Here is a 57671-nt window from a genome sequence, read left to right as displayed (position 1 = left end):
ATCCCGGGTGAAAGAAAAAACATCATGCCCGTTGGAGAAAATCTGGCATTCCGCCTGAATCAAAATTTCTGGACCGACAATCTGGAAGTATTGACAGAGCGCTTCAATGCCTGGCTTGCTCGGTAAGGCCAGCCGCAAGTTCAAGGCCTGGTTGCAAACCACATACCGCATTCCTCATGCGATCAGGAGTGACTATTGACTGATTATTCCATATTTGGTGCCGCCGAACTCAGCCGTCTCGTCCAAGCTCGAACTGCTTCCTGCTACGATATAACACTGGATTTTCTGAGCCGGATCGACAGTTTAAATCCGGTCCACAATGCCATCATATCCTTACGCCCTCGAGACGAAATCCTGGCAGAAGCAAGCGCTGCCGATGAGATGCTTTCCCGTCACGGCCCGACGGGTCCACTTCATGGTCTTCCCATTGCCATTAAAGACCTGTCCATGACAAAGGGCTTGAGAACCACATTCGGGTCCCCGATCTATGCAAACTTTGTGCCCGAAATGGACTCGCTCTCGGTGGAGCGATTGCGAAGTGCGGGCGCCCTGATTATTGGAAAAACGAACACACCTGAATTCGGTTTGGGATCTCACACCTACAATCCTGTTTTCGGCATCACCCGCAATGCTTTCGATGCGTCGAAATCTGCGGGCGGTTCGAGCGGCGGAGCTGCGGTCGCTGTTGCCTTGAGAATGCTACCCGTTGCTGATGGCAGTGATTTTGGCGGGTCTTTGCGTAATCCTGCGGCATTCAACAATATTTTCGGTTTTCGTCCCTCTCAGGGGCTGGTGCCAAATTGGCCCGCGGCGGATTCATTTTTTTCCCAGCTCGGCACTGAAGGTCCCATGGCCCGCAGCGTCGAAGATCTGGCATTCCTGTTGGACGTGCAAGCCGGATATGAACCGCGAGCGCCTCTATCTATAGAGCGACCGGCTGCTTCCTTTGTCCAAAGTTGCCATGAACAAATTGGTCCGTCTCGTATAGGCTGGCTGGGCGATCTTGGCGGCCATCTGGTTTTCGAGCCTGGCATTATCGATCTTTGCGAAACGGCTTTGAAAACCATGACCGATATTGAATGCACAATAGAGCCAGTCCTGCCAAATTTCGACTTTGAGGCACTTTGGGGTTGTTTTACAACCCTTCGTCAATTCAATTTGAGCGCCAGACTCAAGCCACTCTATGACGATCCGGCAAAGCGGGCTCTTCTCAAGGATGAAGCGCAATGGGAGGTGGAAGGTTGTCTTTCCCTGTCGGCCATCGACATCCTTAATGCCAGTCAGACAAGGACAGCCTGGTATGCAACCATGCTTGAATTGTTCCAGACATATGATTTTCTCGCCATTCCTTCCGCGCAGGTTTTCCCGTTCGATGCCGACCTGCATTGGCCCGAAATGATCGGCGACAGAAAAATGGACAGTTACCATCGCTGGATGGAAGTCGTTGCTCTGGCGACGCTTTCCGGATGTCCGGTTGTCAATGTACCAGTCGGGTTTCGCAATGGCCTCCCGATGGGTATGCAGCTCATAGGCCGACCTAGAACGGATGCTCGCCTGCTTAGCCTTGCGAGGTCTTATGAAATGATATTGCCGTTCAAGATAGGCCGAAACGAACCCTGAACGCCAATGATCACAAGATGGGGTCAGGAAGCTGATTGACTTGGTCCTCGCCCCCTCAGGTTCTCGCCGCGTTTCCGCATCGCTTCCGCCGCGTGCCCTTCATCATCGATGGAGGCGCAGGCTGTAGCGCTGCAAGCAGTATTTCAATCCCATCAAATTCCCATCAAAAAAGCTCAAAAAGAGTTGCACACCTCATTTGACTGAATTACTATTTCAGGCGGAGGAGAATTCTCGTGGTGAAAATGACGCTTGAAGACGTCGCCCGAGAAGCCGGTGTCAGTCTTGCAACGGTTGATCGCGTGGTAAACGGGAGGATAGGTGTGCATGCGCGCACGATCCAACGCGTCAATGCGGCTATCAAACAGCTTGGCTTCCTTCCTGATCCCCATGCGTCGCGGCTGGCTCGCGGACGCGATTACGATTTCCGCATCATTCTCCCCACCGGCGAAAATGAATTCATGCAGGCTCTTGCTGCCGAGTTTCGCGCTACTCGCGAACGTCAATTACAGGAGCGGGTGCGCCTGACCATTCAATATGTCGATACATTCGATGGCGAAGCACTTGCCACCGCCTTGGAAAAGCTTCCAAGAGGCATTGATGGCGTCGCCGTTGTCGCTCTGGATCACCCTGCTGTTACCGAGGCCATAAATACACTGGCCGATTCCGGCGTTGTTGTCCTGACGCTCGTATCAGACGTGCCCAACTCACGGCGTGCGCATTATGTCGGCATCGACAATTTTGCGGCAGGCCGCACCGCCGCATCGCTGATCGGCCGCTTCGTTGGAACCCGCAAAGGCAAGGTCGGGATGATTGCAGGTTCGCTGGCACTGCGTGATCATGTCGAGCGGCAATTCGGCTTTGAACAGGTTCTTGCACGCGAATACCCCAATCTTGAAGTCCTGCCGGTTCGCGAAGCACGCGACGAAAATGCCCGGGTGGAAGCCGTCTGCCGGTCACTGATCGAAGATCACCCCGACACAGTTGCGATCTATAATGCCGGGGGAGGGCAGGCTGGTGTCATCGCTGCCCTGGAAACGTCCGGGCGCACATCTGACATGATTTTTGTTGCCCACGAATTGACGTCGTCAACACGCCGTCACCTTGTGCGTGGCACAATCGACGCAATCATCAATCAGGATGTGGGCCACATGGCCCGCAGCGCCGCGCGCATCCTGACTGCCCTGAAAGAGGGCCGCCCCATTGTTTCGGGGCAGGAACATATCCGCATCGACATCTTTCTCAGGGACAACATGCCCTGACGGCTATATTTTGGAATTGGAGGAATACATATGAAGACGATTAAAGGACCCGCCATTTTTCTCGCACAGTTTGCGGGCGATGCTGCGCCGTTCAATACGCTGGATGGCATGTGCGGTTGGGCCGCTGGCCATGGCTATAAGGGTATCCAGATTCCTGCCTGGGACGGGCGTCTCATTGATCTGAAGAAAGCTTCCGACTCCAAGGACTATTGCGATGAGATCGCCGGGACAGCAGCGTCCCACGGCCTGACGATCACGGAGCTTGCAACCCATCTCCAAGGTCAGCTCGTTGCCGTTCATCCTGTTTATGACGAACTCATGGATGGCTTTGCTGCGCCTGAAGTGCATGGCAACCCAGCGGCGCGGCAGGAATGGGCTGTTGATCAGCTGAAGCGGGCGGCGCGGGCGTCCAAGCATCTGGGCCTTAAGACCGTTCCCACCTTTTCCGGTGCGCTGGCATGGCCTTTTCTCTATCCATTCCCACAGCGTCCGGCAGGTCTGGTCGAAGCGGCGTTTGATGAACTGGCAAAACGCTGGACACCTATTCTCGACTATTTCGATGAGCAAGGCGTCGATGCTGCCTATGAAATTCACCCCGGCGAAGATCTGCATGACGGCATAACCTACGAGATGTTTCTGGAGCGGGTGAACAACCATTCGCGCGCCAATCTTCTTTATGATCCTTCGCATTTCGTGCTGCAGCAGCTCGACTATCTTGATTATATCGACATCTATCATGAGCGTATCAAAGCCTTCCATGTGAAGGACGCCGAGTTCAACCCGACAGGACGGCAGGGTGTCTATGGCGGCTTCCAATCCTGGGTGAACCGTGCCGGGCGTTTCCGCTCGCTGGGCGATGGACAGGTGGATTTCGGCGCAATCTTTTCAAAGCTGACTGCCTATGATTTCGATGGCTGGGCAGTGCTGGAATGGGAATGCGCGTTGAAACACCCCGAAGATGGCGCGCGCGAAGGTGCCCAATTCATCGACGCTCATCTGATCCGCGTGACCGAGCGGGCATTTGATGATTTTGCCGGGTCCGGCACCGACGACGCGGCCAATCGCCGTATTCTTGGCTTGAAGTAAGAGGGTAAAGCAATGGCCATTGGAGCATCAAAAGAAAAGCCTGCGAGCAAGCGCATCCGTATCGGCATGGTCGGTGGCGGGCAGGGCGCTTTCATCGGCGCGGTTCACCGCATCGCGCTGCGTATGGATGACCAGTTTGAGCTGGTTGCAGGCGCACTCTCATCCGATGCTGCGCGCGCCAAGGCGTCAGCCCGCGAACTCGGCATCGCCGATGATCGCGCCTATACATCTTTCGAAGAAATGGCAAAAGCGGAGGCCAAGCGTCCTGATGGCATCGAGGCCGTTTCCATCGTCACACCAAACCACATGCACGCACCGGCAGCAAAGGCTTTTCTCAAAGCTGGCATTCACGTCATTTGCGACAAGCCGCTGACCACGACTGTCAAGGAAGCAAAGGAGCTTGTCTCTCTGGTAGACAAGACCGGCAAGCTTTTCGTGGTTACCCATAATTACACTGGCTACCCCATGATGCGGCAGGCGCGTGCCATGGTGGAAAAGGGTTTGCTTGGAACCATTCGCGTGGTGCAGGCTGAATATCCCCAGGATTGGATGACCGAGAAGACAGAAAGCTCCGGTTCGAAACAGGCCGAATGGCGCGTTGATCCCAAGCGTTCGGGTGCCGGCGGCGCCATCGGCGATATTGGCACCCATGCCTATAATCTTGCTTGCTTCGTGTCGGGTTTGAAGCTCAAGCAACTTTGCGCCGAGTTGACCAGTTTTGGCGAAGGCCGCGTTCTTGATGATGACGTTCAGATTCTGATGCGCTTTGAGGGCGGCGCAAAAGGTATGATCTGGGCAAGCCAGGTCGCTCCGGGCAATGAGAATGGCCTGAAGCTGCGCATATATGGTACCAAGGGTGGGCTGGAATGGACGCAGGCCGATCCGAATTATCTCTGGTACACGCCCTTCGGCAAGCCCAAGCAATTGCTGACCCGCGGCGGCGCGGGTGCATCGCCGGAAGCGGCGCGCGTAACGCGCGTTCCCGGCGGGCATCCTGAGGGTTATCTTGAGGGCTTTGCCAATATCTATACCGAGGCAGCGCAGGCAATTCTTGCGGCTCGCAGCGGCAAAAAACTGCCGAAGGATGTCATTTATCCAACCGTTCAGGATGGCTTGGCCGGCATGGAATTCATTGAAGCTGCGGTCAAGTCTTCGAAGGCTGGCGGCGTTTGGACGAAGGTGTGATGGAGACAAATAAACCCTTGAACGCCTCGAACGTACCGGTGCTGGAAGCACGCGGCATTGCCAAGGCGTTTGGTCCCGTGGAAGTTTTGACCGATATCAGCCTGTCGATCATGCCGGGCGAGGTCCATGCGATCATCGGCGAAAACGGCGCGGGCAAGTCCACGCTGATGAAACTCCTCAGCGGGCACCTCAAGCCGACACGCGGTTCCGTTGCCATTGATAATGAGCCCGTGAGCTTTGCCGGTCCCGTCGATGCGGAACATCGCGGTCTGGTCCTGGTGCATCAGGAAATTCTGCTTGCACCGGACCTGACCGTTGCCCAGAACATTTTCATGGGGCGTGAGCTAAAGCGCGGCCTTATGGTCAACGACCGTGAGATGAACAGGCAGTCAGCGGAGGCTGTTCGAAGCCTCGGAGCCGATATCGATCCGACCACGCAGATTGCCCGCCTTTCCATTGCGCGGCGTCAATTGGTCCAGATCGCCCGTGCATTGCAGGTGCCGCACCGTGTTGTCATTTTCGATGAGCCGACAGCCTCGCTCACCCCCATCGAAACCGAAGCGCTGCTCAAAGTCATCCGCGACCTGCGCGACAAGGGCGTGGCCATTCTCTATATCTCGCATCGCCTGCCTGAAGTGGCTGCGATTGCAGATCGCATCACAGTCTTGCGCGATGGTAAGCTCATTACAACCCGCAACGCCTCTGAATTGCAGCCAGTCGATATGGCGCGATTAATGGTCGGCCGGGATATGTCAAAACTTTATCCTGAGCGCGAGGATACGGCCGCGCACCAGACGGTGCTTGAAGTCAAGAATTTCGACGTGCCGGGCTATGCCCGTGACGCATCCTTTACCCTGCGAAAAGGTGAGATCCTCGGCTTTGCCGGTCTGATCGGCGCTGGGCGTACAGAGCTGCTTGAGGGCATTGTCGGATTGCGCCATGGCAGTGGCACGATTGAATTTAATGGCAAGCCCATCACATTCCACACCGTGCGTGACAGCATGGCGGCAGGCATTGTTTACTTGAGCGAAGATCGCAAGGGCAAAGGACTTCTTCTGGCGCAGGACCTGCGTACAAACCTTACGCTGGCCACGCTCGAAAAATTCACCAAAGGACCGCTGATAGAACGCAAGCGGGAGGATAAAAGTCTCGATAAAGCGATCAGCGATTTCGATATTCGCGCCCGTCGCCGTGATCTTCTGGCCGGGCAGCTTTCGGGCGGCAATCAGCAGAAGCTCCTATTGGCAAAGATGATGCTGCTGGAACCGAGCATCGTCATTATCGACGAGCCGACGCGCGGCATCGATATCGGCACCAAGGAACAGATTTATCAGTTCATTGCAAACCTCGCCAAGGCAGGGAAATCCGTCATCGTTATCTCGTCCGAGATGCAGGAACTGATAGGCATTTGCCACCGCATCCTCGTCATGCGCTCATCGCGCATCGTCGGCGAGGTGACAGGCGATGCAATGACCGAAGAAGAAATCGTCGTCCACGCCACAGGCGTCAAGATCAACGAAGCAGAGCTTTACAGTGCGGGGAACGCATGAGCGACACATCAACAAATACCGATACACGCGGTGCCTTTCGCAAACTGGCTGATCTGGACAAGACAGCCGTTGCTCCCTTCCTTGCGCTAGCGGCGCTGTTCGTCCTTGGTGCGCTCATCAATCCGAACTTCCTGTCGATAGACAATCTTCTCAACGTTCTGACCAGATCGTCTTTCATTGCAATCATTGCCGTTGGCGCAACCTTCGTCATCTCGGCTGGCGGTCTTGATCTGTCTGTCGGGTCCATGGCTGCGCTGGTTGCGGGCATCATGCTGCTGTTCTTGAATTCAGCGGCGATTGATGGCGATATGGCGATGCTTTGCGTTGGCGTTGTCGTCGCTATTGGCGTCGGCGCCTTGGCGGGTCTGCTCAACGGCGCAATCATCACGATCGGCAAGATCGAACCCTTTATCGTGACGCTCGGAACCATGGCAATCTTCCGGTCTGTCACGGTCTGGCTGGCAGATGGCGGGTCCATCGCCATGAAATCAACTTCGATGCGTGCTCTGTTCAGGCCTGTTTACACCGGCACATTCATCGGGCTGCCCATTCCCGTCTGGATCATCGCAATTGTCGGTATTCTGGCAGCTTTCATTTTGTACAAAACGTCTTTCGGAAGGCATGTGATCGCCGTCGGTTCTAACGAGGATGTAGCGAAATATTCCGGCATCCACGTCAACCGTGTGCGCGCCATGACCTATGTGCTGCAAGGTATTTGCGTCGCCATCGCCGTCGTCGTTTATATTCCGCGCCTTGGGGCCGCAACGACAACAACCGGCATGTTGTGGGAGTTGCAGGCAATCACGGCTGTGGTCATTGGCGGCACTGCGCTGCGCGGCGGCGTCGGGCGTATCTGGGGCACGATCTGCGGTGCTTTCATGCTGGAGATCGTCGGCAACATCATGGTGCTGTCCAACATTGTCAGCGAATATCTGATCGGAGCCGTTCAGGGCACGATCATCATCATTGCAATGCTCGTCCAACGGACGCTGCAAAAGAAGAAATGATGACAACGAATAGGGGCGGGAGGCTGCCTCTTCAGACGGGACGGGGGAAAAGGGGCCACCCACCGAGCCGAAATCAAGGCCCGAACGAAAAATTGGGAGAGAACAAATGCGTAAACTCATGATGGGTCTGGTGGGGGCGGCACTCGCCTCGACAATGACCTTCGCCTACGCGCAAGACAAACAGGTCAATATTGCCGTGTCGATTCCGGCGGCTGACCATGGTTGGACCGGCGGCGTTGTCTATCACGCTGAACGTGCCGCCAAATTGCTTGAAAAAGCCCATCCGGGTCTGAAGATCACTGTGAAGACTTCGCCTGACGGCGCTTCGCAGGCCAATGCCCTGGAAGATCTGACCACACAGGGCATGGACGCTCTGGTGACCTTGCCGCACAATTCGGATGAATTGACCGACCCGCTTCGCCAGGTCAAGGAAAAGGGCATCTTCGTCACGGTTGTTGACCGCGCGCTTTCCGATCCGACAGTTCAGGACCTCTACGTTGCCGGCAACAATCCGGAGCTTGGCCGCGTAGCGGGAACCTATCTGAAAGACACATTGAAGACCGGTGACGTCGTGGTTATCCGCGGCCTTCCTATCGTTATCGATGAAGAGCGCCAGAAGGGCTTCGACGAAGCCATTGCAGGTAGCGGCATCAAGGTACTCGACAAGCAGTTTGGTAATTGGTCGCGCGATGACGCGTTCAAGGTCATGCAGGACTATCTGACCAAATTCCCGAAGATCGATGCGGTCTGGTGCCAGGATGACGATATGGCCGTTGGCGTTCTTGAAGCCATCAGCCAGGCAAAGCGTACCGATATCAAAATGGTTATCGGTGGTGCGGGCATGAAGGACATGATCAAGCGTGTTGCTGATGGCGATACAATGACGCCGATCAACGTGCTTTATCCACCTTCAATGATCGCAACTGCAATGGAACTGACCGTTGCCAATTTCTACGATCAGGTTCCGGTTCGGGGCAGCTATATTCTTGATGCAACACTCGTCACCAAGGATAATGCCGCTGAATTCTACTTCCCTGATTCACCATTCTGATCAGACATGAATGAAGCTGGAAAAGGCCCTGCGAGGGGCCTTTTTTGCAACAGCGTTTTGCAATAGCTAGTAGCCGCCAGCCCATCTTTACGATCAACTGGGACATTGCACTGATGCTGTGCGTGGTTCGACGGGGCTCACCATGCGGAAAGTGAAGATTTGGCAGGGAGCTGGTTTTGAGACGTTCGGGCAAGACGTTTCAGGTAGATGTGCAACCCACTACTTTCCTCATGGTGAGCCCCGTCGAACCACGCACTAGATCAATGCCCTCTTCCGCCCTCCTGAGCTTGTCGAAGGGCGAACCACGCACAGCATTCAGTGCAATATCAACTTCCAAATTGAATACCGGATTTTGTGGTAGGATTCAGCTGCCGGATGCAGGCTTTCGGGTCTATCCCGGCCCCCGCGCATTCCGTTGAATCATTCACCAGAACACGCGTTATTTTCGTGCAATCAAGCTCACCAAGATCAAAGCGGCGCACTTTGGTTTTTCCCTGCGGCAGTTCTTTGAAATCCAGCACGGTGATACGATCGACCACCTGAGCCTGATTGAACAGCGCGACCTCAAAACCCACCTTGTCCAAGGCCACGCCAAGACTATTGGTAACGACAAAGGTTAGCCGGCAGCCCTTTTCCGAAGGCTGCAGTGCATTCAGCTCCAAGGTCAGCGCCGGTGGGGCACTTTCCTGCGCTGGCGCAATGTCTGCTGCGGCGAGAACCAGCAATCCCGTTGCGGCAAGCAGGCCGAGGGAATGCCGCGTCAGAAACCTGATAAAATGGCCCTGTGTATTGTGCACCATGACGTCCATTTCCTGATCACAGTTTTGTCAATTCTGAAACATGACTCATTGACTCTTATTTAATTTGAGTAATAAAGATGAAACTTGTAGTCAAGTTTAAATAGAGGGGTCTTGGACCAACCATCACCCTTTGAGAAAGGCACGAAAAGGCCATTGCCATGTCGCGACGCCAAATCATCGATCTGCAGGTTCGCCTTCCTAACATGACGCCCATGCGAGCAGACTATAGCCGCCCCGTACAATCAGATATCCGCGTGTTTGGCAGTGATCTTCTATTCGACGGATCAAGCGAAGTCGGCATTGAACATGCCGGCTCGCTCTATCGTTTGAAAATCACCCGCCAAGGCAAACTCATCCTGAATAAATGACCCAGCAATCGATCACCAACGTTACGAATGGTAATAAAATGACACCCGAAGCGATCCGCCAGGCAAGAATAGACAATCCCAAAATGCGTGAGCGCGATCTGGCGCAGCAGTTGACTATATCCGAAGCTGATTTCGTCGCCGCCTATTGCGGTATCAGTGCAACCCGTATCACACCACAGATTGAAACATTCCTGACCGAGATCGAAGCACTCGGCGAAGTCATGGCGCTTACCCGCAATGAAAGCGCCGTTCATGAAAAGATCGGCGTCTATGACAAGCCCATCGTCGGCAAACATGCCTCGATGATGCTCGGCGAACAGATCGACTTGCGCCTGTTTCCCAAATCCTGGGCGCATGGTTTTGCCGTTGAGAAGGACGATGGCGATGTGGTTCGCCGCAGCCTGCAATTCTTCGATGCCGCAGGCGAAGCCATTCACAAGATTCATCTGCGCCCCGCTTCCAATCTGGAAGCCTACACAGCTCTGGTGGCAAAGCTGAAACTGGAAGATCAGTCCCAGACGATCGAGACCACCGAATTGCCGAAGCTCGAGCAGAAAAAGCGGGAGCTTGAAGAGCTTGATACTACCGGCCTGCGGGATCGCTGGACCCAGATGAAGGATGTGCACGAGTTTTTCGGCATCCTGAATTCACTGGAAATGACCCGTCATCAGGCGGTACAGGTGATTGGTCAGGACTATGCCTGGCAGCTGGATAATGATGCGCTGACAGCAATGGTTCACCATGCGGCACAGGAAGCATTGCCGATCATGTGCTTTGTTGGCAATCGCGGCTGCATTCAGATTCATTCCGGTCCGGTCCAGAATGTCAAACCAATGGGTCCATGGATCAATGTCATGGACGAAACCTTCCATCTGCATCTGCGTACCGATCATATTGCCGAGCTTTGGGCCGTGCGCAAACCGACCAAAGATGGCCACGTAACCTCTCTTGAGGCCTATGGTGCGGAAGGCGAGATGATTATCCAGTTCTTTGGAAAACGTCATGAAGGTTCTCATGAACGTCCCGACTGGCGCAATCTCGTGGAGAGTCTGCCTCGCCTGATGCGTGTGGCCGCATAAAATGACCAAGTCTGTCAAATTAGCTGCTCTTGCCGGGATTTTCGGGGTTCTGGCTCTTTCCAGCCATGCATTTGCCAAGGAAGTCTCGGGGTCGCTACCCGATACCAGCCGGGTCGTATCCATTGGCGGCTCGATCACTGAGATCATCTTCGCACTCGGAGAACAGGGCCGTCTCGTCGGGCGTGATACGACCAGCGTCTATCCAAAGGAAGCATTTGCGCTGCCTGATGTCGGATATATGCGGGCTTTGTCGGCTGAAGGTGTTCTTTCGATCAATCCGACTGCGATTATTGCCGTGGAAGGCAGCGGCCCGGAGCAAGCTGTCGATCTTCTGAAAAAGGCCAGTGTTCCTTTCGTTTTCGTTCCTGAAAATTACACGGCCACAAGTGTTTCGGAGAAAATCCGGATCGTCGGCAAAGCGCTCAGCGTTGAAGACAAGGCCAAAAAGCTTGCGGACGATGTTGAAGCCGATCTTGCTGCCGCTCAGGCTGAAACGAAAGACATCAAAACCCGCAAGCGCGTTTTGTTCGTTCTCAGCATTCAGGGCGGAAAGATTCTGGCTGCTGGCGACCATTCAGCTGCAAACGGCATCATTAAACTCGCAGGTGCAGACAATGCTGTCGAAGGTTTTACCGGATACAAGGCTTTGAGCGATGAAAGCATCCTGCTGGCAAAACCCGATGTGATCCTGGTAATGGATCGCGGCGACAATCACGCGACAGTCGACAAGGAACTGCTTGCCAATAAGGCGATTGCCTCAACACCAGCAGGTGAGAACAAAGCAATCATACGTATAGGCGGGCAATATCTGCTAGGCTTTGGGCCACGGACAGCGAGTGCAGTTCGTGACTTGTCCAAGCGACTTTACGGCGACGCAGTAAGCCAATGAGCGAGGCCATTCTCATGAAACCTGCTTCCCTGCGCTCAGAACGGGGCAGCAGGAAAGGCCGGGCGGATGGCGACCGGTCTTTTCTGGCCAGGTTCGTAATCGCGTTGTTCGGCTTGGCGTTTGCCGTGACTTTCATGTTCAGTCTCACGGCCGGAGCCTCTGATGCATCAGTGGTTTCCGTTGTCGGATCATGGTTTCAGACAGGCAATAGCGGCACAGACGCTTTGTCGGCGCGCGATAGCATCATCATCTATGATATTCGTCTGCCCCGTGTCATTCTGGGCTCGCTGATCGGCGCTTCGCTTGCCGTCTCCGGTGCCGTCATGCAGGGGCTTTTCCGCAATCCGCTAGCCGATCCTGGCATTGTCGGCGTCTCCTCCGGGGCTGGCCTTGGAGCGCTTAGTGTGATCGTGCTCGGCAATACGGTCTTGGCACCCGTCATGGCGCTTCTGGGCCTATATTCGCTGCCGCTCGCCGCTTTCGTCAGCGCCTTGGCATTCACCTTCATACTTTACACGGTTGCCACGCGGCGCGGCCAAACCTCCATCGCCACCATGCTTCTCGCAGGCATTGCCCTTGGCGCCATGGCGACAGCCTATATGGGCGTGCTTACCTATATTGCGGACGATCGCCAGCTTCGCGATCTGACCTTCTGGCTATTGGGATCACTGGCCGGAGCAAGCTGGATGAAAATCGCCGCAACAACTCCGTTCATCGTGGTTGCATTGCTCGTATCGCCCTTTTTGGCGCGCGGCCTTAATGGTCTTGCCTTGGGCGAGGCGACAGCCAACCATCTCGGCATTCCGGTGCAGCGCTTCAAGATCATAGCGATCATCGCCGTTGCGGCAGCGACAGGCGCTTCCGTGGCCGTGAGCGGTGTTATCGGGTTTGTCGGCGTGGTTGTCCCCCATTTGCTGCGGCTCGTCATCGGACCCGATCACCGCTATCTTCTGCCCGCATCGGCGCTGTTTGGAGCCAGCCTTTTGCTTTTGGCCGATGCTGTCAGCCGGACAGTCGTTGCGCCCGCAGAACTGCCGATAGGTATTGTCACGGCGGCTGTCGGGGCTCCAGTCTTCCTTTGGATATTGCTGCGCAAACGCGGCATTCTGGATTTATAACAATGATTCACGTCTCGGACTTAGGTGTTCATCTGGGCAAGACCCAAATCGTGCATAATGCAAGCTTTGATGCTTTGGCCGGAGAGATCACTGTCATTGTCGGGCCCAATGGTTCGGGCAAAACCACGCTTATGCGCGCGCTCTCGGGTGATTTGCTCTATAGCGGGACAGCCACCATCAACGGGCATTCCCTCAAACATTTAAAGCTCTGGCAAATGGCGGCAATGCGCGCCGTCCTGCCGCAATCCACCACGCTGGCATTTCCATTTACGGTCCGTGAAATAATCAAACTCGGGCTGACGAGCGGCCGCTCACTTGGCACCGTAAAGAACGTTGAACACCTGCCTGACGAAGCTCTTGAAATGGTTGACCTTGCCGGATTCGGCGGTCGTTTCTACCAGGAGCTTTCCGGCGGCGAGCAGCAACGTGTTCAACTTGCCCGCGTATTATGCCAGGTTTGGCAGCCGGTACTGGATAATCAACCGCGCTTTCTCTTTCTCGATGAGCCCGTCTCAAGCCTCGATATCAAGCATCAGCTGATCATCATGGAAATCGCGCAATCCTTTGCCAAACGCGGCGGCGGTGTGATCGCGATTCTTCACGATCTCAATCTGACCTCCATGTATGCGGATCGCGTCATTGTCATGCATAAGGGCCATGTGGATAAGGTGGGAGCGCCGCAGGATGTCCTGACTGATGAGCGCATTTTACGTGTTTATGAGTGCGCGCTCAAAGTGGGTGTCCTGCCAGCGGGACAAATGCCATTTGTTCTGCCCCAATCCGCCGCCATCTGACAGTTAACCGACATTGCAATGAAGCTATGCGTGCTTCGCCCTTCGAGAGGGTCAAGAGGGCCGGAAGAGGGCATTGATGTAATGCGTGGTTCGCCCTTCGACTAGCTCAGGAGGGCGAGCCATCGGAGCACGGGAAAACACGAAAAGAACGCCCTGTTCAACTACGACATTTTATGCCGCTTGCAGAATTGATTTGTTGACATAAACATATCTTTATGTGAACCTTAAACCTCATCCCAATGTTGGTTTTGAGGCGTTCGAGTTATGAATAATGCGGTTGATAATCTCTTCGGTCCCATGGGCGCGCCACGGGACGGCAGGGAAGTTTTTGCAGCGCTGACAAAGGCTGCCAAAGAACGCATATTGATTCTCGACGGCGCTATGGGCACGCAGATTCAAAGTCTCAGCCTCAATGAGGATGATTTTCGCGGCGACCGGTTTGGTGATTGCTCATGCCATTTGCAGGGCAATAATGACCTTCTGATTCTCACCCAGCCACAGGCGATTGAAGATATCCACTATGCCTATGCGATGGCCGGTGCCGATATTCTGGAAACCAATACTTTTTCGTCGACCACCATTGCCCAGGCTGACTACAGTATGGAAGAGGTCGTCTATGAGCTGAACCGCGACGGGGCGAGGCTTGCGCGCCGCGCGGCCATCAAGGCGGAACAGAAGGATGGACGCAGGCGTTTTGTGGCCGGTGCCCTCGGCCCGACAAATCGCACAGCCTCCATGTCTCCGGATGTGAACAATCCCGGCTACCGCGCAGTGACCTTCGACGATCTGCGTATTGCCTATGCCGAACAGGTTCGCGGCCTGATTGATGGCGGTGCAGATATTATCCTGATCGAAACCATCTTTGACACGCTCAACGCCAAGGCGGCAATCTTTGCCACCAACGAAGTCTTTGAGGAAAAGGGCATCACCCTGCCGGTGATGATTTCCGGCACGATCACGGATTTGTCGGGACGCACGCTTTCAGGCCAGACGCCCACCGCCTTCTGGAATTCGGTGCGCCATGCGCAGCCCTTCACCATCGGCCTCAATTGTGCTTTGGGCGCCAATGCCATGCGCGCGCATCTGGCGGAAATTTCAAACGTTGCCGACACATTCGTGTGCGCTTATCCCAATGCCGGTCTTCCCAATGAGTTCGGTCAATATGATGAAAGCCCCGAAGCCATGGCGGCGCAGCTTGAAGGCTTCGCCAGCGAGGGCTTGCTGAATATTGTTGGCGGCTGCTGCGGCTCGACACCGGAGCATATCAGGGCCATTGCCGAGGCAGTAAGCAAATATCCGCCGCGCAAAATACCTGAAATTGAAACCCATATGCGCCTGTCGGGTCTGGAACCCTTCACGCTGACCAAGGAGATTCCTTTCGTCAATGTGGGCGAGCGTACCAATATCACCGGCTCGGCGAAGTTCCGCAAGCTCATCACCGCTGGCGACTATGCAACAGCCTTGGATGTGGCGCGCGATCAGGTGGCGAATGGCGCTCAGATCATCGACATCAATATGGATGAGGGCCTGATCGACAGCGAAAAGGCGATGATCGAGTTCCTTAATCTGATTGCCGCTGAACCGGACATTGCCCGTGTTCCTGTGATGATCGATTCGTCCAAATGGGATGTTATCGAAGCTGGTCTGAAATGCGTGCAGGGCAAGCCTCTGGTCAACTCCATTTCCATGAAGGAAGGCGAGGAAGCCTTCATCGCCTATGCCAAAAAGGTTCGTGCCTATGGCGCTGCGGTTGTGGTCATGGCCTTCGATACCGAGGGACAGGCCGATACGCTGGAGCGCAAGGTCGAGATCTGTACCCGCGCCTATGAGCTTTTGACCAAAGAGGCTGGCTTCCCGCCGGAAGATATTGTGTTTGATCCCAATGTCTTTGCTGTGGCAACGGGCATCGAAGAACATAATGGCTATGGCGTCGCCTTCATCGAGGCGACCAAACAGATCACCGAAACCTTGCCGCATGTGCATATTTCCGGCGGCATTTCCAATCTGTCCTTCTCGTTCCGCGGCAATGAGCCGGTGCGCGAGGCCATGCATGCGGTGTTCCTCTATCACGCCATTCAGGTCGGCATGGATATGGGCATCGTCAATGCGGGTCAGCTCGCGGTTTACGAATCCATTGATCCGGAACTGCGTGAGGCCTGCGAAGACGTGGTGCTCAACCGGCGCGATGATGCAACGGAACGCCTGCTCGATCTGGCAGAACGCTATAAGGGCGCGGCTGGCAAGGAGGCGCGCGAACGCGATCTCGCATGGCGCGAGTGGACTGTCGGCAAACGTATTGAACACGCGCTTGTCAACGGCATTACCGAGTTCATCGACGCGGACACAGAGGAAGCCCGTCTTGAAGCAGAACGCCCGCTGCATGTCATTGAAGGGCCGTTAATGGCCGGAATGAATGTTGTCGGCGATCTTTTCGGCGCGGGCAAAATGTTCCTGCCGCAGGTGGTGAAATCCGCCCGTGTGATGAAACAGGCAGTTGCCTTGCTCCTGCCCTATATGGAGGCGGAAAAACTTGCCAATGGCGGCACGGGTGAGCGCGAAAGCGCCGGTAAAGTGCTGATGGCGACGGTGAAGGGCGATGTCCATGATATCGGCAAGAATATTGTCGGCGTCGTGCTTGCCTGCAATAATTACGAGATCATTGATCTGGGCGTCATGGTCCCGGCCACGAAAATCCTTCAGACCGCGCGCGAGCAGAATGTTGATATTATCGGCCTGTCCGGCCTGATCACGCCATCGCTGGATGAGATGGTGCATGTCGCCGCCGAAATGGAGCGCGAAGGCTTTGACATTCCATTGCTGATTGGCGGCGCAACCACCAGTCGCGTGCATACGGCTGTCAAGATCAATCCCCGCTATCATCAGGGGCAGACGATCTATGTCACCGATGCGAGCCGCGCGGTTGGCGTTGTTTCGAACCTTCTGTCCGCAGATATCAAGCCGGGCTATATTGAAACCATTCGCGCCGAATATGCCAAGGTTGCCGATGCCCATGCGCGCAACGAGGCCGACAAGCAGCGCCTGCCTCTGGCGAAAGCCCGTGCCAATGCCCACAAGGTTGATTGGTCAGCTTACACACCGCCAAAACCGGCTTTCATTGGCACCCGCATATTCGAGAATTATGATCTGGCCGAAATTGCCCGTTATATTGATTGGACACCCTTCTTCCAGACATGGGAGTTGAAGGGTCGTTATCCGGCAATTCTGGACGATGAAAAACAGGGCGCCGCCGCCCGTCAATTATTCGATGATGCGCAGGCAATGCTCAAGAAAATCATTGCTGAAAAATGGTTCAACCCCAAGGCCGTCATCGGTCTTTGGCCAGCCGGTGCAGTCGGTGATGATATTCGCGTCTTTACCGATGAAAACCGCAATGAAGATCTGGCAACCTTCTATACGCTGCGCCAGCAGCTATCCAAGCGCGATGGCCGTCCAAACGTTGCTTTAAGCGATTTCGTCGCCCCTCTCGATAGCGGCAAACAGGATTATATCGGTGCCTTTGTCGTCACCGCTGGTATTGAGGAAATCGCCATTGCCGAACGCTTTGAGCGCGCCAATGATGATTATTCGTCCATTCTGGTCAAAGCTTTGGCCGACCGTTTTGCCGAAGCTTTTGCCGAATTGATGCATGAGAATGTGCGCAAGGACTATTGGGGCTATGCCCCGGATGAGGCGCTTGCTCCCGATGAGCTGATCGGCGAGCCCTATCGCGGTATCCGTCCGGCACCCGGTTATCCGGCGCAGCCGGATCACACGGAAAAGGAAACGCTGTTCCGCATTCTTGATGCGGAAGCAAAGATCAATGTCCGGCTCACCGAGAGCTATGCCATGTGGCCGGGTTCTTCCGTTTCCGGCATTTACCTTGCGCATCCCGAATCCTATTATTTCGGTGTCGCCAAGGTGGAGCGCGATCAGGTCGAGGATTATTCGCAGCGCAAATCCATGCCGATTGAAGAGGTCGAGCGTTGGCTTGGGCCAATTCTCAACTATGTTCCTCAGCCCCGCATTTTGGCGGCGGAATAGCTTGGAGTTCATCATGCGGGCAGCAGCAGTGCAGTCATTTGGCGCAAAGGTGGAACTGATTGACGTTCCAAAGCCGCAGCCCGGTAAAGATCAACTTCTGGTCAAAATTTCTGCCGCCGCAATCAATCCATTCGACTGGAAAGTGGCAAACGGCATTCTCAAAGGCAAGGCGCCGCATGTTTTTCCCTTGATCTTGGGTAATGACGCAGCCGGTATCGTCGAATCCTGCGGTGAGGACGTTACTGGTTTTGCCGTGGGCGATAGAATATTCGGCCAGTTTCTGCATATGCCGCTCGGCGAGGGCCCTTATGCGGAATATGCGCGTGTGCCCGCATCGAACCTTTTGATAAAACTGCCAGAGGCCCTCACTGTCTTTCAGGCGGCCGCCCTTCCCACTGCCGGGATGACGGCGCTCCAAATGGTCGAAAATCTTGACCTGCCAAAGGGCGCAACCATTCTCATTGTCGGCGCTACAGGCGGCGTCGGATCATTTGCCGTGCAATTGGCGGTGGCCCGCGGCCTGAAAGTCATTGCGACCGCCCGCCCTGCAAAAGCCGCCGCCATGATTAAGCTCGGCGCCATTGCCACGATTGACCACACTGCTTCGCCTGCTAGCGAACAGCTACATAAGCTCTATCCAGGCGGCATTGACGGCTTGATCGACCTGATGAGCAATGCTGCGGAGTTTTCCGCACTTTCAGCACAGGTCAAACAGGGCGGAACCGCCTATACAACAGCCTTTGTGGCCGATGATTCAGAGTTGCAAAAGCGCTCGCTCAAGGGCGGCAATTTTGAACTCGCCGCCGATCAAGCCCTTCTGGAGCGCCTTGTCGATCCTGTGGTTGCAGGCCGCGTGGTCGTGCCGGTTGATCAGATCATCTCACTGGACGAAGTACCGGAAAATATCGAACAGAGCCGCGCGGGCCGCTCTGCCGGTAAAACGCTTATCAAGTTCGATTGACGTCTAAAGTCTTTGATGAAGATAGGCGCGGGGCGGCGTTCCAAGCATCCGCTTGAACATCGTTGTGAATGCCGGGACGCTGTCATAGCCGAGATCAAGCGCAACACTTGTCACCGGTTCACCCGCTGTCAGTCGTGGCAAGGCGGCGAGCAGACATGCCTGCTGACGCCAGGTGGAAAGACTCAAACCCGTTTCCCGCTTGAATATGCGGGTAAATGTGCGCCTGCTCATGCCAAGCTCATCGGCCCAATGATCAATATTCGTATGCGGCGATGGGCTTTTGAGAAAATCATGACAAAGCGCTGCCAAGCGGCGATCATCTGGAAAGGGGAGACCCAGCGGCCGTTCGGGTAGATTTGGAATCTCGTGCAATAGCAAGCCCATGACAAAGGCTGCCCGCGTATTAGCCGTGGCATCCGCTGGCAGGTTAACGGCCTCCCGGATCAAGCTGTCCATCAGCGGCGTCAGCCCCACCACATGGAGGTGCCCTTTCAATCCATCCACAGCCTCTGGCCGCACATAGATCGACTGCATGGAAACGTCACCAAACATGTCGACAGCATGTTCAATCCCTGCAGGCAACCACAAGGCATGATGTGGAGGAACCATCCACCGCCCGAACTTGGTCGTGACCATCGCCACACCCGCTATAGCGTGCAACAATTGCGACTGGTTGTGATAATGACGCGCGATATGATGTCCCGCCGGATAGGCTGTTGCAAGCGCAAGAACATCTCCTTCCGCCTGATCCAGCCACGTCAACCGGAGCTGGTGCAGGTTCTCCAGCTCCATTCCGGCAGAGTTCGTACCCGGGAATGTTTTGTAACGCATGGATTTGGCCCACTTACGAAAGAAGTAGACCAAACCATGAAAACGAGGCTGGCTCAACTGCTAAAGGCTTGCATGCTTGTCGAACCCCTGCAAGCCGCCCGTTTCACATAGGATCGACAAAAGTCACTTTTCCGGCAGCTTTTTGCCGCGTCTTCAGCCAGTAGCCAAAGAGAGCGGCCGTGACAAAGGCGATCAGCCCATAAATTGCTGCGGGGACAGCCATTGTAGGATTGTTGAGGAGAAACGGGCTGAGCGCTATGGCGATGGCAAGCGTGCCGTTGTGAATACCGATCTCCATGCCGATTGCGGTCGACTGGCGGTTATCGATACCAACTGCCCTTGGCACGAAATAACCAATAGCGAGACTGACCAGATTGAATGTCAAAGTCGCGAGTCCGACTATCGGCGCCCAAATCTGGAGTGTTTCCCATTCCTGCACAAGCGCGACCAACACGACCATCATCAGAAATACCAGAGACAATATCTTGACGGGCCGTGCCATATTGTCGGCAAAAGCAGGAAAGCGGTGGCGTATCCACATACCAATGATCACCGGCCCGAGCACAATAATGAATACTTGCATCACTTTGGCAAACTGCAGCGGGATCGCTTGCCCTTCTGAGAAAAAATGCGCCAGCGACCAATTTACGATCAGCGGCAGAGTTATGATCGAAAGTGCGGAATTGATTGCAGTAAGAGAGATATTCAGCGCAACGTCCCCGTCAGCAAGATGGCTATAGAGATTGGCGGACGTGCCACCGGGGCTGGCTGCCAGAAGCATCATTCCGACGGCAAGCGCCGGTTCAAGATTGAATAGATAAATAATCGCAACACAGGCCAAAGGCAGAATGAATGTCTGGCAGACAAGTGCTACCAGAACCGCTTTGGGTGCCTTGAGCACCTTTTGAAAATCTTCCAAGGTCAAGGCCAGCCCAAGACCGAGCATGATAATGCCCAGCGACACAGGCAGGAATATTGTCAGCGCAAGACTATTTTCCATAGTTCCCCCTCACATATGTTTCCCGAGCACCTGATATGCTTCAGGAAAGAACGTTCATCACTCCCCAATGAACGACCCCCACTCAACGTTATATTTATTTCGATTTCAATGAGACTAAAGTCCAGTGGTCGTACATAGGCTGTATCCAGTCGAAATATCGCACGACCATGTACATTTGGCCCACCTGCGAAAGAAATGGACCAAACCACGAAAGCAGGTTCCATGCAATTTCTGTATGAGGATGAGCTGAGCGTCGCAACCTCGCTTATCCGCTCATAGTTGATGGACCAGTTTAATGACCGATACAGCCATGCCCGCGCAGCGTTCCGCTGCCGAAACAACCGTCTTCGCTATTATATTCGCCGTCAGCTTCTGTCATCTGCTCAATGATATGATGCAGTCGCTACTTGCGGCCATCTATCCGATGCTGAAAGAGAATTATGGCCTGAATTTCAAGCAGATCGGCATTCTGACCCTTATTTTTCAGGGGACTGCCTCCCTGCTTCAGCCTCTTGTGGGAACCTATACGGATAAGCGCCCCATGCCCTATTCACTGCCGGTCGGGATGGCCTTTTCACTGGCGGGTCTTGCCACGCTTTCGTTCGCCACCCATTATGCAATGCTGCTTGTCGGGGCCGCCTTGATTGGCATAGGCTCTTCCATATTCCACCCGGAATCCTCGCGCGTTGCCCGGCTTGCTTCCGGTGGCCGGCACGGGCTTGCCCAGTCGCTTTTTCAAGTTGGTGGAAATTTCGGCACAGCCCTTGGCCCATTGCTGGCAGGCTTTATCGTTTTGCCCTATGGCCAAAAGAGCATTATCTGGTTCTCGGCCGCTGCACTGCTTGGCATGATCATTCTTTATCGTGTGGGTAGCTGGTACCAGGATTACCGTGTTGCCAATGCCAAGAAAACCCAGCCAAGAAAGATCGTGAACCTCACGCGCGGCAAGATCATGATGTCGCTGTTCATCTTGACCCTGCTGGTCTTCACCAAGAATATTTATATGGTCAGCATTTCCAGCTATTACACTTTCTACGTCATTCACAAGTTCCAGATTACGGTGCAGCAGTCTCAGATGATGCTGTTCCTGTTCCTTGGTGCAGCCGCTGCCGGGACCATCCTTGGCGGACCTATCGGCGACAGGATTGGCACAAAGGCAGTGATCTGGTTCTCCATTCTCGGTGTTCTGCCATTCACGCTTATGATGCCTTACGCAAACCTGTTCTGGACCGGCGTGCTGACCGTCATCATCGGCTTCGTTCTTTCCTCCGCCTTTTCTGCAATTGTCGTGTTTGCGCAGGAACTGGTGCCCGGACGGGTTGGAATGGTAGCCGGCATCTTCTTCGGCTTTGCCTTCGGCATGGCCGGGCTTGCGGCGGCTGTGCTCGGTTTCGTGGCCGATAGTAAGGGCATAGATTTTGTCTATCAGATTTGTGCCTATCTGCCCTTCCTCGGCTTGCTGACCATCTTCCTGCCAAGCATGCGAGAAGTCCGGGGCGAGATTGCAAAAGCCTAAGATCAGGACCTGACAATCCTTAAAAAGGGGGAAGCCTTTGCATGGCTTCCCCTTTTTGTTTTTGGCTACTGACGCCATTTGTCAGCAGGGTGGTTTGAAATTCCTTTTTCAACACCATATAAGGAACGTCATTTCCTAGATGCTTCACATCAGGCGATCTGATTCATGTGTCAGTGTTCAGATTGCATAAAGTTTCCTTCCGGATACAAATCATGTCATCAGCAATCTCCGTCTCCAGCGTCAACAAGACCTATGAATCCGGGTTTCAGGCGCTGAAAAATATCAATCTTGAAATCCGTCACGGCGAGATCTTTGCCCTGCTTGGGCCAAATGGCGCGGGCAAGACGACGCTGATCAGCATCATCTGCGGTATCGTCAATCCGACATCGGGCACAATTCTCGCCGATGGTCACGACATCATCAAGGAATACAGAGCCTCCCGCACCAAGATCGGTCTTGTGCCGCAGGAGCTGACGACTGATTCCTTTGAAACAGTCTGGGCAACAGTCAGCTTCAGCCGGGGTCTTTTCGGCAAGCCTGCCAATCCGGCGCATATCGAAAAGATCCTGAAAGAATTGTCTCTCTGGGAGAAGAAAGACTCCAAGATCATGACCCTTTCCGGCGGCATGAAACGCCGCGTCATGATTGCCAAGGCATTGTCGCATGAGCCGGAAATCCTGTTTCTGGACGAACCGACTGCCGGTGTGGATGTCGAGTTGCGCCGCGATATGTGGAATGTGGTTCGGGCATTGCGGGAGTCCGGTGTCACCATCATCCTGACCACGCATTACATCGAAGAAGCCCAGCAGATGGCCGACCGTATCGGCGTCATCAATCACGGCGAGATTATCCTGATCGAGGAAAAGGATGAGCTGATGCGGTCTTTGGGCAAGAAGCAGCTTCGGCTCCAACTGTCCGAAACGCGTCAGGATATTCCGGCAGCGCTGGAAAAATACGGGCTGGAACTGTCGCAGGATGGCGGCGAACTGGTTTATACCTATGACACGCAGAAAGAGAGGACCGGCATTACTTCATTGCTCAAGGACCTCGACAAGGCATCTGTCCGCTTCAATGACATTCAGACAAAAGAAAGCTCACTTGAAGAAATCTTCGTGAGCCTGGTGAGAGAACGCAAATGAACCTCTATGCGGTCAAAGCAATATATTTGTTCGAAATGCACCGTACATGGCGCACGATCATGCAGAGCGTTATTTCGCCTGTCGTGTCGACCAGCCTGTACTTCGTCGTTTTCGGTTCCGCGATCGGCGGACGTATTCCCGAGATCAGCGGTGTCAGCTATGGTGCATTCATCGTGCCGGGCCTGATCATGCTGTCGCTGCTGACCCAAAGCATTTCCAATGCTTCCTTCGGCATTTATTTTCCGAAATTTGTCGGCACGATCTACGAGCTTTTGTCGGCGCCCGTCTCCTATGTGGAAATTGTCATTGCCTATGTCGGGGCCGCCGCCACGAAATCCATCATCCTCGGCTTGATCATTCTCGCCACAGCAGCGCTGTTCGTTCCGCTGCGCATTGAGCATCCATTCATCATGCTGCTGTTCCTCGTCCTGACGGCGGTGACTTTCAGCATGTTCGGCTTCATCATCGGCATATGGGCGGATGGTTTTGAAAAGCTGCAACTCGTGCCGCTCATGATTGTCACGCCGCTGACCTTCCTTGGGGGCAGCTTCTACTCCATCGACATGCTACCGCCATTCTGGCAGACGGTGACGCTGTTCAACCCGGTTGTCTATCTGATCAGCGGCTTCCGTTGGAGCTTCTATGGTCTGTCCGATGTGCATATCGGCACCAGCCTTGCCATGACTGCCGTATTCCTTGTGGCCTGCATGCTGATCCTGCGCTGGATTTTCAAGACAGGATATCGGTTGAAGAGCTGAGGCTAAAGCGCTTGGCGTTTTGATTGAATCAAAACGGTGCTCCAGGGAGACGCAGTGATTTTGCATGAATTTGATGCGTGCTTCGACAAGCTCAGCATGAGGGAGGTAGTGAGTTGCAAAATCTCAGAACTAGCTTCCAGCCAATCTCTAGCTCCCTCATGCTGAGCTTGTCGAAGCACGCATTACCAATTTGCCGGTCACTTGGCCTGCCTACTGGTCTATGACATGGAGGCAACCCTTGCCTCCATCTACAGCATCCGTTACCAGCCTCCGGTCGAATGTCGCCAGTTGGCCGCCTCGCATACGGGCGAGCGCGAGCAGATAAGTATCCGTAACCTGGCTGAAACTGAGAAGCCTTGTTGGATCAATAAGGTCAGAACTTACAAAGCTTAAATCATCTTGCCAAAAGACGTGTCCGGGCAAAGCTGTCAGGCTGGAGAGTAGCGGCATGACCGCCGCCGGTGTGCCGGGGGAATTCGGGTAGCGTGGATTGCCTATGATCCTCAGCACACCGTTCTGAGTCAGCGGAGACGTTGCCCACGACGCTTTGCCTACACGATCAAACCACTCATGTGCTGCATCATGATGGACATGTACCGGGTCGAATAAGGCGATCAGTACATTAACGTCGAGTAGAAATACCATTATGGCAGTTCATCACGAAGCTGATTGACGAATTCCATTGTTACCGGGGTGTTGTCTTTTATCCGAAGCAGAGGCACGCCATTTCGCTTATCTTTCCCCATGCCTGGAGTCTGAAGCGACTGACGAGCCAGCGTCGAAATCACCTCTCCGACAGTCTTGTGCTGCCTTGCCGCCAAGCCTTTAGCCGCCGCAAGTACATCATCATCTATTGCCAGTGTCGTTCTCATTTTCGTGCCCTGCATCACGCATCAAACATCTCGCATCAGATATAAGGTATTTGTTTGATTTTTTCAAACAGCAAAGCCAGCACTCAAATATAAAGCGCCTTGGCGGTCATAGGATAGACCCGCTTGCTGCCAAGCATATAGGCGATGATGGCCTGTGCATCGAACAGCCCGTGAAATGGCCGTCCGAGAATATTCATGCCGCCCGTATAGGCGCCGAAAGCCGGCATGATCATGCGGGACCGATCACTGACGAAACAGCGGCGTTGCACCGCCTGTCCACGGCGAACCACTTTGGCAGCTGGATGCAGATGCCCGGCGATCTCGCCGGGGCAGGGGCGTTTGGAGGGTTCATGCCGGAAGATCAGATTACCGAAAGCCAATTCGGTAAATGTTTCACCCGGAAGCTCCGCAGGATGGTCCGGATCATGGTTTCCCGTGATCCATACCCATTCGCGTCCAGCCATCAGTGAACCGAGCTGCGCCGCATATTGCTCCGGCAAGCGCGCAGCCGCCTCTCCATCGTGGAAACTGTCACCAAGGCTGATGACACTGGCAGGATTGTAGCGCGCGATCACCCGCCCCAAGGCAGCAAGCGTTGTTGCCGTATCATAGGGCGGCAGCATCATGCCGCGCCGCGCAAAGGATGAGCCCTTCTCGAAATGCAAATCCGATACGACAAGAATCCGGTCATCTTCCAGATACATAGCGCCGGAAGGGTCGCAAACGCATCTATGCCCGGCGACAACCATTTCGGCCGCCCCATGCAACATAGTCTTGGTTATTTGCGATACGAGATTCATGAATGGTCCGACATTTCCCGGGTCAATTCTTCGGCGATTTCTTCAAGCAAGGTTTCATGCGCTTCGCCGGGAACACGTTCCTTGCCGATTTCCATCATGACTGGAACGGCCAGCGGCGAAATCTGGTCCAGATCCTTATGGATGATATGGCCCTTGATTCGCCCCAGCATATCGCTGAGGCGGCGAATGTCCAGAAGTCCGGTCGCCGCATCGGCGCGGGTTGCCTGAATGAGAATGTGATCCGGCTCATGCTCCCGCAGCACATCGTAAATCAGATCGGTGGAAACCGTCACCTGCCGCCCGGTCTTTTCCTGTCCGGGATGCCGCTTCTCAACGAGACCGGAAATCAGCGCGCAGTTGCGGAAGGTTCGTTTCAGCATGAAGCTTTCCGACAGCCACGCTTCCAGATCATCGCCCAGCATGTCTTCGTCGAAAAGTTCCGAAAGCGGTAGCTCGCCCTTTTTGAACATGCGGCCCATGTCGCGCAGGCCCCAGATCGACAGCGCATAATCGGTGGCGATAAAGCCGAGTGGCCGCGCCTTTGCCCGCTCCAGCCTGCGCGTTAAAAGCATGCCCAGCGTCTGATGCGCCAGCCTGCCTTCAAAGGCATAGATCACCATATAGGATCGCTCGCCGCGCGGAAATGTTTCCACCAGAAGGCTTCCCGGTTGCGGCAGCACGGATTTTTCCTTCTGGATCCGCAGCCAATCGCTCACCTGATCGGGCAGCGCGCCCCAGCGAGCCGGGTCCGCCAGAATATTGCGCACCTGATCGGCGAGATAAGTGGTCAGCGGAAATTTGCCGCCCGCATAGGAAGGTATCTTTGCGTCAAAACCATCCGCCTTTGACACAATACATTCGTTCTCGCGTATTCCCTCAAACCGCAGCACGCGGCCGGAAAAGAAGAATGTATCGCCGGGGCTGAGCGCCTCGATAAAATGCTCTTCGACTTTGCCAAGCACCGGCCCGCCGCGCACATTGCTGCCCTTGCCCCGCTGCCGTGTCAGCCGCACATTGAGCGAAGGCGCTTCAATGATTGTCCCGACGTTCAAACGGTATTGCTGGGCGACACGCGGATGCGTCACCCGCCATGAGCCATCTGCCGCCTGCCGGATTTTTGCAAAGCGTTCATAGCTTTTCAGCGCATAGCCACCCGTCGCAACAAATTCGATAATCCGGTCAAATGTATCGCGAGGCAAAGCGGCATAGGGCAGGGCGGTGGTGACTTCCGCATAAAGCTCATCCGCCTGAAATGGCTCGGCGCAAGCCATGCCCAGCACATGCTGGGCCAATACGTCCAGTGAGCCTTCGCCCAAGGCTGGCGTATCCTGCGCCCCGATATAATTGGCATCGAGCGCCGCCTGACATTCCATGACTTCGAAGCGATTGGCTGGAACCAGTATCGCCCGCGATGGCTCATCCATCCGGTGATTGGAACGCCCGATCCTTTGCGCAAGGCGACTCGCGCCCTTTGGCGCGCCTACATGAATGACCAGATCGACATCACCCCAGTCAATACCAAGATCGAGCGTCGAAGTCGCAACCACGGCGCGCAAGGCATTGGCAGCCATCGCCTGTTCCACCTTGCGCCGCTTGCTCACATCGAGTGAGCCATGATGCAGCGCAATCGCCAGATTATCCTCATTGGCCATCCAAAGATCGTGAAACAAGCGCTCCGCCTGACTGCGCGTATTGACAAAGATCAGCGTCGTGGCGTGCTGTTTGATTGCTTCATATATGCCCGGCAAAGCATAGACCGCCGAATGTCCCGCCCAGGGAACCCGGTCTTCCGTTTGCAAAATGGTGATATGCGGTTTTGCACCGCCTTCAACCTTGACCAGACTTGCCAAGGGCGAGCCATCGGTTTGCGGCACAAGCCAGCCGCGCAATTCATCAGGGTCGGCAACGGTTGCCGACAGGCCGATTGTCTGCAATCCCGGTTGCAGGCGGCGCAATCGCGCCAGTCCCAGCGATAGAAGATGCCCGCGTTTCGATGTTACCAGCGAATGCAATTCATCAAAGATGACATAGCGCAAATCTTCGAAAAACCGCCCTGCATCCTTGGCCGCAATCAGCAGTGCCAATTGCTCCGGCGTAGTCAGCAATATATCGGGCGGCGCCAGCTTCTGCCGCTGGCGCTTATGGGCAGGCGTGTCGCCGGTGCGCGTTTCAAGCCTTATGCCAAGCCCCATTTCTTCGATAGGTTTGGCAAGATTGCGCTGAATATCGACGGCCAGCGCCTTGAGCGGCGAAATATAGAGCGTGTGAATGCCGCGGCTCGCTGCATTGCTTTTGCCGCGCTGGGCTAAATCGACCAGCGAGGGGAGAAAACCCGCCAGCGTCTTGCCCGCACCGGTTGGGGCAATCAGCAGGGTCGACTGCCCTGCCTGCGCCGCCTCAAGCAGTTCCAGCTGATGGGCACGCGGCGACCAGCCCTTGGCCTGAAACCAGTTCAGGAAAAGCGGAGGCAAAAGGGCGGAACCGGTGTCGGCGGTGGGTGCTTTGCTGATTTTCACTGGGGCGAATGTAGTGGTCCGGCATCAAAGCGCCAAGTTTTCTTTTGGCAACAGAGCAGTGCGTGGTTCGACAAGCTCACCATGAGGAAAGTGATTTGATTGCATAGTGCCATCATTGTAGGTTTGGCATCCCTGCCAGTCACTCCCTCCCTCATGGTGAGCTTGTCGAACCACGCACAGAAGCAATGCAAGATCGTCACTTACAAAGATTGCATGGAGCTAAATCCACCCTATGTTCGTTCTATGTTTGGCAAACATGGCACAGAACGGAACATCAGCTTGGTTAAACGACCCGAAGAACTTCTGCGATCCACGCCTGCCGGTCTCTATTCACCAGCCGGTGATTTTTACATTGATCCGATCCGTCCTGTTGAGCGCGCCCTCATCACCCATGGCCATTCCGATCATGCCCGTTCCGGCCATCGCAAGGTCATGGCGACGCAACAAACGCTCGATATTATGGCCTTGCGTTATGGAGCGGATTTTGCTGGCGAAACGCAAGCGGCAGAGCTTGGCCAAACCACTGGGCTTAATGGCGTGACTATCAGCTTTCATCCGGCCGGGCATGTGCTTGGTTCTGCGCAAATCGCTGTCGAAAAAGATGGCATGCGTATTGTGGCGTCGGGTGACTACAAGCGAGCCAGCGACCCGACCTGCCTCGGTTTCGAACCCATCACTTGCGATGTTTTTATCACCGAGGCGACCTTCGCCCTGCCGGTGTTTCGCCACCCGGACAGCCGCGATGAAATGGCAAAGCTGCTCAAATCGGTCGAGCAATTTCCCGAGCGTTCGCATCTCGTTGGTGCCTATGCGCTTGGCAAGGCGCAGCGCGTGATCCGCCTGTTGCGCGATGCCGGATATGATCAGACGATCTATATTCACGGGGCACTGGCCAAGCTTTGCGACTATTATGAAACGCAGGGCATAAAGCTTGGGCCTCTTGCCCCCGCCACATTGGAAAAGGATAGCGCGCCGGACTTTGCCGGAACCATTGTGGTCGGGCCTCCATCGGCCTTTCAGGACAGGTGGGCAAGGCGTTTCCCCGATCCCGTTTCCTGCTTTGCCTCCGGCTGGATGCGCATTCGCCAGCGTGCGCGTCAAGGCGGTGTCGAACTCCCGATCATTCTTTCCGATCACTGCGATTGGGATGAGCTGACGCAGACAATCACCGAACTTGATCCGGAGCAGGTCTGGGTCACGCATGGGCGTGAAGAAGCCCTGGTCCGTTGGTGTGATCTGAATGGATATGCAGCCCGACCGCTCCACCTTGTCGGCTATGAAGATGAGGGCGATTGATGGAAGAATTTGCAGCGCTTCTCGACCGGCTTGTATTGACGCCTTCACGCAATGGAAAATTGACCCTGCTTTCCGATTATTTCCGCGATACGCCAGACCCTGATCGCGGTTTGGCACTTGCCGCCATTACCGGCGATCTGAACATCGCCAATGTCAAACCGGCCATGCTGCGCACTCTCATCGCAGAGCGCATGGATGAACAGCTTTTCGCCTATTCCTATGATTATGTTGGTGATCTTGCCGAGACTATTTCGCTCGTCTGGTCCGCCGACGAGCCTTTACGTTCCAACAGCGTGCCGACACTTGGCGATGTGGTGACGGCTCTTGAGCGTGCCTCGCGCAGCGATGCCGTCCGCATGGTGGAAAAATGGCTGGATCAGCTTGATGCATCGGCGCGCTACGCATTGTTGAAACTGGTAACAGGCGGCATGCGCATTGGTGTTTCGGCCCGTTTGGCAAAGCAGGCTCTGGCCCAGTTCGGGCAAGTGGATGTCACCGAGATCGAAGAGCTATGGCATGGGCTGACCCCGCCCTATCAACCGCTCTTTGCCTGGTTGGAAAAGAGCGCGGAAAAGCCCGAAAGCCTTAGTGCTGCGCCATTCCGTCCCGTCATGCTGTCAACGCCTTTGGAGGAGCCCGATTACTCACGCATCAATGCCGGAGAATATGTTGCCGAGTGGAAATGGGACGGGATCAGGGTTCAGCTGACTTCCGAACGGGGGCAGCGCCGCATCTACTCGCGCACCGGTGACGACATTTCCCACGCCTTTCCCGATATTGCCGACTATATGACATTTGAAGGCACGCTTGATGGCGAGTTGCTGGTGGCGCGAAGCGGAGACAAGGAAATAGAGATCGGCGCATTTGGCGATCTCCAGCAACGGCTCAACCGAAAGACGGTTTCAGCCAAGCAGCTTGAAAGTCATCCTGCCTTTGTCAGGCTCTATGATCTGCTTGTCGATGGCGGGGATGACATTCGCACCTTGCCATTTGCAGAGCGGCGCACGCGGCTTGAAGCTTTCGCAAAGCAGCTTGAGCCGACGCGGTTCGATCTTTCGCCACTCATCGCCTATGATCATTTTGACGATCTGGTGGAACTGCGCAAGACACCGCCGCATCCCATCATTGAAGGGCTCATGTTGAAACAACGCTCTTCCACCTATGTGCCCGGACGACCGAAAGGCCCTTGGTTCAAGTGGAAGCGTGATCCATTCATCATTGATGCGGTCCTGGTCTATGCGCAGCGCGGCCACGGTAAAAGGTCGAGCTATTACTCCGACTATACATTTGCAGTCTGGACCGGACCTGAAACAGAGCCGCATCTGGTGCCGGTGGGCAAAGCCTATTTCGGCTTCACCGATGAAGAGTTGAAACAACTTGACGCTTTCGTGCGCAACAACACAACGGAACGCTTTGGGCCGGTTCGCTCGGTGCGTGCCGAACCCCAGCACGGTCTGGTGCTGGAGGTTGCTTTTGAAGGGCTTAACCGTTCCAAGCGACACAAGTCTGGCGTCGCCATGCGCTTCCCGCGCATATCGCGCCTGCGATGGGACAAGCCGCCCATCGAGGCGGACCGGCTGGAAACGCTTGAAGCAATGCTGCGCGACGACCAGCCCTTGGTCTGAAACCGGTCAGGAAAACTCACCATGAAGGTTATGAGAGAGCCTTTGCAGTGGTGCTATGCGTGGTTTGCCCTTCGACAAGCTCAGAATAGCACCATGAGGGAATGTGATGGGCTGCAAGTTGGTCGCCAACCTTGCAAGATCTGACTCCCTGCGATCAAATCACCCTCCTCATCCTGAGCTTGTCGAAGGGCGAACCACACACAGCACCATTGCAAACATATGGCAAACCACCGACTACTTGCTTTGAATCTCCCAAGCCTTCGGGCCGAAAGTCACATTGAATCTGGAGAGGAACGAACGGCCCAAAAGCCCGTCAATCTCATCGCCGAGTGCTTTCTTGTCGGCCATGACAATCATCGCCACGTCATTGGCTTCGACATTGCCAATATTGACCTTCGATGCGGATGTGTGTTGGGCCAGAGACACGCCATTCGCCGTTTGCATACGCACCGTGAAATCTTCTGAAAGCGGCAGTTTGATGCGCGTCGCAAAATCCCTGCTTATCGATACAAAACTTGCGCCTGTATCGACAATGAAGTTGCCTGCCACACCATTAATGCTGACGGTTGCCCGGATGACATTCTTTCCCGTAATGGGAAAACGGTCTTTGCCCTTGGCATATTGCTGCTCACATTTGCCCTTTGAAGTGTAGTCCTTCAGCATTGTCTGTGAACGCGCCGTGTCATTTTCAGCTGGATTGATCGATACCCACATCTGGATCGGGGTAATCGCACCACAATAGTCGCCGAGTGCAACATAGCTCAGGGACATCTGACGAAACACTTCGCCACTTATGTTTTCCAGATTATCTGTCAGACCAATCGTCGATTCAAATGCGTTGATCGCTTCCTTGTAGCGCTTTGCATCGCTTAAAATTTGCGCTTTGAGATAGTAGAATTGCGCAAGGTCAGGGGACATGACAAGCAGGTCATCAACGATCTTGAGCGCGCCGTCGAAATCGCTCAGTCCATACAGGGCGTCTGCCGCATTATAGAGTGCCACATCTGATGGTCGGCATTTGTTGGAGTATGATTGAAAAACCCTCGCGCTCTCGCGGCTATAACTCTCTCTTTTCAATGCCGTTGCAAAATCATAAGTGACGTTCCAGTCGCAAGGTTCGCTTTGCAGCCTTGCGATTTGCCCTGCAATCGGAGATTTTCTGGCAATCTCCACCGGTAGTGGCTTCATTTCATAACGCGCATAAAGTCTGGCAAGTTCGAGGTTGGGCTGGGAATCCCGCACTTCGACCGGCTTGGCCGCAGTCAATTGTTGCAAATCTGTAGGGAAAAGATCACCGCCCCAAAAGAAGGCGGCGACAGCAACGATCAAAATGCAAATGACGGTGGTGATGGCCGCATATTCACGCCATGCATTATAGCGTGGCGGGCCGCCATTACGGTCTTCCATATCAGCTTTGAGCATAAAAATCTCTTTAATATCAATATAATGGCAATGAATAATCAGGCAACCAAATCTACATTCAAAAGTTTATAGGAAATGGGATTGCCCGGCAAACAAAAACAATGGCAGTTGCATTATGTGCACGCAATGCTCGACGTGGTTGAATGAATATGGTCAGAAAAATCGGAAGTGATACAACCGAAAACCCGGTCATCGTCCTGTTCCGCCATGATTTGCGCCTGGCGGATAATCGCGCGCTTTATGCTGCCTCCCATACCGGAAAGCCTGTCATTCCCGTCTTTGTCCTTGACGAGGAGACTGCCAGCTCTACGAGACCCCTGGGCGGGGCGCGCCAATGGTGGCTGCACCATTCGCTCACATCGCTCGACAAATCCTTCCGTGCAATCGGTGTAAAACTGATCCTGCAAAAAGGCCGGACCCAAGCCATTGTCGATGAGCTTATTAGCCAGACCAAGGCTGACATGGTCCTGTGGAACCGCCGATATGATCCAGCAGGAATCGAGACTGATACGGCGCTCAAAGCGCGATTGCTCGAAAGAGGCTTGAGAGCAGAGAGCTTTGACGGGCATTTGCTGCATGAGCCCTATTCGCTCAAAACAGGAGCGGGCGGATATTACCGCGTTTTCACGCCGTTCTGGCGCGCATTTCTAGGCGGCCCGGAGCCGCGCGATCCGGTTCCCGCACCGGCAAAGCTGAAGCCATGGATTGGCGAGATTGCTTCCGCCGATCTTCGCGACTGGCGCCTGCTGCCAGAAAAGCCGGATTGGGCAAAGGCGTTTCATCATGATTGGACGCCCGGCGAGGAGGGGGCGAAGCAAAAGCTGGCGGATTTTCTGGAGGATAGGGCGGCGTCTTACAAAAATGACCGGGATTTGCCCGGCAGAGAGGGCACTTCGCGCCTGTCGCCACATCTTGCCCATGGTGAAATCACGCCATTTCAGATCTGGCATGCATCAAAATCACCGGCAATAAAGGACCAAAATGCCGGACTCGACACATTCCGCAAAGAGGTGGGATGGCGGGAATTTTCCTATCATCTCCTCTTCAACAACCCAAAGTTGCATGAGGATAATTTCAACGAAAGCTTCGATAGTTTTGAGTGGAGCAGCAGCGCCAGAAATTTTGATGCCTGGAAAACCGGCAGGACCGGCTATCCCATTGTCGATGCCGGCATGCGCCAGCTTTGGCAGACCGGCTGGATGCATAACCGGGTGCGTATGATCGCGGCGTCGTTCCTGATTAAGCACCTGCTGATCGATTGGCGGGAAGGGGAGAAATGGTTCTGGGATACGCTTGTCGATGCCGATCCCGCCAGCAATGCCGCGAGCTGGCAATGGGTTGCAGGGTCGGGTGCGGATGCTTCACCCTATTTCCGTATCTTCAATCCCATCCTCCAAGGCGAAAAATTCGATCCAAAGGGAAATTATGTCCGGCAGTTTGTTACGGAGCTTAAAGATCTGCCGGATAAATATTTGCACAAACCATGGACCGCCCCGGCTGTCGTCCTGAACTCGGCAAATATCGAACTCGACAAAGACTATCCCGGCCCGATTGTGGAGCATGGCGCAGCGCGAAAACGCGCTTTGGAAGCCTATTCACGCACACGCTGACGGGTTTTCCACATAAACGAAAAAAAATATTGCAGGGTCAATATTGGCGCATCAGCACGCAAAAATGGCGTAAAATGGCCCTTGGGTCCATATAGTGCAATATTTTTTGACGCCCCCGTAACTCTTATTAAACCAAAATATTACGTCGAAACTATTAGAGCCTCCTTGCTTTGCGGCAAATTTTGGCATTTGTTCAGCTCTTCACAATTCTCTTAGAGGGGAAGGAACAAGAAATGACCCTAATGAAACTTAATTTCCGCACCGCGCTGCTGCTCGGATCACTCATGCTCGGCGCCAGCCCGGCCCTGGCTGAAGCTGTGCTCCATCGCGGCAATAGCGGCGAGCCACAGACACTCGACCAGTCCCAAACCTCGATTGATATCGAAGCATTCATCGTGAAAGATCTCTATGAAGGTCTCACAGTCTATGATGCCGATGGCAAGATTGTTCCCGGTGCCGCAGAAAGCTGGACCGTTTCCGATGATGGTCTCGTCTACACATTCAAGCTTCGCGCCGATGCAAAATGGTCCGATGGCTCGCCGGTAACGGCTGAAGACTTCGTATTCTCCATGCGACGTGTCGAAGACCCCAAGACTGCTGCTGGCTATGCCAATATTCTCTATCCGATCAAGAATGCGCAGAAGGTCAATAAGGGCGAAGCAAAGCTTGAAGAGCTTGGCGTAAAATCCGTTGATGAAAAGACGCTGGAAATCACCCTCGAACAGCCAACGCCTTTCTTCATCGAGCTCTTGTCGCATCAGACAGCGCTGCCAATCAACAAGGCGAGCTTCGAGAAGAACGGGGCTGAATTCGTCAAGCCCGGCAAATTGGTCGGCAATGGCGCATTCAAGCTCACCGAACATGTGCCGAATGATCATCTGACCGTCGTCAAGAACGAGAATTATTGGGACGCCGCCAATGTCAAACTGGATAAGGTGATCTTCTATCCAATTGACGATCAGGCAGCCAATGTCCGTCGTTATGAGGCGGGTGAACTCGATCTCGTTTACAACTTCTCATCCGATCAGATTGACCGCCTGCGCGCCGCAAATCCGAAGCAGGTTCATGTCACTCCGGCAGCTGCAACCTATTACTACCCATTCGACACACGCACAGAGCCATTCAATGACGTCCGCGTCCGCCGTGCTTTGTCCATGTCTGTCGATCGTGACTTCCTTGCCAACGAAATTTACGATGGCACAAAATTGCCGGTCTACTCGCTCGTTCCTCCAGGCCTTGAATCCTATGGCGATCCCGAGAAGCCAGATTTTGCCGGCCTTTCGCAACTTGATCGCGAAGACAAGGCTGTCGAGCTGATGAAAGAGGCGGGCTATGGCGAAGGCGGGAAGCCGCTCAACATCGAACTCCGCTACAACACCAATCCAAACCATGAGCGTGTTGCAACAGCCGTCGCCGATATGTGGAAAAAGACTTTCGGCGCAACCGTAACGCTGATGAATCTCGATATTTCATCGCATTACGCCTATCTGCAGGAAGGCGGCAAGTTTAACGTCGCCCGTGCAGGCTGGACCGCCGACTATGCGGATGCCGAAAACTTCCTCAATCTGAACGTCAGCACCAACAAGACCTTCAATTACGGACATTATGAAAATCCGGAATTTGATGCGCTGATGAAGAAGTCCTATGCGGAACGTGACCCTGCTGCGCGCTCCAAGATCCTGCACGAAGCTGAAGCATTGATCGCACGCGATCAACCGATTGCTCCCTTGATGAACGATGCCAATCTCTGGCTCGTTGCCGACAAGGTCAAGGGTTGGGGCGACAACCCCAACAATGAACATCTGAGCAAATATCTGAGCATCGCAGAATAAGGAAAGCCTGAATGTGGGTGGCCGCCGGTCACCCACATTCCGCTTACCGATGTCCCGTGCCAAATTTACAAAACTCAAATCCACATGATTTTGGACGCCACCTCATTTCACATGAGGATTGGCAAAGGCTCTATGCATGGTTCGCCCTTCGACAAGCTCACTTTGCAGGTGGCGGTCTGGCATTAAAACCTCTGCAAAGGTGCTGTGCGTGGTTCGACAAGCTCACCATGAGGAAGATTGTGAGCTGCAATGATAATTGCGACATTGCAAATCTGCGCTCGTGCAGTCCTCAACCTCCCTCATGGTGAGCTTGTCGAACCACGCACCAAGAACCAGGCTCAGCCAAAGCACTGTAGAATTTGGGCAGAAATAGGAGTTTTCATAAGATGTACTTTTCAAAGTTCACTTTAACAACAGCAGTCGCTGCCTCGCTGCTTTTGGGCGCTGCTCCGGCACTGGCGGAAGCTGTCCTGCACCGTGGCAATAGCGGCGAGCCGCAGACACTTGATCCCTCGCAGACTTCTCTGGAGATCGAGGCGTTCATTCTGAAAGATTTGTATGAAGGACTGACGATCTATGATGCGGCGGGCGATATCGTCCCCGGCGCAGCCGAAAGCTGGACGGTTTCCGATGACGGCACTGTCTATACATTCAAGATCAACCCTAAAGCCAACTGGTCCGATGGGTCGCCTGTCACTGCCGAGGATTTCATATTCTCGTTCCGGCGCGTGGAAGATCCCAAAACAGCAGCCGGCTATTCCAATATTCTTTATCCGATCAAGAATGCCGAGAAGGTGAACAAGGGTGAGGCCAAGCTTGAAGAGCTGGGCATGAAGGCACTCGATGCCAAAACCCTGGAAATAACGCTCGAACGCCCGACGCCTTTCTTCCTTCAGCTACTGGCGCATCAGACCGCCCTGCCGGTCAATAAGGCAAGCCTTGAGAAGAATGGTGCCGAGTTCATCAAACCCGGCAAGCTGGTTTCCAACGGCGCTTTTGAACTGGCCGAGCATGTGCAGAACGATCATCTGACGGCTGTCAAAAATCCGGATTATTGGGACGCCGCCAATGTAAAGCTGGATAAGGTTATCTTCTATCCGACCGAAGATCAGGCAGCGGCAGTCCGCCGTTTTGAAGCTGGTGAAATTCAGCTGGTCTATAATTTCTCGGCAGACCAGATCGAGCGCCTGCGCGCCTCATATGGGGATCAGGTCCATGTGAATCCGGCATTGTCTACCTATTTCTACTCATTTGATACACGCGTAGAACCGTTCAACGACGTCCGCGTCCGGCGCGCGCTTTCCATGGCAATTGATCGCGACTTCCTCTCGCGGGAAATCTACAAGGGTGCGCAGCTACCAGCCTACTCATTGGTCCCTCTCGGTATAACCAATTATGGCAAACCGGAAGAGCCAGACTTTGCCACGTGGACCCAGATCGATCGCGAAGACAAAGCTATCGAACTGATGAAGGAAGCCGGTTACGGCAAAGACGGCAAGCAGCTCGAAATCGAGATCAGATACAATACAAACCCCAACCACGAAGCTGTGGCCACCGCCGTCGCCGACATGTGGAAAACGGTCTTCGGCGCCAAGGTCACTCTCTCGCAGATCGATATCAGCGCCCATTACGCCTATCTGAAGGAAGGTGGAAAATTCAATGTGGCGCGTGCAGGTTGGACAGCCGATTATGCGGACGCGGAAAACTTCATGACAATCAACATGAAGAAAAATCCGACCTTTAATTACGGCCGGTATGACAATCCCGAATATGATGCTTTGGTCGAAAAATCCTACACCGAGAAAGATCCGGCCGCCCGTTCCAAGCTTTTGCATGAAGCCGAAGCCATGGTTCTGCGTGACCAGCCGATTGCACCCATGATGAATTTTGGACAGCTCTGGCTTGTGTCGAACAAGGTCAAGGGCTGGGTGGATAACGGATCGAACGACCATCTCAGCAAATATTTTAGCGTCACGGAATAAGACCTTGAGGCGCGATCCGGTTTACGGATTGCGCCCATGATTGGAGAGTAGCCCATGTTCCATTTCATCCTTCGCCGACTGGCGAGCGCGGTGCCGACATTGTTCATTGTCGTCACCATTTCGTTTTTCCTCATGCGCTTTGCGCCCGGAGGGCCCTTCAATCTTGAGCGGCCATTACCACCGGCGACGATGGAAAATCTCATGAAGGCCTATCATCTTGATCAGCCTCTATGGAACCAGTATCTCAACTATCTGAAGAACGCCGTTACCGGCGATTTCGGGCCGAGTTATATTTACAAGGACAATACGATTGCCGAACTCATCGGCAAAGGCCTGCCCTATTCGGTCAAGCTGGGCAGTTTTGCCCTTCTGTTCGCGCTCATCGGCGGCGTACTTGTCGGCACCCTTGCAGCACTCCGGCAAAACTCATTTTTTGACTTCTTGACCATGTCGGTCGCGACGACCGGTGTTACGGTTCCGAACTTCGTTGTCGGCCCGGTTCTTCTGCTGATTTTTTCACTGACATTCTCGCTTTTACCCGGAGGAGGGTGGGGAGACGGCTCTTGGCCGTTTTTGATATTGCCCGTCATAACGCTTGGGCTTCCGCAGCTGGCCGTTTTTGCACGGTTGACGCGCGGGTCCATGATTGAGGCGCTGCATGCCGACCATATTCGAACGGCCAAGGCTTATGGATTGCCCTCCCGCTCTGTTGTGATCACCCATGCCATGCGCGGCGCTCTTCTCCCCGTGGTTTCCTATCTGGCACCCTGTGCCGCCGCGCTTCTCACAGGTTCCGCTGTCGTGGAGAGCATTTTCACCATTCCCGGCGTCGGACGTTATTTCGTCCTCGGCGCCATTAATCGTGACTACACTTTGGTGATGGGAACCGTCGTCCTCGTCGCCATTTTTGTCATCGTATTCAATCTAGTGGTCGATATTCTCTACGGCCTTCTCGATCCGAGGGTTCGTCATGACTGATATTCCTGCAACAATTATTCCACCGGAAGAATCCAAAGGCCGCAGTCTTTTCCAGCTCGCCGCCATTCGCTTCCGCCGCAATAAAGCAGCAATGACGGGCAGTATTCTGCTGTTCCTGATCACTGTTTTCTCGTTCCTCGGGCCCTATGTCATCAGCCATAGCTATGATCAGGTGTTCTCGTCCTATGTCACCGTGCCACCCAGCATCGAGCCGCTTCCCAAGGCGGATAGTCTTGGTGAAGTGATGAAAGGCGTCGCCGACCGCGCCAGAGTTGAGTTGCGCGAATTTGCCGTGGACGGCAACACATTCACCGCAACCATCCATTCCGACAAGCCGATTGACCCGCGTTCAACGCGCTATTTCGATCGCGCCAATGAATTCGACAATACACAGGTTGCGGCCACGGAAGATGGTGGCGCAACTCTGAAATTGACGGGCGATGTCAATCGCGAATATTTCCCGTTTGGTACTGATAATAACGGGCGCGACCTGCTTGCCCGTGTCATGCTTGGCGGTCAGATATCCCTTGCTGTCGGCTTTTTGGCCAGCCTCGTTTCGCTGGCTGTCGGTGTTACCTATGGTGCCATATCGGGTTATCTTGGCGGGCGTGTCGACAATGTCATGATGCGCCTTGTCGAAATTCTCTATTCACTGCCCTTCGTGTTCCTTGTCGTTGTCCTCGTCGTGTTCTTCGGGCGAAGTTTCATTCTCATCTTCCTCGTCATTGGTGCCGTTGAGTGGCTGGACATGGCGCGTATCGTGCGTGGCCAGACCCTGGCCTTGAAACGCCGCGAATTCATCGGCGCTGCGCAGGCATTGGGCTTGACTGACTGGCAGATTATCCGTCGTCACATCATTCCAAATACGATTGGTCCCGTCATTGTGTTCGTCACAGTGGTTGTGCCGAAGGTCATTCTTTTGGAAAGCTTTCTGTCGTTCCTCGGCCTTGGCGTTCAAGCGCCTTTGACAAGCTGGGGCGCTTTGATTTCCGAAGGAGCCAACAAAATGCAGTCTGCACCCTGGCTGCTGATTTTCCCCGCCATCTTCTTTGTCGTCACACTGTTCTCGCTGAACTTCATCGGCGATGGGCTGCGCGATGCACTCGATCCGAAGGACCGCTGAGATGACGGACAAGAATGAAACCATATTGTCCGTTCGCGGACTGAAAGTAGACTTCACAACACCGGATGGTGACGTGAATGCTGTCAAGGGCATTGACCTTGATGTGAAGGCCGGAGAAACGCTTGCCGTCGTCGGTGAGTCAGGTTCCGGAAAAAGCCAGACCATGATGGGTATCATGGGATTGCTTGCAGCCAATGGCAAAGTCACCGGCTCCGCGGAATATCGCGGCAAGCAATTGATCGGGCTTCCGATCAAGGAACTCAATAAGGTCCGCGGCTCAAAGATCACAATGATCTTTCAGGAACCCATGACCTCGCTTGATCCGCTTTATACGATTGGGCGGCAGATTGCCGAGCCTATCGTTCACCACAAGGGTCTCAGCTTCAAACAGGCTAAGGTGCGTGTGCTGGAATTGCTCAAGCTTGTCGGCATTCCGGAACCTGAGCGGCGCATCAATTCTTATCCGCATGAAATGTCGGGTGGCCAGCGCCAGCGGGTCATGATTGCCATGGCGCTTGCCAACGAACCCGATCTCTTGATCGCCGACGAACCCACAACTGCGCTCGACGTTACCATTCAAGCGCAAATATTGGATCTGCTGCGCGACCTGCAAAAGCGGTTTGGCATGGCCATCGTGCTCATCACCCACGATCTTGGCATTGTGAAACATTTTGCCGAAACTGTGGTTGTGATGCGCAAAGGTGAAGTGGTCGAAAGAGGCTCTGTCGAGCAAATCTTCGAACGGCCGCAGGAAGACTACACCAAAATGTTGCTGGACGCTGTTCCCAGCGGCAGCAAGGCTCCCCCGGCGGAAACCGCTCCTGTCGTGCTTGAAGGGCGCAATGTTTCCGTCGACTTCAGAATAGGTGGAGGGTTCCTTACCAGTGCCCACACGCTTTTCCGTGCTGTGGATGGCGTGACTATCCGTCTTCAGGAAGGCCAGACAATCGGCATTGTGGGGGAATCCGGATCGGGCAAATCGACCTTGGGTCGCGCTCTGCTGCGTCTCTTGCCGAGCAGTGGCCACTATCATTTCGCCGACAAGAATATTTCGAGCTTTGGCCGGTCCGCCATGCGGCCATTGCGCAAACAGTTGCAATTGGTATTCCAGGACCCTTACGGCTCGCTTTCGCCGCGGCAGACTGTTGGCGAAATCATCACAGAGGGGCTGCTCATCCATGAGCCGCAACTAAGCCGATCAGACCGTGACAAACGGGCGGTTGCCGCCTTGAAGGAAGTTGGGTTGGATCCCGCTGCCCGCAACCGTTATCCGCACGAATTTTCTGGCGGACAACGGCAACGCATCGCCATTGCCCGCGCTATCATTTTGAAGCCGAAGGTCGTTATCCTCGATGAACCGACATCCGCGCTGGATCGCTCGGTGCAGGGACAGGTTATCGAACTATTGCGTGATCTTCAGTCAAAGCACGGCCTGTCCTATATTTTCATCAGCCATGATCTGGCGGTCATCAAAGCCATGTCCGATTATGTGGTGGTGATGAAGAACGGCAAAATCGTCGAAGAAGGTCAGACCGAAGACATATTTGAAAGCCCGCATCATGAATATACAAAGACGCTCATTGGTGCTGCTTTCGATCTCGATTAACCGGGGGCAAAACCAGGCGTGATCCAGCTTCGCACAGGACAGGCACAGGAAAAAATCGAAGCGATTTTCCGTGCCTACCTGGAAAACCACAAAAAGGCAGGAGTTCTTCCCGACTTTATTTGAACTGGGAAGACTTTTTCCGCAAAAGGGCGGAATTTTGCTGAAGAATCATCGAATTTTACCCAAAAAATACAACCTACGCATGCAATTTAGTTGTTGTCGGTTGAATGATGCCCGATCTGGATATTGAAGCTTTCTGAAAGCGCCCGCTTGTCCCCGCAAGCGGGCGTTTTGCATTTGCCTCCATGGTTATGCGGAAAACTCATCACCTTGTCGCTGGACTAACTTTTGAGGCTGCTCACCCAATTCACCCGAGGGGCACGGGCAAGTGCCACAGGCTTCCTGACATTCCTGTTTGACTCCTGGTTTCTTTCGTGCTCAATTGGCACAATGGTCCAACCAATTTAGAAAGAGCGTCGCTTGATCAGCCAGATCCTTTCTCCAGTTCAGACATCTTCGCGGGACGATGCGGTTTTGCAGGCGCTTGTTGGATTTGTGACGGACGAGGGGCTTGTGCCAGGCGACCGTTTACCGACGGAACGTGTCCTTGCCGAGCGCTTGAAGGTGAGCAGGACAACTGTCCGCGAAGCGCTCACCCGCTGGCAGGAATTGGGCCTCGTGGAGCGGCGGCAGGGCAGTGGTACTTATTTGAAGGCAGCCGTTACGCGCAATATGCTGCACATGCCGCTTACTCTTGCATCCGGCAATGATTTCAATAGCTTAATGCATACATTGGAAATTCGCCGGGGTCTTGAAGCTGAGGCGGCAGCTCTATCGGCAGCACGTGTCAGCGATGCGGATATCGCCATGATCGAGCAAAAACTGATCAGGATGGAAGAGGCATTTCATGAACGCCATGGCATGTCCGCCGATGAGGATTGGGACTTCCATCTGGCTGTCTTCCGCACATCTGGCAATCCTTTATTCGAGCAGATTATCGCTGCCATGTATGAAATGTTTCACCGCTTCTGGGAGCATCCGCTGGGCGTTCGCGACTTCGGTCATGCCAGCTTTCCCTACCATCGCACCTTGTTCAATGCGATAGCCGCGCGCGATCCTATTGCTGCCAGAGCAGAGGCACTGAAGTTGATCGCCACAGTCGAGGATGACCTGAAGCGCGGCGCCGCCAACCTGAAAAAACAAACCCAGAAAAACCGAGTTCATATTTAGAATGAATGACAATCCTTTTTTCCACGATCAGGACATGATGGCGCAAGCCGCAACTCTGCTGGCTCATGACGATCCTTTTCCAGGCGGTTCCGTCGTGCCGCCAATCTATCAAACTTCGCTTTTCACCTTCACAAATTACGCCGAAATGGCCGATGCTTTCGCCGGTCGCAAGCGCCAACCAATGTATTCCCGCGGCGATAATCCGACTGTGATGGAGTTTGAAAAGAAGATCGCGGCGCTTGAAGGCGCTGAGGCGGCACGGGCTTTTTCCAGTGGAATGGGTGCGATCAGCGCCATGGTACTTGCCTTCGTCGGCGCAGGCGAACGCATTGTTTCTGTTCGCAATTGTTATGGCGATGCCTACCGTCTGTTCGAACGTCTTCTGCCTCATCTTGGCATCAAGGTAGACTATGTCGATGGCTCCGATCCCGATGCTGTCGCCGCTGCTTTGCCGGGCGCCAAGCTGCTTTATCTGGAAAGCCCAAGTTCCATGATGTTCGAATTGCAGGACATCGCTCATTATGCGCGTCTTGCCAAACAACATGGCGTCGTCACCACGATCGACAATTCCTGGGCAACGCCGCTTTTCCAAAAGCCAATCAGCCATGGCATTGATTTGGTTATGCATTCCGCGTCCAAATATCTGGGCGGGCACAGCGATACGGTCGCTGGCATTGTCTCCGGCTCGCAGGAAATGATCGACCGGATCAATGGCCGCACCTATTCTTACCTCGGCGCAAAGCTCTCGCCATTCGAGGCCTGGCTTCTTTTGCGCGGGCTGCGCACGCTGACATTGCGGTTGCCGCATCACATGAAGAGCGGCCTTATCATCGCTGAAAGGCTTAAAGGCCACGGCAATGTCGAGCGGGTCATGCACCCGGTCTATTCCAACCATCCTGGCAAAGCCACGCTTAGCGGTTATTCGGGCCTGTTTTCATTCGAGGTAACGGACGATATCGACGTGCCCGCCTTTGTCGATGCGTTGAAACTGTTCCGCATCGGCGTCAGTTGGGGCGGACATGAAAGCCTCGTTGTCCCCGCACTTGCTTCCTTGCAGCAGACGCCGGACGCAAATTCGATCGGGCGCTTCGGTGTCAGCCCCCGAACGATCCGCCTACATGTCGGACTGGAAAATGTCGAGGAACTCTGGGCGGACCTCGCCAACGCATTCACCGCGGCAAAACGCTGAACTTAAAAACAAGATGGGAGCATAAAATGCAAAAAAGAATGGGAATATTTCTGGCCAGCGCAATCGCAGCACTGTCCATGACAGTATCGGCAGCCTTTGCTGATACGACAATCAAAATGGTGGAGGTCATCACCAGCCCGCCTCGTACCGAGCTGTTGAAAAAGCAGATTGCCAGCTTCGAGCAGGCAAATCCCGGCACAAAAGTGGAGCTCGTATCGCTTCCATGGGGACAGGCGTTTGAAAAATTCCTGACCATGGTCCAGGCCGGGGACACGCCTGACATTGTTGAGATGCCAGAGCGCTGGATGGGTCTTTATGCCAATAATGCCCAGCTTGAAGACCTTGGACCCTATCTCGCCAAGTGGAAAGATGCCGGCACGCTCGGCGATCGCGCCAAGCAGTTCGGTTCGGTTGTCGATAACAAGCAGTACATGATCCCTTACGGCTATTACATCCGAGCCATGTTCTGGAACAAGAAGCTCTTCGCCGAGGCAGGTCTCAAAGAAGCACCGAAGACACTCGACGAATTCATGGAAGCCAACAAGAAGATTTCCGCGATCAAAGGCAAATATGGTTATTGCCTGCGCGGTGGTCCTGGCGGCTTCAACGGCGTTCAGATGTTCATGAACATTGCCAATGGCAAGGGCGGCTATTTCAATGCCGATGGCACAGCGACAATCAACGAACCCGGCTCGGTCAAGGGTCTAGAGTTGCTGGCCGACATTTACAAGAATGGCTATGCTCCAAAAGACAGCGTGAGCTGGGGCTTCAACGAGATCGTCACCGGCTTTTACTCCGGAACCTGCGCAATGCTTGATCAGGATCCAGATGCACTGATCGGCATTGCTGAAAAAATGAAAGCGGAAGACTTCGGCGTCGCTCCCTTGCCAACAGGACCAAACGGTAAATCCTACCCGACTTTGGGTTATGCAGGTTGGGCGATGTTTGCTGATTCCGAGGTCAAGGATGACGCATGGAAACTGATGGCGACATTGCTTTCGCCTGAAGACAATATTGAATTCGCCAAGAATGTCGGGGTTCTGCCGATCCACAATGGCGCGGACAAAGACCCATATTTCGGCGCTGAAGCCTTCAAAGGATGGTTTGAGGAAATCAACGACCCAAAAACCTTCGAATTGGTGACACCACCAACCCATCTTGAAAACCTCGGCAATTTCTATGACTCCGTTTCAGTCAAGAATTTTCAGGAAGTATTGCTCGGCCAGAAAACGCCAAAAGCAGTCGCTGATGAGTGGGCTGCTTTCCTCACCGAACAGCAGCAAGCCTGGATGGCCAAGAACAAGAAATAATCTGAGTTGAATGAATGCTCCGGTGCGCTGTGCCGGAGCATTCATTGCGGGGATTGCAATTGCCTTGTGCGTGGTTCGACAAGCTCACCATGAGGGAAGTTTATAAGCTGCGGGGAGCCGGATTCTGAGACGTTGCAGAAAACCTTGCAACTAACCACGTCCCTCATGGTGAGCTTGTCGAACCACGCACAAAACCTATGCAAACGAGCTTAAAGCATTGTGTCGTGTATTATGGAGAAAGATTCTAATGACACACGCAACAGCGGCGGGTTTGCCGCAGGGGAATGGAAGGGAAGGTGGCAAGCGCCGTTTCTCGACTGTTTTCGAACCATGGCTCTATCTGAGCCCCGCACTTGTCCTGCTTTTGCTCGTGCTCGTCGTTCCGCTGATATTCGGTATCAGCTATTCTTTCCGGAAGTTCTCGGCGTTCAAATCTGAATTTGTCGGCCTTGGTCAATATGAAGCCCTGCTGCATGATGCAAATCTCGGTCAGGCGCTGATGAATACACTGTGGTGGACTGTTGCCAGCCTCGTTTTGCAGTTCTTCCTTGGTTTAGGATTGGCATTGCTGCTTGATCGCAATTTTTACGGCAAGAAAGTGGTGCAGGCCATCGTATTCCTGCCTTGGGCAGTTCCGTCCTTCCTTTCAGGTCTTACATGGGCGTGGCTTTTCAATCCGATTGTCGGGCCTTTGCCACACTGGCTGTTCGCTTTGGGGCTCAAGTCCGAACCCACCAATATTCTCGCTGATCCAGCCACCGCCATGTGGGGGCCTATCATAGCGAATGTTTGGTTCGGCGTGCCCTTCTTCGCCATCACCCTGCTGGCTGCGTTGAAATCCATTCCCGGCGAACTGCATGAAGCTGCGGCCATTGATGGGGCGAGCCCGTGGCAGCGCTTCATGAAAGTGACCCTGCCTTTTCTTGCGCCCACCATTGCGATCACAGTGATGCTGCGCACCATCTGGATCGCCACTTTTGCCGACCTGATTTATGTCATGACCGAGGGCGGACCCGCGGGTTCAACCAATACAGTTGCAACCTATATTTATGTGAGCGCTTTCAAGACGCTGGACAAAGGCTACGCCTCAGCGGTCGCGGTACTCCTGCTTGCACTCCTCATCCTCTACGCGATTGTTTTGATCCGCATTCGCAAATCTCTCGTGAGGTATTCCTGATGATCGCCGGACGCTCACGCAATGCCAGGATTCTTGGCGGAATTGGCCTTTATAGCGCAGTCGCCGCCTATGTAATTTTTGCGCTCTTTCCCCTGTTCTGGACACTGAAAATTTCAGTCACGCCGCAATCGCTTCTCTACTCAGAGGGCATAACGCTTTGGCCGTCATCAGCAACATTCGAGAATTACAAGACTGTTTTGCGCGCTACAGACTTTCCGCGCTACTTCGTCAACAGCGTTATCGTCTCGGTCATCACCGCAGTGCTGGTAACAATCATTGCATCGGCGGCCGGCTATGCAATGTCGCGCTTCTCATTTCGTGGAAAAACGACTGTCGCCGTCACACTCTTGCTGACCCAGACGTTTCCTCTGGTCATGGTGATACCGCCAATTTATCGAATAATGGGCCAGCTTGGGCTGACCGACAGCCTGACCGGTCTGATCATCATCTATACTGCCTTCAACATCGCCTTTGCCACATTTCTCATGCAATCGTTTTTCGATGGCATCCCGAAAGACCTGGAAGAGGCAGCGATGATCGATGGCTGCAATCGCAGCCAAGCCTTGCGCCGCGTTATCATTCCTCTGACCCTACCGGGAATGGGGGCAACACTCGGTTTCGTATTCACTGCGGCATGGAGCGAATTGCTGTTCGCATTGATGCTTATTAGCAGCGACAACCAGAAAACCTTCGCGGTTGGCCTACTCACATTCATTGGCAAGTTTGCGGTCGACTGGGGTCAGATGATGGCCGCCTCGGTGCTGGCTTTGATACCCGCATGTCTATTCTTCGCCTTCCTGCAACGATACCTCGTCACAGGCCTCACGGCCGGTGCGGTGAAGGGCTAATAAGGGATTTAACACGATGGCTTCTGTCACTATTACCAACGTCCAGAAAAGCTACGGCGCCATGAATGTGCTCTCTGCCGTTAATCTCGAAATTCCGGATGGCGAATTTGTCGTGCTTGTCGGGCCGTCAGGCTGCGGCAAGTCCACCTTGCTACGCATGATCGCCGGGCTTGAAGAAATCTCTGCCGGAGAGATCAGGATTGGCGACCGCGTCGTCAATGATGTGGCGCCCAAGGATCGCGACATCGCCATGGTGTTTCAATCCTACGCGCTCTATCCGCATATGGATGTGGCCTCGAATATGGGCTTTAGTCTTATGCTGCGGAAAGCGGCCAAGGAACTTGTCCTGGACCGCGTCAGCAGCGCCGCAAAGCGACTGGGGCTGGACGTGCTTTTAGAGCGGCTTCCCCGCCAGCTTTCCGGTGGTCAGCGCCAGCGGGTTGCCATGGGCCGCGCTATTGTTCGTGATCCCAAAGTGTTCCTTTTTGACGAACCACTCTCCAATCTCGATGCCAAGCTTCGTGTGCATATGCGTACGGAAATCAAGGCGCTGCACCAGCAGCTGAAAACCACATCGGTTTACGTCACCCATGATCAGGTGGAAGCAATGACCATGGCAGACCGCATTGTGGTCATGCATGATGGCATTATCCAGCAAGTCGGCACGCCCTTGGAACTATACGATAATCCGGCCAATATTTTCGTTGCAGGATTCATCGGATCTCCGGGAATGAACTTCCTTCCAGCTGTGGTACGCCGCGAGGGGGATAAGGCTTGGGCCGAGTTGAGCGACGGTCAGACCATTGGCCTGCTTCCGCAATTGGAAATCTCGGACAGCGAAAGAGTGACAATTGGCATTCGCCCCGAGAATATTGAAGTCGGCGGCGGCACTGATCTGAAGGCACAGATAGAGGTCATAGAGCCTCTTGGACTGTCGACGCAGTTCTATACGAAGCTTTCCGGGCACCAGACCTGTATATTCGCCATGGGTAGGACAGACCGGCAACCCGGAGATATGATTGGACTTGGCATCAAGCCAGAGAATGTCCATCTTTTCCATGGCGCGAGCGGTTTGCGCATCGGGTAGGCCATATAGAGAGCATAGACGTCTTTGCGTGGTTCGCCCCTTGGCAAGCTCAGGAGCTCGCATGAGGGGATGGGTGGGCTGCAAGTCTCGTGCAAAGACCACATGCGAGGCTCAAATCGAGCTCGACGCAATAGCATAAACCTTCCTCATGGTGAGCTTGTCGAACCACGCGGAAGGTCTATGCAAAATGGTTCAAGAAATTGTGCCTGCGTTCGTAAGGTTCGGCAATTGAAGAAAACAACCGCACCAAAATTATATTCCTGATATCCCGTAAAATGTGGTATGAATTTCGTCTAATTCTACTTTCATGACGCTAGAATGCCTATACAGGCGATCTACAAAGTGACATTTTCCAATCATTAGCCCAAATGCGTACAAAGACGCAGCGGCGCATAGATATCGGATGGAAACAAAATGAACTGGCTGAAATCAATCGTCGTCATCGGTGCTCTGGCAATCTCACCCGTGCATGCATTCGCAGGCTCGAACCTTGAGGAAATCAAGTCCGCAGGTGTTCTCAAGATTGGTACTGAAGGCACTTATGCGCCATTTACCTATCACGACGCCGCCGGCAAGCTTGTTGGTTTCGATGTGGAAATCGGCGAAGCCATTGCCAAAAAGCTCGGCGTGAAAGCCGAATTCCTGGAAGGCAAATGGGATGGTTTGATTGCCGGTCTTGACGCCAAGCGCTACGATACTGTTATCAATCAGGTCGGCATTACCGAGGCCCGCAAAGCAAAATACGACTTCTCCGAACCCTACATCGCATCCAAGGCCGTTCTCATCGTCAAAGGCGACAATGATGAAATCAAGGGTTTTGCTGATCTGAAGGGTAAAAAGTCTGCTCAATCTCTTTCCAGCAATTTCGGCAAGATCGCCCAGAGCAATGGCGCAGAGCTGGTTGGAACTGATGGTTTTGATCAATCGATCCAGCTTCTGCTAAGCGGACGCGCAGATGCAACCGTCAATGACAGCCTGTCGTTTCTTGACTTCAAAAAACACAAGCCCGACGCCAATGTAAAAATTGCAGCTGAACAGGCCGATGCGGATTTCTCCGGAATCATCATTCGCAAAGGCGAGCCTGAATTGCTGGCAGAAATCAACAAGGCGCTTGAAGCAATCAAGACCGATGGCACTTATAAACAGATTGCCGACAAATATTTCGGCCAGGACGTTTCGAAGTAATCACCGTTTACGGCAAACAGAATTTACGCTCTAACAGGGCAGGGGGTTTGTCCCCCTGCCTTTTATTTTTTCCAAGGAGAAGAGGCCGTGCCCAGCTGGCTTACTTTGATGCTCGAATCCTTGCCCTCACTCTTGTGGGCTGGCTTGATCTTCACCATTCCGCTGACGCTTTTATCGTTCGTGCTGGGGCTCTCTGTTGGCCTGCTCGCAGCGCTTATAAGGCTTTTCGCTCCCGCGCCCTTTGCGGCCATCATCAAATTCTACGTTTGGATTATCCGTGGCACACCGCTGCTGGTTCAGCTTTTCCTGATCTTCTATGGCCTGCCAAGCGCCGGAATTGTTCTTGATGCTTTCACCGCTGCACTGATTGGCTTCACACTCAATATCGGTGCCTACACTTCGGAAATCCTGCGTGCGGTCATTTCCTCGGTCCCTAAAGGCCAGTGGGAAGCGGCATATTCTATCGGCATGAATTGGTCGCAAGCCATGCGACGCACGATCCTGCCACAAGCTGCCCGCGTCGCAGTGCCCCCCTTGTCCAACACATTTATCTCACTGGTAAAGGACACTTCTCTCGCTGCCGCCATCACCGTGCCCGAGCTTTTCCAGGCGGCACAGAGGATTGTCGCCACGACCTATGAGCCACTTATTCTCTACATTGAAGCGGCGATCATCTACCTCATTTTAAGCTCGGTTCTCTCATCCTTGCAGGCAAGACTGGAAACGCGGCTCAACCGGTATGGTGGCTTTCTGGAGGCCCGATCATGATGATCCAACTCAAGAATATCGAGAAGAATTTTGGCGATCTTCAAGTCCTGAAGAATGTGTCTCTTGATGTAGCAGAAGGTGCGGTAATGGCACTTGTCGGCCCTTCCGGTGGCGGCAAGAGCACATTGCTTCGCTGCATTAACCTGCTTGAAATTCCCACCGCTGGCAGCGTCGAAATCGCCGGAGACCGTCTTGAGTTTCAGCCGGGCGTCAAACCTTCGACGAAGCAAATTCAATTGCTCCGGCGTCACACTGGCATGGTCTTTCAGAACTTCCAGCTCTTTCCCCATCGAACCGTGATTGAGAACGTGACCGAGGGCCTGACCACCGTTCTCAAATGGCCCAAAGAGAAGGCGAGGGAGCGCGCAAAGGCCCTCTTGGAAAAAGTTGGCCTTGCACATAAATCGGAGGTCTGGCCCTCAACACTTTCCGGCGGACAGCAACAGCGTGTCGCCATTGCCCGTGCATTGGCTCCATCACCCAAGGTCCTTTTGTGCGACGAACCTACCTCTGCGCTCGACCCGGAACTATCGGGCGAGGTGGTCGATGTTCTGGCTCAATTGGCGCGGGAAGGCACAACAATGGTCATGGCCACGCATGATTTGCGGCTGGCTTCACGCATCGCCAATGAAGTAATCGTATTGGATGGCGGCGTAATTGTTGAAACGGGTACTTCACGTGATATCTTCACTCAGCCCAAGCATGAACGTACAAAACGCTTCATAGCCACGCTGACTCACGATGGTCATATGCATGGCGAGGGTATTTAAAAAGCCGAGCTAAGCGACCTCGACACGATTTCGGCCGCTTAGTTTTGCATGATAAAGTGCCTTGTCAGCAGCCTTGAGCAAGGCCTCCATGCTTGCATATTTCTCGCCCAAGCTGGCAACACCGGCGCTCACAGTGACATTGACGCTTTCCGATCCCGAGACAAAATCCGTATTTTCAATCTCACTGCGCACGCGTTCTGCCAATGCATTGGCAGCATCCTGTTTTGTATTGGCGAGCAGTAGCAAGATTTCTTCGCCGCCATAGCGGACCACAACATCACCAAGGCGCACATTCTTCTGGATGATTGCCGCCACATCAGCCAGTACCGTGTCACCCGTATAGTGTCCAAGCCTGTCGTTGATTGTTTTGAAATGATCAATATCAATCATTATCAACGAGCAATGGGCCGCTCTGGCTCGATTATCATTCATTGCTCTTAAAGCTGCCTTGTCGAAGGCCCTGCGATTCTGGAGCTTTGTCAGGGGATCCACAGAAGCTTCATGCTCCAGCGCCCTGATGATCCTCAAGCGGGATTTTTCCCTTTCCAGGAAATTGACGATAATGACCACATTGGCGATATTGGCCAATATGACTGCGATCAATGGCGCGCCGACAATGGTTGCAACGACTTCACCTGGCAGCAGCACAACGGAAATAATCGAGAGCGATGCAGCCAGTCCGATGAGCGTCGAGCGACCAAAGCCAACCGGAATTTTTCGGACCGGAACACGCGCTGCAGCATAACTCACGCAGCAAAGCATCAAGATGGACAAGAGTCCTGGCACGACACCAACGCCGCCGAGCCATATGCGATAGGCAGCGATCAATAAAGCAGCAATGACAGTGCCAATAAGTCCCCCGTAAGGATAAACAATTGCCAGGAGAGCGGTGCGGCCATCGAAGAAGACACCCGGTGCCGGCATCACCGCATCGTTCATCGACAATATGGAACCAGTGGCAAAGAGGATGCCGATAGCAGCGCTCTTTTTCCAACCATTTGGAAAATTACGAATGACCATCGAATAGGAAAGGATGACGAGCGCGGTTATACCAAGTATCCGCACAATCCCCGTCGCCAGTATGCTTAATTCCATTTCATTCTCAACGTATAGAACCGACAGTTGATCTACATTCGGTATTGTTGGAGCATGGCCTGTACACCACGCAAAAACAACCTTTGAATGTTACTGGGGCGTTCATTTGATTTTAAACCAGGTCCAAGTGCCTTGGCTCTGAAGCCTGAATGGATTTTTTAGGCCAGTCCTTCTTCAGTCAAAGCTCGTTGTACTGAGTGCATACGCTCGATCCTATCCCGATATTCGAGGAGCCGCGGCGATACTTCCATATTCGACATGCGCGCCCAGCGTAACATGACATAGAGAAATGCATCCGCCACGCTGAAATCGCTGCCCAACAGAAATGGTTCATCGAGCACCTCGGTGAGATAGGCGAACCGCCCGGCGACCATTTTGGTCAGGTCGCTTTTTGCTTCGTCACCCGGCAGGAAAAAGGAAAAGACGAAGGGCTTTTGAATTTCGCTTGATATGAAAGCCAGCATCTCAGTTTGCCTGTCGATATCAGGCTTTGACCCTTCCGAAAATCGCGGCGAGTTTCGTGAGATCCAGTTGAGAATTGCAACATTTTCCGTAAGTTGCCGACCATCGTCAAATTCCAGCAGGGGTACATAGCCCTTGGGATTTACCTCATTGTAATCGCCAGGTTCCTTGATCGTTCGCGTGAAAACATCGACCTTGATTAGCTGCGGCGTATGACCGCCTTCCGCAAGGGCGATATGCCCGGCTAAAGCACAAGTGTCGGGAGAATAGAAATATTTCATGATTGGACCCTCTCGAATAGCGTTAGACCCGGTTTCGGCGAGCGGCCAAGATAAAAGCCTGTTTCAGTAATTTGCAACAGCGAGCCTTGTCTCGGCGCAACATAAGACATTTTGCAGCGCACCATTGGTTCATGGGGAAAACAACTTCTAGGGACTGGACCAATCCGGGAGAGGGGTTCAACTGTAGCTGAAGCGAGTCTCCTGGCAGGCTGGCTACGACCTTCTGACAGAAAAACCCACTGATAAAGGAATAATCATGCAGCAGCCTCACAAAGTGCCGGTGCGTAATCTTGTTGCTGCTGTTATCGGCAATGCGCTCGAATGGTATGATTTTCTTGTGTTTGCCTTTATGACACCCATCATCGCGCGGTTGTTTTTCCCGGTCGATCCCTCCGCCTCAAGCAGCGACTTGAATGCTATCCTGATGACCACGGCCATTTTTGGCGTCGGGTTTCTGATGCGTCCCGTTGGCGGCATTATTCTTGGTCTTTATGGCGACAAGCATGGCCGCAAGGCTGCCATGGTGTTGATCACTTCGCTCATGGCGGTCTCCATGGCGATCATCACATTCGCTCCGACCTATCAAGCGGCGGGCGTGTTGGCTCCATTGCTGATCCTTATCGCCCGGCTGATACAGGGCTTTTCGGCCGGCGGCGAATTCGGCACGGCGACAGCATTGCTCATCGAGATGGCACCTCGCGAAAAGCGTGGCTTTTATGGCTCCTGGCAAATGACCGGCCAGATGATCGGATTGTTGATTGGCGCCGCTGCAGGCACGTTAATGACAGTCTATTTTACGCAGGAGCAGATCGAGGCATGGGCTTGGCGCATTCCCTTTTTCGTTGGCCTGGTCATCATTCCTGTTGCCGTCTATATCCGTCAACGCCTTGATGAGACAGAAGTATTCCGCAATGCCAAACGGGAAGAGACCGTTAAAGGCACCCACATCAGCATCGGAGAATTGCTGGCAAGCTCATGGCGCGAAACAGTATTGGGCATCGGGCTTGTCGCCGCTGCTACTGTAACGGTGTATATTACATTCACCTATCTCGTGACCTTCGCGACGAAGATCCTTCAGCTGCCACTTCAGGAAACGTTCGAGGTTCAGATGCTTGGGGCATTGTGGGTTGTTGTCCTGACACCCTTGATGGGTATCCTTTCCGATAGGGTGGGCCGAAGCAAGCTGTTGATCACCTCGCTTGCGGTCTATCTCGTCATCTTGTTTCCGCTCTATTCGTGGCTGACAGCCGCTCCCACGATCAGCAGGCTTATCGTGGTACAGCTGGCAACCGGTCTTTGCGCGGCAGCATTCTTTGCCGTGTTCAGCACAGTCATGGCCGTGCTCTTTCCAACACGCGTGCGGTCTTTGGGTCTGTCAATCTCGTACAATATTGCCGTGATGCTCATTGGTGGTTTTGCACAGTTCATCGTGACCTGGCTGATCCAGAAGACCGGATCACCCATGGCGCCGACTTATTATGTCATGTTCGGCGTGGCGCTTGGCCTCATCGCTGCATTGATCCTCGGCAAGAGGGCAGATAGCAACGAGCACTTCTGATAGCAGACAACGCTGTTGAGTACTTTCAGGCCGAGAGAATTTTCGTTGGGATGCAACAGCAGACATTGCACATACATCAAGTAGGCGGGGAAGTCGAAATGTTCGCTTTGGAGCAAAGTAAGAATGTCACTTCGATCCGTGCCACGGCACGGGGCCAGCCCCGATTCGACCGGCTGGACCGGGTTACAGAGCCCTTTCGCCCAGCATTCGGAACAGTTGTTTAGATACGAGGCCGGTTACTTCATAGCTGCGCCGGATAGCTGCAGTTGCGGTACATCAAGTAGAATCACGCGTGCGTTGCATGTGACGCACAACTGCAAAGAACAATGAAGCTCTCCTCGACGCTCAAACAACTGGATCGTCGGTCTGCCAACCTCGAACGACATGTATCCTGCTTTGGCCCCAAACCTCAAAATGAGCTATACCATCCACCCGTTCGCAACACGAGTTTGTCAGGAATTGCGCGACGTATTGTGCCCGATTTTTATGTAAGCCTAAGCTAGGCACCAGCTAGGAGCGCTAACACAACATCGTTCGACCGCTCATCAGTGCGGTACAGTCGTGTTACCGGTGAGATTCATTGCGCGTGAAAATTTTTCCTTTGCGCGTCATGAGGAACACTGCTCCTCGAAGAAGCATATTGTTCCAAGTGCTGCTAACCCAAGATCAGTAGCAAGCAGGAGGACAAACCTTCCATCATCATTGACCCGGTCCAACCAGATATCCGTCGGTCGGGTTCTCCAGCATTAACATGATCACATCGGCTGCATCGAAAGCGACTGAACTGCATCGCCCGATAAGGAGTGAGATTTGCTTTTTACCCGCGCAGCAAACTGCAGCTCGAACTCGATCGCCGTTACCTTACCGGAGGCGGCGACAAGTTTCGTCGTGATCGCAGAGTAGTAGGGGCTCTATAAACAATTCTGCATTAATACCCGCCAAGGAAATTTGAAGTTAGCTGGATTGAAGCCGTCAGTCCGGATGGCTCCGAAGCGTTCGAGGAGTCGATCAATTTCGTTCCAGAGATAGTCGCCGGTCAGCGCGATATGCTCTAATGGTAGCGGGGCGACCTGGAGTTTTAGCACCCTGACTGCGGACATATTCGACGGCGCGACTTAGATAAACGGTGTTCCGCAGAATGACAGCATTGACGAGATCGGCCGCCGATGTGCAGGCCTCACATTTTCGGATCAAATCGAGGTTTCTAATGCGCAAATAAGCAATACGACGCCCTATGGACGCCGTATTCTGCTTTAAACCAACGACTTGCCAAGGTTTCATGGTGCGGTCGAGAAGACTCGAACTTCCACGTCTTGCGACACAGCGACCTCAACGCTGCGCGTCTACCAATTCCGCCACGACCGCACTGTGGTAGAAGCCGAACATGTCGGCTTGGCGCTAGTAGCAAATAGGTTTCAGGGAAACAAGCCCTATCGAGCGAATATCTTGAAGAGTTTTTCATAAACTTGTCAAAAAGCCACTCATACGGGACGACGACAAGAGCCGTGCGGAATCATACGGCAAGCTGGAACGGACCACGAATTCTCCGGTGCTGCTCCCGGTAGCCCTCAGCATTATGGTTAAGTGGAAGGGTTAGCCAGTGGCGGTAAAGAGCGCGCTAACATCACTGGTAGCCAAATAGAAGATCAGCAGCGAAGCTGCAATGATAATCCCAATTAATACTGAATTATTGAACCGCATTGATCTCTCTCTAAACAGATAACTCCGTAGAGGCAAGGGACCTCTAGCATCCTGTTAGTCCACATACGATGAAACTGGCAGAAAAATGCCGCGTCGGATTCCAAAATCGGGCCAGACAAAATAGACGTGAAATATGCAAATTTCAAGACAAGCGGCGGCAAAACTGACATCCCAAGTGCCCCTGGCAAGTTGCAATTATCGATCCGTGCAACTCACCCGGTGTAGATTCCATCTGAAGCGCGACTTGCGATATCTGAAAGCTTACCCGCACGCCGTCTCTGTACGAGCAGTTTTTGCCGGAAGACTTCTGCTGGCGTTTTACAGCCAAGGCATTTGCGCGATATTGCATTCAGCTTGTTGCAGATTTCCGTCAGATCGCAGTCGGTGATCGACAACGGATCAACTTCTCTCGAAAGCCATTTCCTGGCCGGTCTGTTGGTGTTTTCGACGGTACCTTTTTGCCAGGGCGACTGCGGATCGCAGAACCGTGTTTGCGTTCCGATGCCTGCTGCAGATCGGTGAACACGGTGCCACGATCGAAGGTGATCGAACGGCGGGCGAGATGGGGCAGGGATTGCAGCGCCTGGATCAGCCCATCCATAACAGGTTTTGACTGCCGATCGTTGTTGCGCAGGAATACAGCAAACCGGCTGACGCGTTCAACCAGCGACGTCACATTGGCCTTTCCGAACTTCTTGCGAAACTGCATGAGATCACACTCCCAATGCCCGAACTGTTTGCGCCCGGCAACGACGTCGGGGTAGGTAGAAAAGAATGTTGACGTCTGGGCTGAAACGACGGCCATGGCGCCGTCTGGCATGCCTCGGCCGGCTATCTGTTGCGGCGACCAGCCATGCATAATGCGCTCGATCACGGATTGGCGCAGATGTGAGAACCGTGCCAGCTTACGCAGCTTGGCACGCCGGTCACGCGCCATGTCGTTGGCCGTCACACAATAATAGCCATTGAGTTCCGGCATTTGCGAATCTGTGAAAGCATTGCGTCGCAGCTCGCGGAAAATCGTTGAGCGATGACGACCGAGCTTCTCGGCAATCACGTCAACACTAATACCACCCATTCGCCATCGGGCAATCTTGCGGCGTTCATCCATATCAATCTGGGAGTAGGTACGTTCCATGGGCAAGTCCTGCGAGTGATAAGCCATTGTTATCTATCGCAAGCCGCACTTCATCCTTGAACCCACCCCGGATACACATAGTGTGGCGACCAAGTTGAAATGTCGACTGTTGTGCAAAGTAGAAATGTCATCCTGATATGCGCCGAGGCGCGTCGCCG

At 53.9% G+C, this 57671-nt stretch carries 45 protein-coding genes, 1 tRNA gene and 1 pseudogene; 35 read left to right on the top strand and 12 right to left on the bottom strand.

Going from position 1 to position 57671, the window contains the following annotated elements; translation table 11 throughout:
- Positions 1 to 195 precede the first annotated feature (195 nt).
- The 7 genes from V9K92_RS20525 (at position 196) to V9K92_RS20495 (ending at position 8758) form a co-directional block, all read left to right on the top strand.
- Complete coding sequence (locus V9K92_RS20525; protein WP_337354814.1) at positions 196 to 1620, top strand: amidase; 1425 nt, start codon at positions 196 to 198, stop codon at positions 1618 to 1620.
- Between the two features lie 242 nt (positions 1621 to 1862).
- The gene (locus V9K92_RS20520; RefSeq protein ID WP_307276003.1) at positions 1863 to 2879 is read left to right on the top strand and encodes a LacI family DNA-binding transcriptional regulator; all 1017 of its coding nucleotides are present in this window, start codon (positions 1863 to 1865) and stop codon (positions 2877 to 2879) included.
- Between the two features lie 30 nt (positions 2880 to 2909).
- Positions 2910 to 3965: a sugar phosphate isomerase/epimerase family protein gene (locus V9K92_RS20515; protein ID WP_307275924.1), complete on the top strand. Its 1056-nt coding sequence runs from the start codon at positions 2910 to 2912 to the stop codon at positions 3963 to 3965.
- A 12-nt stretch (positions 3966 to 3977) separates the two neighbouring features.
- A complete protein-coding gene (locus V9K92_RS20510) occupies positions 3978 to 5150 on the top strand; it encodes a Gfo/Idh/MocA family protein (RefSeq protein WP_115053714.1) in 1173 nt (390 codons plus the stop codon).
- Positions 5150 to 6700, top strand: a complete 1551-nt coding sequence (locus V9K92_RS20505) for an ATP-binding cassette domain-containing protein (RefSeq protein ID WP_115053713.1) — start codon at positions 5150 to 5152, stop codon at positions 6698 to 6700. The genes V9K92_RS20510 and V9K92_RS20505 overlap by 1 nt, the downstream gene beginning before the upstream one ends.
- Positions 6697 to 7707 (top strand): ABC transporter permease, encoded by a 1011-nt coding sequence (locus V9K92_RS20500; protein WP_115053712.1) that lies wholly within the window; start codon positions 6697 to 6699, stop codon positions 7705 to 7707. Before V9K92_RS20505 ends, V9K92_RS20500 begins: the two co-directional genes overlap by 4 nt.
- Before the next feature lie 106 nt (positions 7708 to 7813).
- Positions 7814 to 8758, top strand: a complete 945-nt coding sequence (locus V9K92_RS20495; protein WP_115053711.1) for a substrate-binding domain-containing protein — start codon at positions 7814 to 7816, stop codon at positions 8756 to 8758.
- 326 nt (positions 8759 to 9084) lie between these two features.
- On the opposite strand, the gene V9K92_RS20490 is transcribed toward V9K92_RS20495, so the two are convergent.
- Complete coding sequence (locus V9K92_RS20490; RefSeq protein ID WP_336441958.1) at positions 9085 to 9558, bottom strand: hypothetical protein; 474 nt, start codon at positions 9556 to 9558, stop codon at positions 9085 to 9087.
- A gap of 212 nt (positions 9559 to 9770) precedes the next feature.
- On the opposite strand from V9K92_RS20490, the gene hemP reads away from it, so the two are divergent.
- The 7 genes from hemP (at position 9771) to V9K92_RS20455 (ending at position 18808) form a co-directional block, all read left to right on the top strand.
- Complete coding sequence (gene hemP / locus V9K92_RS20485) at positions 9771 to 9926, top strand: hemin uptake protein HemP (RefSeq protein ID WP_307276008.1); 156 nt, start codon at positions 9771 to 9773, stop codon at positions 9924 to 9926.
- 38 nt (positions 9927 to 9964) lie between these two features.
- Positions 9965 to 11005, top strand: coding sequence for a hemin-degrading factor (locus V9K92_RS20480; protein ID WP_337354813.1), 1041 nt, complete (start codon positions 9965 to 9967; stop codon positions 11003 to 11005).
- A gap of 1 nt (position 11006) precedes the next feature.
- Positions 11007 to 11894 (top strand): heme/hemin ABC transporter substrate-binding protein, encoded by an 888-nt coding sequence (locus V9K92_RS20475; protein WP_337354812.1) that lies wholly within the window; start codon positions 11007 to 11009, stop codon positions 11892 to 11894.
- 14 nt (positions 11895 to 11908) lie between these two features.
- A complete protein-coding gene (locus tag V9K92_RS20470; protein WP_337354811.1) occupies positions 11909 to 13012 on the top strand; it encodes a FecCD family ABC transporter permease in 1104 nt (367 codons plus the stop codon).
- Positions 13013 to 13014: 2 nt separating this feature from the next.
- Positions 13015 to 13806, top strand: a complete 792-nt coding sequence (locus V9K92_RS20465) for a heme ABC transporter ATP-binding protein (RefSeq protein WP_115053708.1) — start codon at positions 13015 to 13017, stop codon at positions 13804 to 13806.
- A gap of 264 nt (positions 13807 to 14070) precedes the next feature.
- On the top strand, positions 14071 to 17847 hold the full coding sequence (gene metH, locus V9K92_RS20460; RefSeq protein WP_337354810.1) for a methionine synthase: 3777 nt from the start codon (positions 14071 to 14073) through the stop codon (positions 17845 to 17847).
- Between the two features lie 13 nt (positions 17848 to 17860).
- Positions 17861 to 18808 carry an NADP-dependent oxidoreductase gene (locus V9K92_RS20455; RefSeq protein WP_337354809.1) on the top strand — a complete coding sequence of 316 codons (948 nt, stop codon included), beginning with the start codon at positions 17861 to 17863 and terminating at the stop codon, positions 18806 to 18808.
- A gap of 3 nt (positions 18809 to 18811) precedes the next feature.
- Here V9K92_RS20455 and V9K92_RS20450 read toward each other — a convergent pair whose 3' ends face one another.
- Positions 18812 to 19639, bottom strand: a complete 828-nt coding sequence (locus V9K92_RS20450) for a helix-turn-helix domain-containing protein (RefSeq protein WP_115053705.1) — start codon at positions 19637 to 19639, stop codon at positions 18812 to 18814.
- A gap of 103 nt (positions 19640 to 19742) precedes the next feature.
- Entirely contained in the window at positions 19743 to 20639 is an 897-nt protein-coding gene (locus tag V9K92_RS20445) for a bile acid:sodium symporter family protein (RefSeq protein WP_337354808.1), read from the bottom strand.
- Positions 20640 to 20934: 295 nt separating this feature from the next.
- Here V9K92_RS20445 and V9K92_RS20440 point away from each other — a divergent pair, with 295 nt between their 5' ends.
- From V9K92_RS20440 to V9K92_RS20430, 3 genes are all read left to right on the top strand, one after another.
- Entirely contained in the window at positions 20935 to 22155 is a 1221-nt protein-coding gene (locus V9K92_RS20440) for an MFS transporter (RefSeq protein ID WP_307275250.1), read from the top strand.
- Between the two features lie 212 nt (positions 22156 to 22367).
- Complete coding sequence (locus tag V9K92_RS20435) at positions 22368 to 23294, top strand: ABC transporter ATP-binding protein (RefSeq protein ID WP_307275253.1); 927 nt, start codon at positions 22368 to 22370, stop codon at positions 23292 to 23294.
- On the top strand, positions 23291 to 24052 hold the full coding sequence (locus V9K92_RS20430) for an ABC transporter permease (protein ID WP_115053701.1): 762 nt from the start codon (positions 23291 to 23293) through the stop codon (positions 24050 to 24052). Before V9K92_RS20435 ends, V9K92_RS20430 begins: the two co-directional genes overlap by 4 nt.
- A gap of 210 nt (positions 24053 to 24262) precedes the next feature.
- Here V9K92_RS20430 and V9K92_RS20425 read toward each other — a convergent pair whose 3' ends face one another.
- The 4 genes from V9K92_RS20425 to V9K92_RS20410 all read right to left on the bottom strand — a co-directional run bounded on the left by V9K92_RS20425 (position 24263) and on the right by V9K92_RS20410 (position 28240).
- A complete protein-coding gene (locus V9K92_RS20425; RefSeq protein ID WP_115053700.1) occupies positions 24263 to 24697 on the bottom strand; it encodes a TA system VapC family ribonuclease toxin in 435 nt (144 codons plus the stop codon).
- The gene (locus tag V9K92_RS20420) at positions 24697 to 24924 is read right to left on the bottom strand and encodes a CopG family transcriptional regulator (protein WP_115053850.1); all 228 of its coding nucleotides are present in this window, start codon (positions 24922 to 24924) and stop codon (positions 24697 to 24699) included. The genes V9K92_RS20425 and V9K92_RS20420 overlap by 1 nt, the downstream gene beginning before the upstream one ends.
- A gap of 83 nt (positions 24925 to 25007) precedes the next feature.
- Positions 25008 to 25724: a ligase-associated DNA damage response endonuclease PdeM gene (gene pdeM / locus V9K92_RS20415; protein WP_370878655.1), complete on the bottom strand. Its 717-nt coding sequence runs from the start codon at positions 25722 to 25724 to the stop codon at positions 25008 to 25010.
- The gene (locus tag V9K92_RS20410) at positions 25721 to 28240 is read right to left on the bottom strand and encodes a ligase-associated DNA damage response DEXH box helicase (protein ID WP_337354807.1); all 2520 of its coding nucleotides are present in this window, start codon (positions 28238 to 28240) and stop codon (positions 25721 to 25723) included. Before V9K92_RS20410 ends, pdeM begins: the two co-directional genes overlap by 4 nt.
- A 243-nt stretch (positions 28241 to 28483) precedes the next feature.
- Between V9K92_RS20410 and V9K92_RS20405 the strand changes: the two genes are divergently transcribed.
- Both V9K92_RS20405 and V9K92_RS20400 read left to right on the top strand, forming a co-directional pair.
- Positions 28484 to 29536, top strand: coding sequence for a ligase-associated DNA damage response exonuclease (locus V9K92_RS20405; RefSeq protein ID WP_337354948.1), 1053 nt, complete (start codon positions 28484 to 28486; stop codon positions 29534 to 29536).
- Entirely contained in the window at positions 29536 to 31161 is a 1626-nt protein-coding gene (locus tag V9K92_RS20400; RefSeq protein ID WP_337354806.1) for a cisplatin damage response ATP-dependent DNA ligase, read from the top strand. Before V9K92_RS20405 ends, V9K92_RS20400 begins: the two co-directional genes overlap by 1 nt.
- A 234-nt stretch (positions 31162 to 31395) precedes the next feature.
- On the opposite strand, the gene V9K92_RS20395 is transcribed toward V9K92_RS20400, so the two are convergent.
- Positions 31396 to 32583 carry a TIGR02281 family clan AA aspartic protease gene (locus V9K92_RS20395; protein WP_337354805.1) on the bottom strand — a complete coding sequence of 396 codons (1188 nt, stop codon included), beginning with the start codon at positions 32581 to 32583 and terminating at the stop codon, positions 31396 to 31398.
- A gap of 149 nt (positions 32584 to 32732) precedes the next feature.
- Here V9K92_RS20395 and V9K92_RS20390 point away from each other — a divergent pair, with 149 nt between their 5' ends.
- From V9K92_RS20390 to V9K92_RS20320, 15 genes are all read left to right on the top strand, one after another.
- Positions 32733 to 34193 (top strand): cryptochrome/photolyase family protein, encoded by a 1461-nt coding sequence (locus V9K92_RS20390; RefSeq protein WP_443094486.1) that lies wholly within the window; start codon positions 32733 to 32735, stop codon positions 34191 to 34193.
- 233 nt (positions 34194 to 34426) lie between these two features.
- The gene (locus V9K92_RS20385) at positions 34427 to 36025 is read left to right on the top strand and encodes a peptide ABC transporter substrate-binding protein (RefSeq protein WP_115053695.1); all 1599 of its coding nucleotides are present in this window, start codon (positions 34427 to 34429) and stop codon (positions 36023 to 36025) included.
- A gap of 386 nt (positions 36026 to 36411) precedes the next feature.
- Entirely contained in the window at positions 36412 to 38007 is a 1596-nt protein-coding gene (locus V9K92_RS20380; RefSeq protein ID WP_115053694.1) for an ABC transporter substrate-binding protein, read from the top strand.
- Between the two features lie 54 nt (positions 38008 to 38061).
- Positions 38062 to 38985, top strand: coding sequence for an oligopeptide ABC transporter permease OppB (gene oppB / locus V9K92_RS20375; protein ID WP_115053693.1), 924 nt, complete (start codon positions 38062 to 38064; stop codon positions 38983 to 38985).
- A complete protein-coding gene (locus V9K92_RS20370; protein WP_115053692.1) occupies positions 38978 to 40108 on the top strand; it encodes an ABC transporter permease in 1131 nt (376 codons plus the stop codon). The genes oppB and V9K92_RS20370 overlap by 8 nt, the downstream gene beginning before the upstream one ends.
- A gap of 1 nt (position 40109) precedes the next feature.
- Positions 40110 to 41714, top strand: a complete 1605-nt coding sequence (locus V9K92_RS20365; RefSeq protein WP_337354803.1) for an ABC transporter ATP-binding protein — start codon at positions 40110 to 40112, stop codon at positions 41712 to 41714.
- 480 nt (positions 41715 to 42194) lie between these two features.
- Positions 42195 to 42944, top strand: coding sequence for a FadR/GntR family transcriptional regulator (locus tag V9K92_RS20360; RefSeq protein ID WP_435530187.1), 750 nt, complete (start codon positions 42195 to 42197; stop codon positions 42942 to 42944).
- 1 nt (position 42945) lies between these two features.
- Positions 42946 to 44133, top strand: a complete 1188-nt coding sequence (locus tag V9K92_RS20355; RefSeq protein ID WP_115053690.1) for a PLP-dependent transferase — start codon at positions 42946 to 42948, stop codon at positions 44131 to 44133.
- Positions 44134 to 44171: 38 nt separating this feature from the next.
- Positions 44172 to 45443: an ABC transporter substrate-binding protein gene (locus tag V9K92_RS20350; RefSeq protein ID WP_337354946.1), complete on the top strand. Its 1272-nt coding sequence runs from the start codon at positions 44172 to 44174 to the stop codon at positions 45441 to 45443.
- 247 nt (positions 45444 to 45690) lie between these two features.
- Positions 45691 to 46620, top strand: coding sequence for a carbohydrate ABC transporter permease (locus V9K92_RS20345; protein ID WP_115053688.1), 930 nt, complete (start codon positions 45691 to 45693; stop codon positions 46618 to 46620).
- On the top strand, positions 46620 to 47468 hold the full coding sequence (locus V9K92_RS20340) for a carbohydrate ABC transporter permease (protein WP_307275296.1): 849 nt from the start codon (positions 46620 to 46622) through the stop codon (positions 47466 to 47468). Before V9K92_RS20345 ends, V9K92_RS20340 begins: the two co-directional genes overlap by 1 nt.
- Before the next feature lie 16 nt (positions 47469 to 47484).
- A complete protein-coding gene (locus V9K92_RS20335; protein ID WP_115053686.1) occupies positions 47485 to 48555 on the top strand; it encodes an ABC transporter ATP-binding protein in 1071 nt (356 codons plus the stop codon).
- Between the two features lie 414 nt (positions 48556 to 48969).
- Entirely contained in the window at positions 48970 to 49740 is a 771-nt protein-coding gene (locus V9K92_RS20330) for an amino acid ABC transporter substrate-binding protein (RefSeq protein ID WP_115053685.1), read from the top strand.
- Between the two features lie 87 nt (positions 49741 to 49827).
- A complete protein-coding gene (locus tag V9K92_RS20325; protein ID WP_115053684.1) occupies positions 49828 to 50508 on the top strand; it encodes an amino acid ABC transporter permease in 681 nt (226 codons plus the stop codon).
- Entirely contained in the window at positions 50508 to 51278 is a 771-nt protein-coding gene (locus V9K92_RS20320; RefSeq protein WP_115053846.1) for an amino acid ABC transporter ATP-binding protein, read from the top strand. Before V9K92_RS20325 ends, V9K92_RS20320 begins: the two co-directional genes overlap by 1 nt.
- Positions 51279 to 51287: 9 nt before the next feature.
- Here V9K92_RS20320 and V9K92_RS20315 read toward each other — a convergent pair whose 3' ends face one another.
- Together V9K92_RS20315 and V9K92_RS20310 are read right to left on the bottom strand one after the other, a co-directional pair.
- Positions 51288 to 52373: a GGDEF domain-containing protein gene (locus V9K92_RS20315; protein ID WP_337354802.1), complete on the bottom strand. Its 1086-nt coding sequence runs from the start codon at positions 52371 to 52373 to the stop codon at positions 51288 to 51290.
- A gap of 158 nt (positions 52374 to 52531) precedes the next feature.
- Complete coding sequence (locus tag V9K92_RS20310; protein WP_337354801.1) at positions 52532 to 53116, bottom strand: glutathione S-transferase C-terminal domain-containing protein; 585 nt, start codon at positions 53114 to 53116, stop codon at positions 52532 to 52534.
- A gap of 256 nt (positions 53117 to 53372) precedes the next feature.
- Here V9K92_RS20310 and V9K92_RS20305 point away from each other — a divergent pair, with 256 nt between their 5' ends.
- The gene (locus V9K92_RS20305; RefSeq protein ID WP_115053681.1) at positions 53373 to 54674 is read left to right on the top strand and encodes an MFS transporter; all 1302 of its coding nucleotides are present in this window, start codon (positions 53373 to 53375) and stop codon (positions 54672 to 54674) included.
- 1280 nt (positions 54675 to 55954) lie between these two features.
- On the opposite strand, the gene V9K92_RS20300 is transcribed toward V9K92_RS20305, so the two are convergent.
- Positions 55955 to 56039: transfer RNA gene (locus V9K92_RS20300), tRNA-Leu, on the bottom strand.
- A 620-nt stretch (positions 56040 to 56659) separates the two neighbouring features.
- A pseudogene (locus tag V9K92_RS20295) lies at positions 56660 to 57513 on the bottom strand (IS30 family transposase); the annotation flags it as partial.
- Between the last annotated feature and the right edge of the window lie 158 nt (positions 57514 to 57671).

This window comes from Phyllobacterium sp. CCNWLW109 (assembly GCF_037203905.1).
Lineage (GTDB): Bacteria > Pseudomonadota > Alphaproteobacteria > Rhizobiales > Rhizobiaceae > Phyllobacterium > Phyllobacterium ifriqiyense.
This window is presented reverse-complemented; position numbering and strand designations above follow the sequence as displayed.

Coding starts and splice junctions, on each gene's coding strand:
- V9K92_RS20470 (WP_337354811.1), top strand. CDS start 11,909: ATGAAACCTGCTTCCCTGCGCTCAGAACGGGGCAGCAGGAAAGGCCGG.
- V9K92_RS20400 (WP_337354806.1), top strand. CDS start 29,536: ATGGAAGAATTTGCAGCGCTTCTCGACCGGCTTGTATTGACGCCTTCA.
- V9K92_RS20445 (WP_337354808.1), bottom strand. CDS start 20,639: ATGGAAAATAGTCTTGCGCTGACAATATTCCTGCCTGTGTCGCTGGGC.
- V9K92_RS20345 (WP_115053688.1), top strand. CDS start 45,691: ATGACACACGCAACAGCGGCGGGTTTGCCGCAGGGGAATGGAAGGGAA.
- V9K92_RS20420 (WP_115053850.1), bottom strand. CDS start 24,924: ATGAGAACGACACTGGCAATAGATGATGATGTACTTGCGGCGGCTAAA.
- V9K92_RS20405 (WP_337354948.1), top strand. CDS start 28,484: ATGTTTGGCAAACATGGCACAGAACGGAACATCAGCTTGGTTAAACGA.
- V9K92_RS20380 (WP_115053694.1), top strand. CDS start 36,412: ATGTACTTTTCAAAGTTCACTTTAACAACAGCAGTCGCTGCCTCGCTG.
- pdeM (WP_370878655.1), bottom strand. CDS start 25,724: ATGAATCTCGTATCGCAAATAACCAAGACTATGTTGCATGGGGCGGCC.
- V9K92_RS20475 (WP_337354812.1), top strand. CDS start 11,007: ATGACCAAGTCTGTCAAATTAGCTGCTCTTGCCGGGATTTTCGGGGTT.
- V9K92_RS20510 (WP_115053714.1), top strand. CDS start 3,978: ATGGCCATTGGAGCATCAAAAGAAAAGCCTGCGAGCAAGCGCATCCGT.
- V9K92_RS20505 (WP_115053713.1), top strand. CDS start 5,150: ATGGAGACAAATAAACCCTTGAACGCCTCGAACGTACCGGTGCTGGAA.
- V9K92_RS20430 (WP_115053701.1), top strand. CDS start 23,291: ATGAACCTCTATGCGGTCAAAGCAATATATTTGTTCGAAATGCACCGT.
- V9K92_RS20450 (WP_115053705.1), bottom strand. CDS start 19,639: ATGCGTTACAAAACATTCCCGGGTACGAACTCTGCCGGAATGGAGCTG.
- V9K92_RS20330 (WP_115053685.1), top strand. CDS start 48,970: ATGAACTGGCTGAAATCAATCGTCGTCATCGGTGCTCTGGCAATCTCA.
- V9K92_RS20385 (WP_115053695.1), top strand. CDS start 34,427: ATGACCCTAATGAAACTTAATTTCCGCACCGCGCTGCTGCTCGGATCA.
- V9K92_RS20500 (WP_115053712.1), top strand. CDS start 6,697: ATGAGCGACACATCAACAAATACCGATACACGCGGTGCCTTTCGCAAA.
- V9K92_RS20350 (WP_337354946.1), top strand. CDS start 44,172: ATGGGAATATTTCTGGCCAGCGCAATCGCAGCACTGTCCATGACAGTA.
- V9K92_RS20315 (WP_337354802.1), bottom strand. CDS start 52,373: ATGGAATTAAGCATACTGGCGACGGGGATTGTGCGGATACTTGGTATA.
- V9K92_RS20455 (WP_337354809.1), top strand. CDS start 17,861: ATGCGGGCAGCAGCAGTGCAGTCATTTGGCGCAAAGGTGGAACTGATT.
- V9K92_RS20440 (WP_307275250.1), top strand. CDS start 20,935: ATGACCGATACAGCCATGCCCGCGCAGCGTTCCGCTGCCGAAACAACC.
- V9K92_RS20480 (WP_337354813.1), top strand. CDS start 9,965: ATGACACCCGAAGCGATCCGCCAGGCAAGAATAGACAATCCCAAAATG.
- V9K92_RS20520 (WP_307276003.1), top strand. CDS start 1,863: ATGACGCTTGAAGACGTCGCCCGAGAAGCCGGTGTCAGTCTTGCAACG.
- V9K92_RS20490 (WP_336441958.1), bottom strand. CDS start 9,558: ATGGTGCACAATACACAGGGCCATTTTATCAGGTTTCTGACGCGGCAT.
- hemP (WP_307276008.1), top strand. CDS start 9,771: ATGCGAGCAGACTATAGCCGCCCCGTACAATCAGATATCCGCGTGTTT.
- V9K92_RS20435 (WP_307275253.1), top strand. CDS start 22,368: ATGTCATCAGCAATCTCCGTCTCCAGCGTCAACAAGACCTATGAATCC.
- V9K92_RS20465 (WP_115053708.1), top strand. CDS start 13,015: ATGATTCACGTCTCGGACTTAGGTGTTCATCTGGGCAAGACCCAAATC.
- V9K92_RS20395 (WP_337354805.1), bottom strand. CDS start 32,583: ATGCTCAAAGCTGATATGGAAGACCGTAATGGCGGCCCGCCACGCTAT.
- V9K92_RS20355 (WP_115053690.1), top strand. CDS start 42,946: ATGAATGACAATCCTTTTTTCCACGATCAGGACATGATGGCGCAAGCC.
- V9K92_RS20340 (WP_307275296.1), top strand. CDS start 46,620: ATGATCGCCGGACGCTCACGCAATGCCAGGATTCTTGGCGGAATTGGC.
- V9K92_RS20425 (WP_115053700.1), bottom strand. CDS start 24,697: ATGGTATTTCTACTCGACGTTAATGTACTGATCGCCTTATTCGACCCG.
- oppB (WP_115053693.1), top strand. CDS start 38,062: ATGTTCCATTTCATCCTTCGCCGACTGGCGAGCGCGGTGCCGACATTG.
- V9K92_RS20320 (WP_115053846.1), top strand. CDS start 50,508: ATGATCCAACTCAAGAATATCGAGAAGAATTTTGGCGATCTTCAAGTC.
- metH (WP_337354810.1), top strand. CDS start 14,071: ATGAATAATGCGGTTGATAATCTCTTCGGTCCCATGGGCGCGCCACGG.
- V9K92_RS20365 (WP_337354803.1), top strand. CDS start 40,110: ATGACGGACAAGAATGAAACCATATTGTCCGTTCGCGGACTGAAAGTA.
- V9K92_RS20310 (WP_337354801.1), bottom strand. CDS start 53,116: ATGAAATATTTCTATTCTCCCGACACTTGTGCTTTAGCCGGGCATATC.
- V9K92_RS20305 (WP_115053681.1), top strand. CDS start 53,373: ATGCAGCAGCCTCACAAAGTGCCGGTGCGTAATCTTGTTGCTGCTGTT.
- V9K92_RS20335 (WP_115053686.1), top strand. CDS start 47,485: ATGGCTTCTGTCACTATTACCAACGTCCAGAAAAGCTACGGCGCCATG.
- V9K92_RS20390 (WP_443094486.1), top strand. CDS start 32,733: ATGGTCAGAAAAATCGGAAGTGATACAACCGAAAACCCGGTCATCGTC.
- V9K92_RS20515 (WP_307275924.1), top strand. CDS start 2,910: ATGAAGACGATTAAAGGACCCGCCATTTTTCTCGCACAGTTTGCGGGC.
- V9K92_RS20495 (WP_115053711.1), top strand. CDS start 7,814: ATGCGTAAACTCATGATGGGTCTGGTGGGGGCGGCACTCGCCTCGACA.
- V9K92_RS20370 (WP_115053692.1), top strand. CDS start 38,978: ATGACTGATATTCCTGCAACAATTATTCCACCGGAAGAATCCAAAGGC.